Origin of the sequence: Mycobacterium sp. 012931 (assembly GCF_000419295.1) — a bacterium.
Classification (GTDB): Bacteria; Actinomycetota; Actinomycetes; order Mycobacteriales; family Mycobacteriaceae; genus Mycobacterium; species Mycobacterium marinum.
In genome coordinates this window covers 4208641-4266311 of sequence record NZ_AOPX01000001.1, presented here as the reverse complement: position 1 = coordinate 4266311, position 57671 = coordinate 4208641, and the positions used below count along the sequence as shown (strand labels likewise).

The 57671-nt window shown below is 66.5% G+C and carries 47 protein-coding genes and 5 pseudogenes (2 of these 52 only partly in view); 36 read left to right on the top strand and 16 right to left on the bottom strand.

The features are described 5' to 3' along the window. On the top strand, positions 1–7 hold the end of the coding sequence (locus tag MMSP_RS18690) for an Rv2578c family radical SAM protein (protein ID WP_020787885.1). Its footprint begins 1022 nt before the window's first position; only the last 7 of its 1029 coding nucleotides appear in the window; the start codon falls outside the window, past its left edge; it ends in the stop codon at positions 5–7. Positions 8–14: 7 nt separating this feature from the next. Here the strand turns inward: MMSP_RS18690 and MMSP_RS18685 are convergent, their stop codons facing one another. Next, entirely contained in the window at positions 15–1598 is a 1584-nt protein-coding gene (locus MMSP_RS18685) for a metallophosphoesterase family protein (RefSeq protein ID WP_020787884.1), read from the bottom strand. Between the two features lie 38 nt (positions 1599–1636). Beyond that, complete coding sequence (locus MMSP_RS18680; RefSeq protein ID WP_036427405.1) at positions 1637–2482, bottom strand: patatin-like phospholipase family protein; 846 nt, start codon at positions 2480–2482, stop codon at positions 1637–1639. A 28-nt stretch (positions 2483–2510) separates the two neighbouring features. On the opposite strand from MMSP_RS18680, the gene MMSP_RS18675 reads away from it, so the two are divergent. After that, a complete protein-coding gene (locus MMSP_RS18675) occupies positions 2511–2993 on the top strand; it encodes a hypothetical protein (protein WP_174524046.1) in 483 nt (160 codons plus the stop codon). An 11-nt stretch (positions 2994–3004) separates the two neighbouring features. Here MMSP_RS18675 and MMSP_RS18670 read toward each other — a convergent pair. Beyond that, positions 3005–3547, bottom strand: a pseudogene (locus MMSP_RS18670) (helix-turn-helix domain-containing protein). Positions 3548–3639: 92 nt separating this feature from the next. On the opposite strand from MMSP_RS18670, the gene MMSP_RS18665 reads away from it, so the two are divergent. Next, a complete protein-coding gene (locus MMSP_RS18665; RefSeq protein ID WP_020787880.1) occupies positions 3640–4425 on the top strand; it encodes an aldolase in 786 nt (261 codons plus the stop codon). A gap of 37 nt (positions 4426–4462) precedes the next feature. Continuing rightward, positions 4463–5353: a dihydrodipicolinate synthase family protein gene (locus MMSP_RS18660; protein ID WP_020787879.1), complete on the top strand. Its 891-nt coding sequence runs from the start codon at positions 4463–4465 to the stop codon at positions 5351–5353. Positions 5354–5402: 49 nt separating this feature from the next. On the opposite strand, the gene MMSP_RS18655 is transcribed toward MMSP_RS18660, so the two are convergent. From MMSP_RS18655 to MMSP_RS18645, 3 genes are all read right to left on the bottom strand, one after another. Continuing rightward, a complete protein-coding gene (locus tag MMSP_RS18655; RefSeq protein ID WP_015355855.1) occupies positions 5403–6287 on the bottom strand; it encodes a neutral zinc metallopeptidase in 885 nt (294 codons plus the stop codon). Positions 6288–6348: 61 nt separating this feature from the next. After that, positions 6349–6864, bottom strand: coding sequence for an SRPBCC family protein (locus MMSP_RS18650; protein ID WP_020787878.1), 516 nt, complete (start codon positions 6862–6864; stop codon positions 6349–6351). Positions 6865–6882: 18 nt separating this feature from the next. After that, a complete protein-coding gene (locus MMSP_RS18645) occupies positions 6883–7770 on the bottom strand; it encodes an oxidoreductase (RefSeq protein WP_231395687.1) in 888 nt (295 codons plus the stop codon). A gap of 91 nt (positions 7771–7861) precedes the next feature. On the opposite strand from MMSP_RS18645, the gene aspS reads away from it, so the two are divergent. The 3 genes and pseudogenes from aspS to MMSP_RS18630 all read left to right on the top strand — a co-directional run bounded on the left by aspS (position 7862) and on the right by MMSP_RS18630 (position 11151). Next, positions 7862–9643 (top strand): aspartate--tRNA ligase, encoded by a 1782-nt coding sequence (gene aspS / locus MMSP_RS18640; protein WP_012393924.1) that lies wholly within the window; start codon positions 7862–7864, stop codon positions 9641–9643. Beyond that, positions 9640–10072, top strand: a pseudogene (locus MMSP_RS18635) (nitroreductase family deazaflavin-dependent oxidoreductase). The gene aspS and the pseudogene MMSP_RS18635 overlap by 4 nt, the downstream one beginning before the upstream one ends. Before the next feature lie 19 nt (positions 10073–10091). Then, positions 10092–11151: pseudogene (locus MMSP_RS18630) on the top strand (aromatic acid exporter family protein). 6 nt (positions 11152–11157) lie between these two features. Here the strand turns inward: MMSP_RS18630 and MMSP_RS18625 are convergent. Continuing rightward, the gene (locus MMSP_RS18625) at positions 11158–11556 is read right to left on the bottom strand and encodes an MmcQ/YjbR family DNA-binding protein (RefSeq protein WP_020787873.1); all 399 of its coding nucleotides are present in this window, start codon (positions 11554–11556) and stop codon (positions 11158–11160) included. Positions 11557–11689: 133 nt separating this feature from the next. Here MMSP_RS18625 and MMSP_RS18620 point away from each other — a divergent pair, with 133 nt between their 5' ends. Further along, the gene (locus tag MMSP_RS18620; protein ID WP_086084675.1) at positions 11690–12634 is read left to right on the top strand and encodes a transglutaminase family protein; all 945 of its coding nucleotides are present in this window, start codon (positions 11690–11692) and stop codon (positions 12632–12634) included. After that, a complete protein-coding gene (locus MMSP_RS18615; protein WP_015355849.1) occupies positions 12627–13682 on the top strand; it encodes a putative zinc-binding metallopeptidase in 1056 nt (351 codons plus the stop codon). Before MMSP_RS18620 ends, MMSP_RS18615 begins: the two co-directional genes overlap by 8 nt. Positions 13683–13705: 23 nt before the next feature. On the opposite strand, the gene MMSP_RS18610 is transcribed toward MMSP_RS18615, so the two are convergent. The 3 genes from MMSP_RS18610 to MMSP_RS18600 form a co-directional block, all read right to left on the bottom strand. Next, complete coding sequence (locus MMSP_RS18610; RefSeq protein ID WP_020724911.1) at positions 13706–16381, bottom strand: circularly permuted type 2 ATP-grasp protein; 2676 nt, start codon at positions 16379–16381, stop codon at positions 13706–13708. 45 nt (positions 16382–16426) lie between these two features. Further along, on the bottom strand, positions 16427–19762 hold the full coding sequence (locus tag MMSP_RS18605; RefSeq protein WP_020787871.1) for a DUF2126 domain-containing protein: 3336 nt from the start codon (positions 19760–19762) through the stop codon (positions 16427–16429). Between the two features lie 153 nt (positions 19763–19915). After that, positions 19916–21049, bottom strand: a complete 1134-nt coding sequence (locus tag MMSP_RS18600) for a proline and glycine rich protein (protein ID WP_020787870.1) — start codon at positions 21047–21049, stop codon at positions 19916–19918. Between the two features lie 190 nt (positions 21050–21239). Here MMSP_RS18600 and MMSP_RS18595 point away from each other — a divergent pair, with 190 nt between their 5' ends. Beyond that, positions 21240–22598 (top strand): replication-associated recombination protein A, encoded by a 1359-nt coding sequence (locus MMSP_RS18595; RefSeq protein ID WP_012393933.1) that lies wholly within the window; start codon positions 21240–21242, stop codon positions 22596–22598. A gap of 45 nt (positions 22599–22643) precedes the next feature. Here MMSP_RS18595 and MMSP_RS18590 read toward each other — a convergent pair whose 3' ends face one another. Continuing rightward, on the bottom strand, positions 22644–23267 hold the full coding sequence (locus tag MMSP_RS18590) for a hypothetical protein (protein ID WP_020787868.1): 624 nt from the start codon (positions 23265–23267) through the stop codon (positions 22644–22646). A 212-nt stretch (positions 23268–23479) separates the two neighbouring features. Here MMSP_RS18590 and MMSP_RS18585 point away from each other — a divergent pair, with 212 nt between their 5' ends. From MMSP_RS18585 to aroQ, 10 genes are all read left to right on the top strand, one after another. Next, positions 23480–23881: a secondary thiamine-phosphate synthase enzyme YjbQ gene (locus MMSP_RS18585; RefSeq protein WP_012393935.1), complete on the top strand. Its 402-nt coding sequence runs from the start codon at positions 23480–23482 to the stop codon at positions 23879–23881. Between the two features lie 118 nt (positions 23882–23999). Further along, positions 24000–26705 (top strand): alanine--tRNA ligase, encoded by a 2706-nt coding sequence (alaS, locus tag MMSP_RS18580; RefSeq protein ID WP_020787867.1) that lies wholly within the window; start codon positions 24000–24002, stop codon positions 26703–26705. Then, complete coding sequence (gene ruvX / locus MMSP_RS18575) at positions 26706–27218, top strand: Holliday junction resolvase RuvX (protein ID WP_011739856.1); 513 nt, start codon at positions 26706–26708, stop codon at positions 27216–27218. Beyond that, complete coding sequence (gene mltG, locus MMSP_RS18570; protein ID WP_020787866.1) at positions 27211–28467, top strand: endolytic transglycosylase MltG; 1257 nt, start codon at positions 27211–27213, stop codon at positions 28465–28467. The genes ruvX and mltG overlap by 8 nt, the downstream gene beginning before the upstream one ends. After that, a complete protein-coding gene (locus MMSP_RS18565; protein ID WP_020787865.1) occupies positions 28464–29297 on the top strand; it encodes a shikimate dehydrogenase in 834 nt (277 codons plus the stop codon). The genes mltG and MMSP_RS18565 overlap by 4 nt, the downstream gene beginning before the upstream one ends. An 11-nt stretch (positions 29298–29308) precedes the next feature. Next, a complete protein-coding gene (locus MMSP_RS18560; RefSeq protein ID WP_020787864.1) occupies positions 29309–29752 on the top strand; it encodes an A24 family peptidase in 444 nt (147 codons plus the stop codon). 76 nt (positions 29753–29828) lie between these two features. Then, the gene (gene aroC / locus MMSP_RS18555) at positions 29829–31052 is read left to right on the top strand and encodes a chorismate synthase (RefSeq protein WP_020787863.1); all 1224 of its coding nucleotides are present in this window, start codon (positions 29829–29831) and stop codon (positions 31050–31052) included. Positions 31053–31060: 8 nt separating this feature from the next. Continuing rightward, complete coding sequence (locus MMSP_RS18550) at positions 31061–31615, top strand: shikimate kinase (protein WP_015355839.1); 555 nt, start codon at positions 31061–31063, stop codon at positions 31613–31615. After that, positions 31612–32700: a 3-dehydroquinate synthase gene (gene aroB, locus MMSP_RS18545; RefSeq protein WP_012393942.1), complete on the top strand. Its 1089-nt coding sequence runs from the start codon at positions 31612–31614 to the stop codon at positions 32698–32700. Before MMSP_RS18550 ends, aroB begins: the two co-directional genes overlap by 4 nt. Then, positions 32697–33137 carry a type II 3-dehydroquinate dehydratase gene (gene aroQ / locus MMSP_RS18540; protein WP_012393943.1) on the top strand — a complete coding sequence of 147 codons (441 nt, stop codon included), beginning with the start codon at positions 32697–32699 and terminating at the stop codon, positions 33135–33137. The genes aroB and aroQ overlap by 4 nt, the downstream gene beginning before the upstream one ends. On the opposite strand, the gene MMSP_RS18535 is transcribed toward aroQ, so the two are convergent. Then, on the bottom strand, positions 33134–33892 hold the full coding sequence (locus MMSP_RS18535) for a B-4DMT family transporter (RefSeq protein ID WP_015355836.1): 759 nt from the start codon (positions 33890–33892) through the stop codon (positions 33134–33136). The genes aroQ and MMSP_RS18535 overlap by 4 nt on opposite strands. A gap of 33 nt (positions 33893–33925) precedes the next feature. On the opposite strand from MMSP_RS18535, the gene MMSP_RS18530 reads away from it, so the two are divergent. From MMSP_RS18530 to MMSP_RS18510, 5 genes are all read left to right on the top strand, one after another. Next, a complete protein-coding gene (locus MMSP_RS18530) occupies positions 33926–35044 on the top strand; it encodes a Xaa-Pro peptidase family protein (RefSeq protein WP_020724921.1) in 1119 nt (372 codons plus the stop codon). Between the two features lie 14 nt (positions 35045–35058). Beyond that, a complete protein-coding gene (gene efp, locus MMSP_RS18525) occupies positions 35059–35622 on the top strand; it encodes an elongation factor P (RefSeq protein ID WP_012393946.1) in 564 nt (187 codons plus the stop codon). 2 nt (positions 35623–35624) lie between these two features. Further along, positions 35625–36146 (top strand): transcription antitermination factor NusB, encoded by a 522-nt coding sequence (nusB, locus tag MMSP_RS18520; RefSeq protein ID WP_015355834.1) that lies wholly within the window; start codon positions 35625–35627, stop codon positions 36144–36146. Then, positions 36146–36553 (top strand): hypothetical protein, encoded by a 408-nt coding sequence (locus MMSP_RS18515; RefSeq protein ID WP_012393948.1) that lies wholly within the window; start codon positions 36146–36148, stop codon positions 36551–36553. Before nusB ends, MMSP_RS18515 begins: the two co-directional genes overlap by 1 nt. Positions 36554–36734: 181 nt before the next feature. After that, the gene (locus MMSP_RS18510; RefSeq protein WP_020787860.1) at positions 36735–39566 is read left to right on the top strand and encodes an aminotransferase class I/II-fold pyridoxal phosphate-dependent enzyme; all 2832 of its coding nucleotides are present in this window, start codon (positions 36735–36737) and stop codon (positions 39564–39566) included. Positions 39567–39571: 5 nt separating this feature from the next. On the opposite strand, the gene MMSP_RS18505 is transcribed toward MMSP_RS18510, so the two are convergent. From MMSP_RS18505 to MMSP_RS18495, 3 genes are read right to left on the bottom strand one after another with little or no spacing between them, the layout of a single operon-like run. Continuing rightward, positions 39572–40765, bottom strand: coding sequence for an FAD-dependent monooxygenase (locus MMSP_RS18505; RefSeq protein WP_036426709.1), 1194 nt, complete (start codon positions 40763–40765; stop codon positions 39572–39574). Positions 40766–40810: 45 nt separating this feature from the next. Further along, positions 40811–41383 (bottom strand): GNAT family N-acetyltransferase, encoded by a 573-nt coding sequence (locus tag MMSP_RS18500; protein WP_011739869.1) that lies wholly within the window; start codon positions 41381–41383, stop codon positions 40811–40813. 15 nt (positions 41384–41398) lie between these two features. Continuing rightward, a complete protein-coding gene (locus MMSP_RS18495) occupies positions 41399–42604 on the bottom strand; it encodes a serine hydrolase (protein WP_020787858.1) in 1206 nt (401 codons plus the stop codon). 408 nt (positions 42605–43012) lie between these two features. On the opposite strand from MMSP_RS18495, the gene MMSP_RS18490 reads away from it, so the two are divergent. The 5 genes and pseudogenes from MMSP_RS18490 (at position 43013) to MMSP_RS18470 (ending at position 48944) form a co-directional block, all read left to right on the top strand. Then, complete coding sequence (locus tag MMSP_RS18490) at positions 43013–43891, top strand: LppX_LprAFG lipoprotein (protein ID WP_036427401.1); 879 nt, start codon at positions 43013–43015, stop codon at positions 43889–43891. Between the two features lie 266 nt (positions 43892–44157). Beyond that, positions 44158–45621, top strand: coding sequence for a fatty acid desaturase (locus MMSP_RS18485; protein ID WP_086084662.1), 1464 nt, complete (start codon positions 44158–44160; stop codon positions 45619–45621). After that, a pseudogene (locus MMSP_RS18480) lies at positions 45618–46799 on the top strand (type III polyketide synthase). Before MMSP_RS18485 ends, MMSP_RS18480 begins: the two are co-directional and overlap by 4 nt. Before the next feature lie 80 nt (positions 46800–46879). Next, a complete protein-coding gene (locus MMSP_RS18475) occupies positions 46880–47893 on the top strand; it encodes a sulfotransferase domain-containing protein (RefSeq protein WP_200861974.1) in 1014 nt (337 codons plus the stop codon). After that, positions 47893–48944, top strand: a pseudogene (locus MMSP_RS18470) (sulfotransferase domain-containing protein). Before MMSP_RS18475 ends, MMSP_RS18470 begins: the two are co-directional and overlap by 1 nt. Before the next feature lie 6 nt (positions 48945–48950). On the opposite strand, the gene MMSP_RS18465 reads toward MMSP_RS18470, so the two are convergent. Further along, complete coding sequence (locus MMSP_RS18465) at positions 48951–49595, bottom strand: class I SAM-dependent methyltransferase (RefSeq protein WP_152522494.1); 645 nt, start codon at positions 49593–49595, stop codon at positions 48951–48953. Between the two features lie 174 nt (positions 49596–49769). On the opposite strand from MMSP_RS18465, the gene pyrR reads away from it, so the two are divergent. From pyrR to carB, 6 genes are all read left to right on the top strand, one after another. Continuing rightward, a complete protein-coding gene (pyrR, locus tag MMSP_RS18460; protein ID WP_020787850.1) occupies positions 49770–50333 on the top strand; it encodes a bifunctional pyr operon transcriptional regulator/uracil phosphoribosyltransferase PyrR in 564 nt (187 codons plus the stop codon). Continuing rightward, positions 50330–51292: an aspartate carbamoyltransferase catalytic subunit gene (locus MMSP_RS18455; RefSeq protein WP_020787849.1), complete on the top strand. Its 963-nt coding sequence runs from the start codon at positions 50330–50332 to the stop codon at positions 51290–51292. Before pyrR ends, MMSP_RS18455 begins: the two co-directional genes overlap by 4 nt. Then, a complete protein-coding gene (locus tag MMSP_RS18450; RefSeq protein WP_020787848.1) occupies positions 51289–52581 on the top strand; it encodes a dihydroorotase in 1293 nt (430 codons plus the stop codon). The genes MMSP_RS18455 and MMSP_RS18450 overlap by 4 nt, the downstream gene beginning before the upstream one ends. Further along, entirely contained in the window at positions 52578–53099 is a 522-nt protein-coding gene (locus tag MMSP_RS18445; protein ID WP_012393961.1) for a hypothetical protein, read from the top strand. The genes MMSP_RS18450 and MMSP_RS18445 overlap by 4 nt, the downstream gene beginning before the upstream one ends. After that, complete coding sequence (gene carA / locus MMSP_RS18440; RefSeq protein WP_020787847.1) at positions 53096–54223, top strand: glutamine-hydrolyzing carbamoyl-phosphate synthase small subunit; 1128 nt, start codon at positions 53096–53098, stop codon at positions 54221–54223. Before MMSP_RS18445 ends, carA begins: the two co-directional genes overlap by 4 nt. Before the next feature lie 91 nt (positions 54224–54314). Then, a protein-coding gene (gene carB, locus MMSP_RS18435) for a carbamoyl-phosphate synthase large subunit (RefSeq protein WP_015355819.1) crosses the window boundary here: on the top strand, positions 54315–57671 show its 5' portion. The gene runs 9 nt beyond the window's last position; the window shows 3357 of its 3366 coding nt (coding positions 1–3357); its start codon is at positions 54315–54317; the stop codon falls past the right edge of the window.

Sequence of the window (57671 nt, the reverse complement as noted above, 5' to 3'; positions counted from 1 at the left end):
ATTTTGACGCGGCGTTAATCACCACGCGGCTTGGTCAGCGTGAATTCGTCGACAACCGTGGTCGCCCCGAACAACCCGGTCACCGCGTAGTGCGTCGCCTTGATCGATGTGTGGCCGCCGGGTTGGCCGGGATCGACATCGAAGGCCGCAAAGCCGTAGGGGTTGTCGTGGTCACGGAACGCCGACCATGGTGCGTCCTCGAGCACGTAGATCGATGGCCGGGACCGCTCGCCGGGATCGTATGGGCCGACCGCGGTCACGACCCGGCAGCGGGGTTCGGGGAAGAACAACTGGTTGCTGGTCAGCGACCGCCCCCCGCAACCGATGACCAGGTGCACCGTTCCCCGGGTCGCGTCGATCACGTCACCGCGGGTGTCCACGGGGATCGGCGTTCGGGTCTGGGTGTCCATCGCGCCGCGCAGCGGATGTGACCGCTCGTAGTGGTGCTCATGGCCGCACAACACGAGATCGACCTCGTATTGGTCGAACAACGGCAGCCACTCCTGTCGGATGCCCAGGTCGGCGCCGTTGAAATGATCGGCGGTCGAGATGGCCGTCTGGTGCATGCACACGATCACCCAGTCGACCGCCGGGTCGCGGCGCGCCGCGGCGAGTTCGGTTTGCAGCCAACGTCTTTGCTCACCACCCGAATAGCCGTGTACGTAGGAGCTGCCGGCGTCCTGAAAACACACATCATCGTTGCTCAGGCTGATCACCCGCACCGAGCCGGCGGTGAAGGAGTACCGCAGCCCGCGCAACTCCTGGCTGGCCCCAGAGTCGGGCACCGAGAAATAGGTTTGGTAGGCGCCGTAACCGATTGGCCCATTGCCCAATTCATTTTCGTGATTGCCGGCCGCGGGCATCCATGGCCGGTAACGCGCTGAACGGCCGTTGGTTTCCAGCCAGTCCGACCAGGTGCGAATGCGGTCGTGTGCCATGTTTGCGTAGCACAGGTCGCCGTTGACTAGGTTGAACAACGGGGCCATGCGCTCGATCGCGATGGTGATGTCGCCCGCGGCAGGCGTTCCGCCGTTGTCGCTCACGTATCGACCGTCGGAGAACCTGCCCAGTGTTGGCATGCCTTGATCCCCGAAGCTGTTGAAGCGCAGCGGTTTTCGCCCCAATGGCGCGGTTCGCACGGTGCCCAGTTGTGGATCCGCGCCGTCGTGGACCGCGGCGTATACGTAGTCGCTATCTGGTGTGAGGTTGGTTAGCCGGGCGTGGTTGACGCGAACCTCGGTATTGGACTTCGCATCCCGATAGGTTCGGGTCTCGGCGCTGACGACGCGGCCGAACCCGGACGCGGGGATTTCCCGCATGACTCGCGGATTCTGGACCGCGTCAACGCTGTGCCACGACACGACGACCTCGGTGGCGGCGTTCTTGCCATATTGCAGATGCAGACCGCCAACCGGTTGCGCGCTGGTGCGATCGGGCTGATACCAGACACTGGGACCGCGCCCGGGCCGCAGCAGTGCCGCCCCGCCCAGGCCGATGCCCGCTCCGACGGCGGCCGACGCAAGACCCGTCGTCAGCAACTTGCGGCGGCTGGGTCCCACGGGTTGCGGGTCATCGGGTTGATCCAGATCGTCGGGCATTACTGCCTTCATACCCCAGTCGGGTTAACACCGGTTGGCTAGTGCAGGTGCGGCTTGAGTAGTGCGGCCTGTCCGATGCGCGCCGGATTCGTCGCCAGCCACTCGCGGGTGGCCTGGTGCGAGCGCGGGATAAGGGTTGCCGATTGCGAGAAGTCGGCTCCGGATATGGATACCGGACAAAGCGGCCGAATGACGCGCAGATCGACGGTCTGCTCGAAGCGCTCGATATCGACGGCGAGGCGGTGGTTGACCGCCAGCGTCATCGCGTGCAGGACCATTGTGACCGCCGAGGCTGGCAAGGTCTGCAGATCGCACGAATAGCCGGTCGGCAATACCCAGATCTTGTCGGCCCCCAGCGCCACCGCGTGCGACACCGGGGTGTTGTTCACCACACCGCCGTCGATGAGCTCACGCCCGTTGATGCTGACCGGGGGGAATATCCCGGGAATGGCTGCGCTGGCTGCGATCGCATCGACGGCGTTGCCGGAGGACAGCAATACGTCGGTGCCGGAGATGACGTCGGTGGCCACCACGTGCAGCGGGATCGGTGCATCCTCGAGATTGGTGAATTCAAGTTCCCTGCTGAGGATGCGCCGCAGACCCGTGTTGGGGACCAAGTGCTGGCGCCGGCCGAGGAAGCCCATCACCCCGGTGACCGGTTGAGTGGGAAATATCTCTTTTCGGGTGAGGGACCGCCACAATCCGGCCAGAGCCCGAATCCCGGCAGCATCGGGCCGCGACGCGATCCACCCACCGTTGAGCGCGCCGACCGAGGTGCCGATGATCAGGTCTGGTGTGATGCCTTCGTCGGCCAAGGCTTGCAGCATCCCGACCTGTATCGCTCCGAGGCTTGCGCCGCCGGACAAGACGAATGCGGTGGTCACGCTTGCATCGTAGGGACGATTACCCGCCATGTCGGACGAATTGCGGACCGCGGCCATCGGTAACGAATCCGGTAGCGTTTTCGATATGACGAACGTGCGAAAGAGGGCGAGCGCGGTCTCAGTGACGGGGGCGGTGGTCGCGATTGCCGCGGTGGTAGCTACGCCCGCGATCGCTCATGCAGATCCAGCTGGGCATCAGGTGACTTACACGGTCACGACCACCAGCGATCTGACCGCCAACATTCAGTACATGAATGTCGATCCGCCCAGCCAGTCGGCGTTTGATGCCGATTCCTCGAAATACCTGACCTCCGTGCACACCCCGATCACCGGCGGCCAACCGTTGGTCTACACGGCCACACTGCAGAACCCGAGTCAGTGGGCCATCGTCACGGCCAGCGGTGGCCTTCGGATCAATCCCGAATTCCACTGCGAGATCGCCGTCGACGGACAGGTGGTGGTGTCGCAGAACGGTGGCAGCGGAGTCACCTGCTCGACCCGGCCGTGGTAACGCTCCGCTAGTCACCGGCCGCCGAGTTCGGCCCCCGCGACCACCACGACTTCGGCCCGTTCGGTGCCGACCGCCCTTAGCTTGTGGCCGACCGAGGCGTCGAAGTAGGCGCTGTCGCCGGTGCCGAGCGTGATGGTCTGGTCGCCGTAGTCGAGTTCGACGCTGCCCGTGTGCACAAAGACGAACTCCTGGCCGGTGTGCTCCGGATGCGGACCGTCGGAGGCGCAGTCCTGCCCGGCGGTCGGCCGAACAACAAACGGCGACATGGTTTTTCCAAGTTGCGTCGACGCCAGCACGTGGTAGCGCCCGGATTAGGGCCCTAGACGGTCGTGGGCGCGGTCGACGGTGATCGTCTCGTGGGCGGACTCGTCTGAGAAGAGCCGCCCGACGTCGACGTCGAGTCCCCGCGCGACCTTGAGCGCCACCGCGATCGAGGGCGTGCTCTGTCCCCGCTCGATCTTGGACAGGTAGCTCTTGGTGAGCCCGGCTCGCTGGGCGAGTTGTTCCAGGGCGAGCCCGCGCTGCCGGCGGACCGCGCGCAGCAGTGCTGTCACTGTCCAGCTCCTAACCCGCCAAAATTCGAGGACACAAAGTTTCCTATAGTGCTACTATCGTGTCATATCAACGATATGCAAGGGAGCCTCGGATGGCAACCACTTTCTCCGATTCCAAGTCCGAATTGATGCGACGGGCCCAGGAACGCCTCGATGCCCAGACGCCCGAATCTCAGCTGACCACCCGGCAAAAGGTCGCGTTGACCTGCCGGGCATTGTTCGACGCCGGCCACGATTCCGGTCTGGCCGGGCAGATCACCGCGCGTGCGCAGCGGCCCGGCACCTATTACACCCAACAACTCGGCTTGAGATTCGACGAGATCACCGAAGACAACTTGCTGTTGGTCGACGAGGACCTCAATGTTCTCGAGGGCTCCGCAATGGCCAACCCGGCAAATCGATTTCACAGCTGGATCTACCGCGAACGGCCGGACGTGCAGTGCATCGTTCATACCCATGGGTTCCACACCGCGGCGTTGTCGATGCTGAAGGTGCCGCTGGTCGTTTCGCACATGGACACCACGCCGCTCTATGACGACTGCGCTTTCCTCGCCGACTGGCCAGGCGTGCCGGTGGGTAACGAGGAAGGCGAGATCATCAGCGCCGCATTGGGAAACAAGAAGGCGATCCTTCTTGCGCACCACGGGCAGTTGATAGCCGGCGTCAGCATCGAGGAGGCCTGCACGCTGGCGGTCCTGATCGAACGCGCCGCCAAACTGCAACTGGCGGCCATGAGTGCGGGAACAATCGCCGAACTACCGGACCAACTGGCCCGCGAGGCTCACGATTGGACCCTGACACCTTCCCGCAGCCGGGCGAACTTTGCCTACTACGCGCGTCGCGCACTGGCCCGTCACCCCGATGCGCTGAGCAGCTGATTGGTCAATCCGTTCACCAAAGCCAAAGGAGCTAGCTATGGCAGAACCTGGTGAGCCCACGATTCACGGGATCATCGCCTACCCGGTCACGCCCTTTACCGCCGAGGGCGACGTCGATGCGCGCCGGCTGGCGGCACTTGTCGATCGGCTGGTGTGCTCGGGAGTCCATGCGATCGCCGCGCTGGGCAGCACCGGGGAACTGGCCTACCTCGACGAGGCCGAGTTCGATACCGCGGTTGACACCGCGGTCGCGGCGGTCAGCGGCCGGCTACCCGTTGTCGTGGGCGTCTCGGATGTCACTACTGCCAAGACCATTCGGCGCGCGCGCTACGCGCAACACGTCGGTGCTGACGCGGTGATGATCCTGCCGGTGTCCTACTGGAAGCTCAACGAACACGAGATCTTCCAGCACTACCGCAGCGTTGGCGACGCCATCACCATCCCGATCATGGCTTACAACAACCCGGCCACCAGCGGTGTGGACATGCGCCCCGAACTGTTGGTCAGGATGTTTGAAAGCATCGACAACCTCACCATGGTCAAGGAGTCCACCGGCGACCTGTCCCGGATGCGGCGCATCGCCGAACTCAGTGGCGGCCGGCTGCCGTTCTACAACGGCTCCAACCCGCTGGTGCTCGACGCGTTGAAAGTTGGTGCCGCCGGATGGTGCACGGCCGCACCCAACTTGTGGCCCCAGCCATGCATCGATCTGTACGAAGCGGTGTGCGCCGGGGATCTGGAGAAGGCCCAGATTCTCTACGACGACCTCAAGCCGCTGCTGGAGTTCATCGTCGCGGGCAGGCTGGCCACCACGGTGAAAGCCGGTCTGGGGCTGCTCGGATTCCCGGTCGGGGATCCGCGCTCGCCGTTGCTGCCGCTCGACGAGCACGGACGGGCCAAGCTGGGCCGCCTACTAGCCGGCTGCTGAGCCGCGAAGCGATTGGTCGGCGTCGGTTGCGTTATTGGGCAACCGATCTCTAGCCCAGGTTGGTGGCGCTGAAGGTGTCACATTTGTTGGGGTCGCCGGTCTGATACCCGACGGTGAACCACTTCTGCCGTTGCGCCGAGGAGCCGTGCGTCCACGTCTCGGGGTTGCTGCGTCCGGCCACCTGCTGCTGGATGCGATCGTCGCCCACCGATGCCGCGGCTGAGAGCGCGTCTTGGATATCCTTGTCGCTCAACGGCTCCAGGAAGGGGACGCCGGTACTTTCTTGCCGGACGGTAGACGCATAGTGTGCCCAGACCCCCGCGTAACAGTCGGCCTGCAACTCGGTGCGCACGCCATTGCCCCCGGCGCCTTTGGCTCCCTGTTGGGCGCGGCCCAGCACGCCCAGCAGGTTCTGCACGTGATGGCCGTATTCATGGGCCACCACGTATTCCTGCGCGAACGGCCCACCACTGGAACCGAATTCGGTGACAAGCAGCTGAAAGAAGTCGGTGTCGAAATATGCCGTCTGGTCCACCGGGCAGTAGAACGGGCCGACTTCGCTGCTGGCCGGCCCGCACCCGGTGCTGACCTGGCCGCTGAATAGGCGCAGATGCGGGCGCGTGTACCGATCGGGCATCAGCTGCGTCCACACCGCGTCCAGAGAGTTTCCGGTGGCCACCACCCGGCACTGCACGTACTTGTTGGCGTCGGCGCCCGTCTTGCACTGGCTCAGGTCGAATCCGGGAGCCACCACGTCGCGGTCGTCCATGGGTTGCTGGCTCAGCACGCCACCCGGATCGACACCGAGAAACATCGCGACCACGACGATCAACAGGCCGCCGATGCCGCCGCCGATGGCCATCCGGCCAAACCCGCCACCGCCCGAGGATGACGTGGCGCTGGTGTCGATCTGCATACCCTCGTTAAAGGTCATCGCACGCTCCAAATCTGGCCCGCCGTCGGGCTGGGCGCTGGGCTACCCGGGCGGCACCAGCCTAACGCTGCTGCGGCACCTCGAACCGGGCGTCGGTGTAACTGCGCAGTTTGCGTAAGAAGCGCCGTAATCCCAGGTTGAGCAGCGGACCGGACAACATCATGCCCAGCCGCGCCGGGCCGGCGGGCTTTTGCGCCATGGTCCAGGTCAGTCGGCAACCGCCCGGGATGACCTCGACCCGGTAATCCTCGGCGAATGCCGCGACGGCCTGCGTCGAGCATTCATTGAACCGAAACGCCATGTGGCTGAACGGCTCCCAGGCGATGAACTCCTCGTTGCCGACCAGGCCCCCGCGCATCTCGACGGTACGTGTGGTGCCGACGCGGAAGGGCGGGGGACTGGTCCAGGTCACCTTGGTGATCACCGGTGCCCAGCTCGGCCAGGACTCCGCGTCGGAAAGCACCTCAAACAGCTGCTCGGGGGTGATGGCGAGGTCGACGCTGTTGCGGTAGAGAAAGGGCGCTTGACCGGAATCCGGTTCGACAAAGCTCAGGTCGACGCGCTCGCACGGGAACATGAACTAGACCCTAACCAGCTATCCGGGTCCGTCGCTGGCTGCGGCCAATAATGGCACCAGCACCTGGCTGATCGGGGTCGCCAGGCCGTGGGCGCGGGCCTTGCGGATGATCACACCGTTGCGCAGGTCCCATTCCAACCGCCGGTGGGCTTCTCGATCGGCCAGGATCGAGGTGCCCATGTCCTCGGGTGCGGATGCGAACAGATCAACCATCTCATCGATCACGTCGTCATCGAGTCGCGCGCCCTCGGCGCGTGCCACCGCCAGACATTCGGCGACGTAGTGACGAGACAGTTCGGCGATGTCGTCGCGCCGGAACATTCCGGAGCGCCGCCCGGACAGCGCCATCAGTCCGGCCAGCGCATTGAGTACGAGTTTGCGCCAGATGACGGTGGTGAAGTCGGGATCGCAGTCCACCCGGCAACCGGCGGCACGCAGCAACCCGGCCAGCGTCTCCGCCGCAGCCCCGGTGGGCAACACCAACGCGGCATCTCCGCGCAACCGTACCCAGCCGCCCGGCTGAGTCTCGGCCGCAAACCACACACTGCCCGCGACGATGGATGAGGACGGACAGTGCGGCTGCACCTGCTCGACTTGTTCGACACCGTTTTGCAGGACGGCTACCACGGTGTGCTCACCACACAGGCGGGCCAGCCATTCGCGCGCGGCGCCGGTCTGAGTGGCTTTGACCGCGAATATCAGCACATCGACCGGTCCGGACAGCTGCTGCGGGTCGGTGTGTACCGGACCGGGCACCACGATCGGAGATGCCCCGTCGGGCCGCAGCTCGATGCTGTCGCGAGCCGTGTGGCCGCACAGCAGCACCGGGTTCCCCGCGGCATGCAGCAGCGCGGCGACCGTCGTGCCGACGGCGCCGGGGCCTACGAGTGCGATTCTGGGTGCGATGCAGCCAAAAGTACCGGGTTGGGTGGGCCAGTGGCCCGGCCCTCTAGACTGAGCAGTCGTTTTAGGTCGTTCCAAAGCCGGGTGAAGGGGAGTGTTTGTGCTGCGTAGCCACGCCGCTGGGGCATTACGGGATAGCGATGCCGGGCGACAGGTGACGCTGGCCGGTTGGGTGGCCCGCCGCCGCGACCATGGCGGCGTCATCTTCATCGACCTGCGCGACGCCTCCGGCATTGCCCAGGTCGTATTCCGCGAAGCCGACGTGTTGGCCCAGGCGCATCGGCTGCGTGCCGAGTTCTGCGTCGCGGTCACCGGTGTCGTCGAGATCCGTCCCGAAGGCAACGCCAACCCCGAGATCGCGACCGGCGACATCGAGGTCAACGCCTCTTCATTGACGGTGCTCGGCGAATGCGCGCCACTTCCGTTCCAGCTCGACGAGCCCGCTGGGGAGGAGTTGCGGCTGAAATACCGCTACCTCGACCTGCGCCGCGACGGTCCGGCATCGGCGATTCGGTTGCGTTCCAAGGTCAATGCCGCCGCCCGCGCGGTGCTGGCCGGACACGACTTCGTCGAGATCGAAACACCGACGATCACCCGCTCCACCCCGGAGGGCGCCCGCGACTTTCTGGTGCCCGCCCGGCTGCACCCGGGCATGTTCTACGCGCTGCCGCAAAGCCCGCAGCTGTTCAAACAGCTGCTCATGGTGGCCGGGATGGAGCGCTATTACCAGATCGCCCGGTGCTACCGCGACGAGGACTTCCGGGCCGATCGCCAGCCCGAGTTCACCCAGCTCGACATGGAATTGAGCTTTGTCGACGTCGAGGACATCATCGCGGTCTCCGAGGAGATCCTGACCGCGCTGTGGGCGCTGATCGGCTACCGGATTCCGACCCCCATCCCACGGATCAGCTACGCCGACGCGATGCGCCGGTTCGGGTCCGACAAACCCGACCTGCGGTTCGGCCTCGAACTCGTGGAGTGCGCAGAGTTCTTCAAAGACACCACATTCCGGGTGTTCCAAGCGCCCTACGTCGGCGCGGTGGTGATGCCCGGCGGAGCCTCGCAGCCGCGGCGCACGCTGGATGGCTGGCAAGAGTGGGCCAAACAGCGCGGTCACCGCGGGCTGGCCTACGTGCTGGTCGGCGAGGACGGGACGCTGGGCGGCCCGGTGGCCAAGAACCTGACCGATGCCGAGCGTGACGGACTGGCCGCTCACGTGGGCGCCAGTCCGGGGGACTGCATCTTCTTCTCGGCGGGACCGGTGAAGGCGTCGCGGGCGCTGCTGGGGGCGGCGCGCATCGAGATCGCCGAGCGGCTCAACCTGATCGACCCCAGCGCCTGGGAGTTCGTTTGGGTGGTTGATCCGCCCCTGTTCGAGCCCGCCGAGGACGCTACCGCCTCCGGCGACGTGGCCGTTGGATCCGGCGCGTGGACGGCGGTGCATCACGCGTTTACCGCGCCCAAGCCAGAGCTCGAAGACCGTATCGAATCGGACCCCGGCAGCGTGTTGGCCGATGCCTACGACATCGTTTGCAATGGCCACGAGATCGGGGGTGGATCGATCCGTATCCATCGTCGCGACATTCAGGAGCGGGTGTTCGCGGTCATGGGTCTGAGCAAGGCTGAGGCCGAAGAGAAGTTCGGCTTCCTGCTGGAGGCTTTCACCTTCGGCGCCCCGCCGCATGGCGGCATCGCGTTCGGGTGGGACCGGGTCAGCACGTTGCTGGCCGGAGCCGATTCGATCCGCGATGTGATCGCGTTCCCCAAAACCGGTGGCGGTGTCGACCCGCTTACCGAGGCCCCCGCGCCGATCACCGCCCAGCAGCGCAAGGAGGCTGGAATAGACGCCAAGCCCAAACAAGTTGAGGGGACATGACGCGAGGGATCCCCGACGCCGAGACGATCAAGGCGTTCAACAGCAACATCGTCGATGAGTTCCGGGCCAATGGGGGCAAGGTGGGCGGCCCGTTCGCCGGCTCGGATCTGTTGCTGCTCACAACCACCGGGGCCAAGTCCGGGCGGCCTCGGCTGGCGCCGCTGGTGTACCTGCGCATCGACGGCAAGATGTTCATCGTCGGTTCCTTCCGCCGGTGCCGATGTCGACCCGGCCTGGGTGCATAACCTCAGGTCCGACGCGCGTGCACACGTCGAGGTGGGTACCGACGCGTTCGACGTGACCGCCCGCGAACTGCCCCCGGCAGAGCGTGACGAGCTTTTTCCGAAGGTGGCCGCCGCCGCGGGGTTCGGCGACTATCAAGCGAAAACCAGCCGGGTAATCCCCCTGTTCGAGCTGCAGCGGGCCTGACCGGGGTATCCGACACGACGTGGAGATTTCGCTACTGACCAGGGCGGCCGACGGAAGTCTCGCGGCCGTCCGGCAGCTGCGCACCGCCTTGTGGTCGATCACGCAGGCGTCGGTGACCGCCGGCCTGGCCTGGTTTCTCACCCACGATGTGCTCGACCACCCGCAGCCGTTCTTCGCACCGATCTCGGCCGCGGTGTGCATGTCGGCGACCAACGGTGCTGCGCGCGCGACGCGCCGTCCAGATGGTTGGCGGGGTGGCGCTGGGCATCGTTGTGGGTGCCGGCGTGCAAGCCGTCCTGGGCACCGGCCCAACCGCGATGGGCGTGGCGGTGTTCGCCGCATTGTCGGTCGCGGTCCTGGCCGTGCGCGGCTTCGTCGTCCAGGGCCTGATGTTCGTGAACCAGACCGCAGTTTCCGCGGTGCTGGTCCTGGTGTTCGCCCCCACCGGCGATGTGGTGGCCGAGCGCCTCTTCGACGCGCTGATCGGCGGGGGATTGGCGCTGGTGGTCGCGATGTTGCTGTTCCCGGCCGATCCGGTGCGGATACTGCGCGACGCGCGTACCGGCGCGCTGGCCGCCCTGCACGACACCCTGGTCGAGGTGATCAAGTTCATCGACAATCCCGGCGGCGCCGCTCCGGACTGGCTGCTGGCCACCTTCGACCGGTTGCACAACCAGCTTGGTGGGCTGATCGAGGCCCGCGCCACGGCGGTCTTGGTGTCGCGGCGGGCGCCCCGGCGGTGGGCCGCCCGCGACGCCATTGCCGACATCGAGCGGCAATCGGCGCGACTGGGGATGCTGGTCAGCGGCGTCTTGAATCTGGTCCGCGCCATCACCCGACTTCCTGAGCAACAGGTACCGCGCCCGGTGCGCATCGCGCTGGCCGAACTGGCCGCCGCGCTGGCCGTCGCCGACGACGAACCAGCGGCCGCGATCGCCCATGCCGCCGCTGCCCGCGATCGGGCCCAAGAATTGCTATCGCAGGCTCGCGACCGCACCGAGGTGGTGCTCGCCGACATCGTGGACGCATGCGGAGTCGATTTACAGCGGGTCATCGACGTACCCGGCGGCGACCATTGAGTAACGTCAACAGGACTTGGCTGACCCCGTCAGAAACTCCTTTGCCAGCCTTTTCGGCGCCTGCGTCAGCCAGGCCTCGGTGAGCAGCTCCTCGAGGCCTATCGCCTCTATCTCGGATAACACCACCAGCACCGCCGGATACCCGTCGAAATGTGGGGTGGTGAAGTACACCGTCGGCTCGTCGGCGACCAGGGCGAACTTCACGCCTTCGTCGGCCACCCGGACGCCGAGAATATCGCCGTCTGGTGGTTGCCTGCCGGAGGCCGCCAAGGCCGCCAAGTCGGACTTGCGCAGCGGTCGCTCCCACGCCAACGGTTTCTTGCCGACCCGCCAGTTGTGCGCAGATCGCTCTTCTGTGAGCGGCGGCTCACTGACGATGCGCGCGACATCGCTCCAGGTCGCCATATGCTGATTGTGCTCCGGATGAGGTGCGCTCGGTGGCGCATTCGCCTGCACCGGACCCAGATGTGTTGTGATCAGCCTTGCTATTACCGGTGTGGTGGCCGTGGTTGACGGTCGAGAAGTCAGGAGTCAGCTCTTGTCGTTGCTTTCCGACGCGTTGTTCGGCTCCCCGGACACCAAGCGCTATCGCGTCACGCACCGCACCGAATACCGCTACTCGGACATCGTGACCAGCTCCTACGGACGCGGGTTTCTGACCCCACGCGACTCGCTGCGGCAGCGTTGCGTCACACACCAAATCACCATTGATCCGACGCCGGCGGACAGCTCCACCAGCCGCGACACCTACGGCAACATCAGCTCCTATTTCCATGTCACCGAACCGCACCGGGTGCTGGGCATCACCAGCGACTCCATCGTCGACGTGGCACCGCCGGATTCCGGCCTCTACACCAGCGGGCCGGCATTGCTGCCCTGGGAAGCGGCCCGGCCCAGCGGCATGCAAGGGGCGCTGGCCGTCGACTTCGCGCTGGACCTGGATCCCGCCGAGATCACCGACGAGGTACGTGAGTACGCGGCCGTCAGTTTCCTGCCGGAACGTCCGTTGGTGGAGGCGCTGCGCGATCTCACCACGCGGATCTACAACGACTTCACCTACCGATCCGGGTCGACCACGGTTTCCACCCGAGTCAATGAGGTTCTGCAGGCGCGCGAAGGGGTATGCCAAGACTTTGCGCGGCTGGCGATCGCCTGCCTGCGAGCCAACGGGTTGGCGGCCTGCTACGTGTCCGGGTATCTGGCCACCGACCCACCGCCGGGAAAGGATCGGATGATCGGTATTGACGCCACCCACGCCTGGGCAGCGGTGTGGACACCCCAACAACCAGGCCAGTTCGAGTGGATGGGGCTGGACCCCACCAATGACCAGCTGGTCGATGAGCGCTACATCGTGGTAGGCCGGGGCCGGGACTATGCGGATGTGCCGCCGGTGCGCGGCATCATCTACACCAATTCGGAACACAGCGTGATCGACGTCGGTGTGGACGTGGTGCCGTTCGAAGGTGATGTGCTCGATGCGTGATTTCCACTGTCCCAACTGTGGCCAGCGCCTGACCTTCGAGAACTCCGCGTGCCTGTCGTGCGGCAGCGCGCTGGGCTTCTCCCTGGACCAGATGGCGCTGATGGTCATCACCGGGCGCGACCAAAGCGAACACGCCGGCGCGGTGGCCGCCGACGATTACCAGCTGTGCAAGAACCTGCACCTGGCCGAATGCAACTGGCTGGTTCCAGTCGGTCAGCGCGACGGTCTGTGCGAGTCCTGCGTACTGACCGTGCTGCGGCCCCACGACGGCGACACCGTGGGACTCACGGAGTTCGCCCGCGCCGAGGCGGCCAAGCGGCGGCTGATCGCCGAACTGCACGAGCTGAAGTTGCCCATCATCGGACGTGACGAGGATCCCGCCTACGGACTGGCATTCCGGCTGCTGTCCAGTGCCCACGAGAATGTGATCACCGGGCACGAAGACGGAGTCATCACCCTGGATCTGGCCGAGGGCGACGACGTGCACCGCGAACAACTCCGCGTCGAGATGGAGGAGCCCTACCGCACCCTGCTGGGCCACTTCCGCCACGAGATCGGGCACTACTACTTCTATCGGCTGATTGCCCCCTCCGATGACCATCTGGCGCGATTCAGGGAGTTGTTCGGGGACCCGGACGCCGACTACCAGGCTGCGCTAGACCGGCACTACAGCGACGGCGCCCCGGAGAATTGGCAGGAACGGTATGTGTCGTCGTATGCCACCATGCATCCCGCCGAGGACTGGGCGGAGACGTTCGCGCATTACCTGCACATCCGCGACACCCTGGACACGGCGGCCTGGTGCGGTTTCGCGCCGGCATCGGCAACCTTTGATCGGCCGGCGTTGGGCCCCAGCGCCTTTCCCACCATCATCGACATGTGGCTGCCGCTGTCGTGGTCGTTGAACATGGTCAACCGGTCCATGGGGCACGATGACCTGTATCCATTTGTGCTACCGGTCGCGGTCCTGGAGAAGATGCGATTCGTCCATACGGTCGTCGACCAGGTGACGCAAGCTCCGTGCGGTCCCGCCGCACTCAGCGGTTAGGGGAGGGCCTCGTGCCCGCCTGCTTAGGCGGGCATCGTCCGTCGTTCCTCGGGCCCCCACAGCGGCTGCATGCCGCCGGGCAGGGCCAGCTGGGTGTCGGTGATGACTTCGGCCAGCTCGCGCAGCGAAACGTGGATGCCGTTCAACAGTTCGGCCAACTCGGTGCGCCGCCCGTCGGTGATTTCTTCCAGCTCGGCCGGATGCGACCGGCGTAGCCGGGCGCTGATCTCATCCACCATTCGCTCGGGGCGCGAGGAGCCCGAGGTGCCGGGCAGATCCTTGAGATTGGCCCGCAGCCGCTCCAACTGGTAGATGAGCGAACGCGGATTGTGCGCGTCGAAAAGCATCAATTCATTGACGGCGGTAACGCTGAACTTTCCGACGGTGCGGCGCCGGTAGATCACCGACGACTCACAGACTTCCAGCGTCGACTCGATGATGGTCTGCTCGGCGACGACGCCGCGCACCGTGGTCAGGGTGTCCGCCAGCAGCGCGGTCAGCCACAGGCCCCGTTCGATGCGCTTGCCGATGTCCATCATGGTCCAGCCCACGTCGCGCACCATCGATTCGCTGGCCACCCCGGAGAGGGTGAGCATCCCGGCCAGCGTTTGCGCCTGGGCCTCGGCCAGTAGCCCATCGGCTTCGGCCAGCGACTGTGGCGGATCCGACCTGAGTGTGACGGCGCGTTCCACGTCGGCCAGCACTATCCAGGTGTCGTTGGACAACTGGTCGCGCACCGCCCGTGCGGCCAGCGCCAGTCCCTCCACCGACTGAACCAGCGAGCCCGGCCACTCCAGGTCCACCGTCATCGACCACAGCATCGAGGGAGCGACGGCGATCATTTCGGCGTGGTCGTTGGCGGCCCCGGTATCGGTCCCGGTGATGTTGCCGAGCGCGGCCATCAGCACCGGCACGCATTCGGATTCCTCGGTGTCCTGATGGTGTCGGAACAGGTGATAGCGCTCGCGGGCGACCATCAGCAGGCGGGCCATGTTCTCGGCGCGCTCGCCATAGCGGCCCATCCAGAACAGGTCGGAGAGCACGCGAGGGGAACTGACCCCCAGGGTGCCCGCACCGGTCTTGATCGGCACCAGCGCCGACGGCTCCAATATCGGCTGCACAATCGGGCCGGTGACCGGCGCCGCAACGGTCTCGACGATGGCGCGTTCGGTCGGGCGGACCCAAATATCTTTTGCTGCAACCGATCTCAGCGTGTACGCGGCCGGTCCGGGCGCCAGGACATAGCCCAGGCCACCGATCATCGGCGAGTAACCGCTGCGCTGTGCGACGGTGAACAACCGCATGCCAACCCCGGCTGAAGACAGAACACCCGCGTGATCGGTGGGCGCCGAGGAGAAGGCCGGGAGCTCCTGTCCCACCCACTGCCAGGGCATCGCTTCGATTCGCGCGGCCAACTCGGCCAGCTGCGCGGATGAGAGCGTCGGCCCGACCCGGGTCTTCCCCCCGACGGTGGACTTGATCAGCAGCGACGACAGATTCGCCAAAAGGTGGGAACGCTCGGTGGCGATGCCACCCCAGTACATGGGCGCGCTCTGCAGCATCGGTTCCTCACCCAGCAGGCGCTCGGCCAGCCCCGGCAGGAAACGCATCAGGCCGGGGCTCTCCAGGATGCCGCTGCCCAGCGTGTTGACCACGGTCACGGCACCGCGGTGTTGCGCCTCGACCAGACCCACCACGCCGAGCCGGGAATCGGCACGAAGATCCAACGGGTCCGCGTAGGCGGCGTCGACCCGGCGCAGCACCACGTCGACGCGTTTGAGCGTCCCCAGCGAGCGCATCCAAAGCTTGCCGTCGCGGACCACCAGATCCGCGCTCTCTACCAGCGGGAAACCCAGCAGTGTAGCCAGGTAGGCCTGGTCGAACGCGGTCTCCGAATAGATGCCCGGGCTGAGCACCACGACCACCGGGTCCTGGGCGACGTCGGGCGCCGCATCGATCAGCGCCAGACGCAACGCCTGCGCGAACGGCGTGGTCGGCCGGGGCGCGATGTTCTCGTACAGATCGGGGATGGCGTGGGCGACCACGCGCCGGTCGGCCAGCGCATAGCCGGCTCCCGAAGGCGCCTGGGTCCAGTCGGCGTTGACCTGGTAGCTGCCGTCGGGTATCCGGCTGATGTCGCAGCCGTGCAGGAAAAGTTGATGATGCCCAGGCACCTCGATGCCATTGGCGCCGCGCACATAGGCGGGATGGCCGAAGACCAGTTCGGATGGCAGCAGACCCTCGGTGAGTAACCTGCGCGGGCCATACAGGTCCGCGAGCACCGCATCGAGCAGGCGCGACCGTTGCACGAGTCCGGCTTCGAGAACTTCCCAGTCCTGAGCGGACACCACCAGCGGCAGCGTGTCCAGACGCCACGGTCCGGGCTCCAGCCCGTGCACGCCGTGATCCTCGCGCCCGGAATCGACTCCGGTGTAGGTGATGCCGTCGTGGTCGATCAGGCTGTGCACCACCGAACGCAGCCGGTCCAGGCCGGTTCGCCCGCGTTCGGCGACCGCGTCGGCCAGCTCGGTCCAGGCCGGCCGCACATTGCCGTCGGCGTCGACGAACTCGTCGTAACCGATGCCCGGGCTGTCGCGCACATCGAACAGTGCTTCCTGAGCACGCGCGGTGCGGTAGCCGGCCAGCAGCCGGTCGACGTCGTAGGGTTCGGCGGCGGCAACAGCCGCCGGCCTACTCATGCCAAGTACCATCACGCGTCAATTCGATGCCGGATTGCAGGACCATTACTGTTGCACGGTACGCACGCGTCGCAGGTCGAGAATGCCAGGCGCGCCGATATCGGTGAACATCCGAGCCTGCTTCTCTCGGATGTCGGACAAGTCGAGTTTGCCCGGAGTGAAGCCGGTTGCCTCGAAACGCCGGGCGCGGCGCGACTCCGCTGTGACAGCGTTGACGGGTGGCTCATCGTAGGCGAGCCCGCCGGGATGGGTGACGTGATAGGTGCACCCGCCGCGAGAGGTTCCGGCGGTCAGGTCGATGAGCTCGAACTGCAACGGCCCGTCGGCGGAGATGGTCGGGTGCAGCGCGCTGGGCGGTTGCCAGGCCTTGAATCGCACGCCACCGACGTGGATATCAGGGTTGTCGGTGGCCAGCAGGGGCACCGGGTAGCCGTTGCAGGTGACCACGTAGCGGTGGCGGTCGGCCCCGATCACGCGGATCTGGAGGCGCTCGACCGATGAGTCGACGTAACGGGCAGTGCCGCTGGCGGTCGACTCCTCGCCAAGGGTGTTCCAGGGCTCGATCGCCCCGCGCAGCTCGATCTCGACACCGTCGAACACGGCGGTGCCGATGCGCGGGAAGCGGTATTCGGTGAATGGGTCCAGCCAGCTGGTCTCGAAGTCGATGCCGTTGGCTCGCAAGTCTGCGGCCACATCGGCGATGTCGTGGATCAAAAAATGCGGCAGCAGATATCGCCCATGCAGGTTGGCGCCGTGGCGGATCAGTGGAGCGCGCAGCGGTTGCTCCCAGAACCACGCCACCAGCGAACGCACCAGCAGCGACTGCACCATTGCCATGCGCAGATGTGGCGGCATCTCGAAACCGCGCAGCTCTAGCAGCCCGAGCCTGCCGCGGGTGCCTTCGGGACTGTAGAGCTTGTCAATGCAGAACTCGGCGCGATGGGTGTTGCCGGTGATGTCGGTCAGCAGATGGCGCAGCGCACGATCGGTCACCCAGGGCTTGGCCGCACCGCCAGCCGACAGCCGAGCGATTTCGGCGAATGCGATCTCTAGCTCGTACAGTGCCTCGGCGCGGCCCTCGTCGACTCGCGGCGCCTGGGAGGTGGTGCCGACAAAGCGCCCGGCGAACACGTAGGACAGAGAGGGGTGCCGCTGCCAGTAGGTCAGCAAGGACACCAGTAAATCCGGGCGGCGCAACAGTGGCGAGTCCGCGGGCGTGACGCCGCCCAGCGTGATGTGATTGCCGCCACCGGTGCCGCCGTGGGATCCGTCCACGTTGAACGACTCGGTGGAGAGCCGGGCGAGCCGGGCTTCTTCGTACAGCGTTTCCAGTTGCTGGCGCTGTTCTTCGAAGCTGGCGGTCGGTGCGACGTTGACCTCGATGACGCCCGGGTCGGGGGTGATCGTCGTCGATTCCAGCCGCGGGTCCGGTGGCGGGCCGTAACCCTCGAGCACCAGCGGGCAGTTGGCCTTCGCCGCCGCGGCCTCGATGCGGGTGACGAGGTCCACGAAGTCTTCAAGCGCTTCGGTGGGCGGGATGAAGATGTACAGCAGCCCCTCGCGAACCTCGGCGACGATCGCGGTCGGCGGCGCATTTTCGGAGTCGTCAAGCACCGCATCCACGGCCTCGGCGGTGGCGGGTTCCGGCAGTGCGTACCCCACCGTCACCGGGTCGACGTCAAAGGATGTCCGCGGCGGTTGCCAGCTGATGGAGTTCAGGGGCAGCCGCAGCCCGGCCGGTGAATCCCCTTCGATCAAGACCAGCCGGCCGCGGCGCAGCCGCCAGTCCGCGCTGGCCCAGCCCGAGCCGTCCTCGCGGCGGTGTAGCGGGAGCACGTGGGCGGCCGCGGACGTGACCGAGGCGTCGAGGCGGGCCAATAGCTCGGCGCGGCCGACAGGGGTGTCGGAGTCGGTTTCGGGGTCGAGGTCGTCGATCGGGTCGACGGGGTCGCCGGACGGCAGTCGCACCGTGGCCGCCAGCCGCGCCAGCGGGTCCTCGTAGGCCGGGCGTACCTGCGACAGGGGCAGTCCCATTCCCTCGGCAAATGCGCTGAGCACCTGGTGGGCGGCGTCGGAATCGACCGGAGTCGGCGGGTCCAGCCAGGGATCGGCCAGCAGCGTGGGGTCGGTCCACAGCGGACGTCCATCGGTGCGCCGATACAGCGCAATCTGCCAGCGCGGCAATGGCTCCCCGGGATACCACCTGCCCTGGCTGCGTTGGACCAACCCCTCAGGAGCCCACCGGGCCTTGAGGCGCGCGGCCAGATCGGATGCCCGTGATCGCTTATGCGGACCGTCGGCGGCGGTGCGCCACTCCTTATCGGTCTGGTTGTCCACCGACACGAAGGTGGGCTCGCCGCCCATGGTCAGCCGGACATCACCGGCCGCCAGGCGTTCGTCCACACGGCGGCCTACATCGCAGATCGTCTGCCACGCCTCATCGGTGTAGGGCAGGGTGACCCGCGGGTCTTCATGCACCCGGGTGACGGTGTTCGAGAATTCCAGCACCGTGTTGCACACGCCGGTGCCCCCGCTGATGGGAGCCGCGCTGGCGGGGTGGGGCGTGGCCGCGAGCGGAATGTGGCCCTCACCGGCGAACAGCCCCGAGGTCGGGTCCAGCCCGATCCAGCCCGCACCGGGAATGTAGACCTCGGTCCAGGCATGCAGGTCGGTGAAGTCTGCCGTGGGGCCCGAGGGTCCGTCGAGGGCCTCGATGTCGGAGGCCAGCTGGACCAGGTAGCCCGACACAAACCGGGCGGCCAACCCGAATTGGCGCAGGATCGACACCAACAACCACGCCGAGTCGCGGCACGATCCGATGCCGGTGCGCAGCGTGAAATCCGGTGTCTGGACACCGGGTTCCATCCGCACGCTGTACCCGACGTCGGCGTTGACCGCGTGGTTGATCGCGACCAGGAAGTCGATGGTGCGGGTGCCCTCGGGCACGCTGAAGTTGGCGACCCAAGCCCGAACCAGGTCCCCGGGGCCGGACTCCTCGCCGGTCTCGTCGACCGGCCGCAAGTACGGCTTGAGGTCATCGGCCAGTGCCTTGGGGTAGGTCAGGCCTTCGGCCGGCCAGGTTTCGGCCCATTCTTCGATGAAGAAGTCGAACGGGTTGATCACCTTCAGGTCGGCGATCAGCCCGACGGTGATGGTCAGGTGCTGCATTGGTTTGGGAAAGACCAACCGGGCCATGAAGTTTCCCAGCGCGTCCTGCTGCCAGTTGACGAAGTGCTCGGTTGGCTCAACCCGCAACGAATAAGCCTCGATGGGGGTGCGAGAGTGCGGTGCTGGGCGCAGCCGCACAACGTGCGGATAAACCTGCACCAGCTTGTCAAAGGTGTAACTGGTGCGGTGCTCCAGCGCAACTTTGATGCTCATAGAAGCTGATCCCATCATAAGACTCTGCTGCCCGCAGCGCTTCGAAATTCGGTGTCGCCGTGGGCTTGACGGCCATGGGCAGCGTCACGCCGTCGCGTGTAACAACGGCGTTTCGGTGGCTTTACGGTTGGTGTTGCGGGGTGGACCGGGGTCCTACCCGAACTGCGGTCCCCGCGGCGCCCCTGGGGGCGGACCGGGCGGCAGACCCGCCGGAGGCCCGGGCTGGCTCAGCTCGACAACCTGGCCACCGGACAGCTTGCGCCAGGTGTAGGTCTGGATGAGCGAGGCAACCGGAACGCCGACGAGCATGCCGACAAAACATAGCAGCTCACCGGCGAGCACCACCGCGTACTGCACCAGCCAGGACAACGCGGTGTTACCGAGTTCGGCACGGACCGTCGCGAAACTGGACTTGATGGAATCGATCGGCGACAGCGATCGGTCCACGGCAGCGATGATCGCGAACTGCGCCAGGAAGCCGAAAATCAGGCCAGGAACGATGCACAGCACCGAGCCGATCGCGGTCAAGACGATCACCAGCAGGCCGGTGAGGATCACCATGCCGAGGTTGCGCGGTTTGAAGAACGATCCGATGGTCACCGGCTTTCCGTCGGCGATGTCCAGGCAGCCCGTGGTGATGCCGGCGTGCATGAACAGCACCACCGCGAACACGGCCAGGTAGCCGATGAACATCACGATGCTCGCCAGCGGGCTCATGGTCATGTTCACGGTTTCCGACGTGTTGCCGTAAGCGTCGGTATAGGTCGTGCTGGTGCGGTCGGAGAAAGCGAAGAAGAGCCCGACCATCACGCCGCCGACAGCGCTCAGGATCAAGCCGTAGATGACGATCGGAACCACCAGGGCCATTGCGTTCTGGGTGAACCGGTTCCACGCCCAGCTGATGGCTTCGCCCACGCTGAAGGGCGGCTTGGCCGGGCCGCCGAATCCCGGCTGGGCCGGGTAGCCGGCCGGCGGTGGGCCGTAGCCGGGGGGCGGGGGTGGCGGCGGGTTGTACCCCGGGGGCGCATACCCGCCGGGCGCCTGGCCGTAACCGGGAGGCGGAGGCGGTGGTGGGGTGCCGTAACCAGGAGGCGGTGGTGGGGTGCCGTAACCAGGAGGCGGGGGCGGGGCGCCGTAGCCGGGAGGCCCGGCCGGTGGTGCGCCGTAACCCGGTGGGGGAGGCGGTGGAGGCGTGCCGTAGTTCGGTGGTGGCGGGTAGCCCGGAGTGCTCTGATCGCCGCCCTGGGGGTCGGCCTGATTGCCCGGATTTTCTGGCGGCTGGCTCATCGCTTTCCTAAGTGCTTCCGTAGTTCGCCCGCGCGGTGCGCACGGGCGAATCAAGCAAACCGGAACTTAGCAAATATGTGTGGCAGGCGCGCGCATTGGTCGCGCGGCGCCTGTAATCGGCGCCGGCGCATCCCCTCGGATGTGCTGCTCAACCGGTGATGCGGCGCAACTGGCGATATTGCGAAGTGGTATGTCTGAACCCGTGTCCGACGGTCTGTTCGACCTGCCCGGCGCACCGCAACACAGCGATCATGGTCTGGAAGTGTCGGCCGGCGCGCCGCTGGCGGTGCGGATGCGCCCGGAGTCGCTGGACGAAGTGGTGGGGCAGGGCCACTTGCTTGCTCCGGGGGCGCCGCTGCGCCGGCTGGTGGAGGGCTCCGGCGTCGCCTCGGTGATCCTCTATGGCCCGCCAGGTAGCGGGAAGACGACGCTGGCGGCGTTGATCTCGCACGCCACCGGACGAAGGTTCGAGGCGCTGTCGGCGTTGTCGGCCGGAGTCAAGGATGTGCGGGCGGTGATAGAGACTGCCCGGCAGGTGCTCCGTCGCGGCGAGCAGACGGTGCTGTTCATCGACGAGGTGCACCGGTTCTCCAAGACCCAGCAGGACGCCCTGCTGTCGGCCGTCGAGAACCGGGTGGTGTTGCTGGTGGCCGCGACCACCGAGAACCCGTCCTTCTCGGTGGTGGCCCCGTTGCTGTCGCGATCGCTGATTCTGCAGTTGCACCCGCTGGGCGCCGACGACATTCGCGCGGTCGTGCAGCGCGCGGCACAGGATCCACGCGGGCTTGGTGGGCGAGTCGCGATCGCCCCCGATGCCACCGACCTGCTGGTGCAATTGTCCGCCGGTGACGCGCGCCGCGCGCTGACCGCGCTGGAGGTGGCGGCCGAGGCGGCCCAGGCGGCCGGGTCGCAGGTAAGCGTCGAGATCATCGAGCAGTCGCTGGACAAAGCCGCGGTCCGCTATGACCGTGACGGTGACCAGCACTACGACGTGGTCAGCGCCTTCATCAAGTCGGTGCGGGGCTCCGATGTCGACGCCGCGCTGCATTACCTTGCTCGGATGCTGGTGGCCGGTGAAGACCCCAGGTTCGTTGCCCGCCGCCTGATGATCCTGGCCAGCGAGGACATCGGCCTGGCGGATCCGACGGCGCTTCCGACCGCGGTGGCCGCCGCGCAGACGGTCGCCCTGATCGGCCTGCCCGAGGCGCAGCTCACGCTGGCGCACGCCACCATCCATCTGGCGACCGCGCCGAAGTCGAATGCGGTCACCACCGCGCTGGCCGCGGCGATGGCCGATATCAAGGCGGGCAAGGCCGGCCTGGTGCCGCCACACCTACGCGATGGGCACTACTCCGGGGCGGCCGCGCTGGGCCACGCACAGGGCTACAAGTACTCCCATGACGACCCGGACGGGGTGGTGGCCCAACAGTATCCGCCCGACGAATTGGTGGGCACCAACTATTACCGGCCGACCGGCCGCGGCGGCGAACGCGAGATCGGCGGCCGCCTGGAGCGGCTGCGGGCCATCATCCGCCGAAAGCGTGCCTGACCGGTTGGCGGGCGTTGCCCTGCCGCAATAGCGGCCTCAGCCCACTCAGACCAGCTCGGGCACCCGCAGGTGAGCGATCGCCAGCTCGAACTTGGCCACGTCGAGCACCTCGGCGCCCAATTCACGGACCCGCCTGCTGCGCAGTTCGGAAGCCTGATCGCGGTTTCGCGCCATCGCCTCCATGGTGTCGAAGGTGGCGCACGAGACCGCACGCCGGCAGGCCGGGTGATCGACCATCAGGCTGGCGCTGCAGAACCCGTCCAGGCCCTCCAGCTCGGGCAACACGTACATCCCGTAGAAGTCCAGGGATCGCTCGATCTGATCCGGCACCACCTTGAGCCAGGTGGCCCGCACGCATGCACCCTGCCGGGAACGGTGGTCACGGTGCAGCATGGCGATGTCCCATTCCTCGACCCGCGCATTGTCGGAGAACATCATCGCGGCCCGGTCCCGGATGGGAGCCACCGCCGGTGCGCGCGAGCGCATGGCCTGCAAGGTCTCCCACGCGCTGGTCGCGATGCAGGTGCCGGACTGGCGGTCGACCAGCAGTGACAACCCGACGTAACCGTCGATCGCCTGCAGAGCGGGCATGACGACATCGCGAGCATGGGCAATTCCGATGTCGACCGACAAGGGTTGCGCCTGGATGGTGGTGGAGCGTGCGTACACGATCGGCCCCTCCTCTGTCGGGGCGGCGCCCCGGTGGCGCCACCGGTCCCACCAATTACCTTCCTCCTGCCGATTCGGCCTGGCAATGACCTGAGGGGATCTCGGGAGATCTCGGGGGGATCCGCCCACCAGCTCACGGGCGATCGTGGCGATGGTGCGGCGGGAGGGAACGGATTGGCAGGTCGCCGAGCGCCCACCGTAGGCTGGTCTGGATGGATACCGATGTCCTCGACGTTGACACATCGCGTCGCCGCACCGTCGATCTCACCGACGCGGTGCGGGCCTTCTGCGCCAACCATGGTGATGGGCTGTGCAACGTTTTCGTCCCGCACGCGACGGCGGGTGTCGCCATCATCGAGACGGGCGCCGGTTCCGACCACGACCTGGTCGACACCCTGCAGACATTGCTGCCGCGCGACGACCGCTACCGCCACGCGCATGGGTCGCGCGGGCACGGTGCCGATCACGTGTTGCCGGCCCTGGTGTCGCCGTCGGTGACGGTGCCGGTGTCGTCGGGCGAGCCGCTGTTGGGTATCTGGCAAAGCGTCGTTCTGGTCGACCTGAATCAGGACAACCCGCGGCGGTCGGTCCGCCTGAGCTTCCTGGAAGGCTAGGTGGAAGGCTGAGCGGACCCGGAATGCGTCTTTGGACAGCCTTCTAATAGTCCGGCGAATAGGCTGGCAATCGATCTCTGCTAGAGAAAAACCAAGGAAACTTAAGGAAACAACGACGGTGCAAACACACGAGATCAGGAAGCGGTTCCTTGATCATTTCGTGAAGGCGGGTCACACCGAGGTGCCCAGCGCTTCGGTGATACTCGATGACCCCAACCTGTTGTTCGTCAACGCGGGCATGGTGCAGTTCGTGCCGTTCTTCCTCGGACAGCGCACCCCGCCGTATGCGACGGCCACCAGCATCCAGAAGTGCATACGTACCCCCGATATCGACGAGGTGGGCATCACCACCCGGCACAACACGTTCTTTCAGATGGCCGGCAATTTCTCGTTCGGTGACTACTTCAAACGCGGGGCGATCGAACTTGCCTGGGCGCTGCTGACCAACAGCGTCGCCGACGGAGGTTACGGGCTGGACCCGGAGAAGCTCTGGGCCACCGTCTACCTCGACGACGACGAGGCCGCCGGCTTGTGGCGTGAAGTGGCCGGTCTACCGGCCGATCGGATCCAGCGCCGCGGCATGGCCGACAACTACTGGTCGATGGGCATTCCCGGTCCCTGCGGGCCGTCGTCGGAGATCTACTACGACCGGGGCCCGGACTACGGGCCCGAGGGCGGCCCCGTCGTCAACGAGGACCGCTACCTCGAGATCTGGAACCTCGTGTTCATGCAGAACGAGCGGGGCGAGGGAACCACCAAAGAGGACTACGAGATCCTCGGCCCGTTGCCTCGCAAGAACATCGACACCGGGATGGGTGTGGAGCGCGTCGCGCTGATCCTGCAGGGGGTTCCCAACGTCTACGAGACCGATCTGCTGCGCCCGATCATCGACTTGGTTGCCGCCCGCGCGCCCCGCGGTTATGACCAGGGCAATCACGCTGACGATGTGCGCTACCGGATCATCGCCGACCACAGCCGCACCGCCGCGATCCTGATCGCCGACGGGGTGAGCCCCGGCAACGACCGCCGCGGCTACGTGTTGCGCAGACTGCTGCGCCGCGTCATCCGGTCGGCCAAGCTGCTCAACATCGACACCGCGATCGTCGGAGATCTGATGGCCACCGTGCGCGATGCGATGGGGCCCTCCTATCCCGAATTGGCCAGCGACTCCGACCGGATCAACCGCATCGCCGTTGCCGAAGAGACCGCGTTCAACCGCACGCTGGCGTCGGGCTCGCGGCTGTTCGACGAGGTGGCCGGCGCCACCAGGTCCTCCGGTGTCAGCGTGGTGTCCGGTTCGGACGCGTTCACCCTGCATGACACCTACGGATTCCCGATCGAGCTGACCCTGGAGATGGCCTCCGAAGCCGGCCTGACGGTGGACGAGGGCGGCTTCCGCGAACTGATGGCGCAGCAGCGCCGGCGGGCCAAGGCCGACGCGGCCGCGCGCAAACATGCCCACGCCGACCTGACGGCCTACCGGGAACTGGTCGATGCCGGACCTACCGAGTTCACCGGGTTCGATGAGCTCACCTCCGAAGCGCGGATCCTGGGCATCTTCGTCGACGGCAAGCGGGTTCCGGTGGTGGCCCACGGCCAGGCCGTCGACGCCGATCGGGTGGAGCTGGTGCTGGACCGCACCCCGCTGTACGCCGAGTCGGGCGGCCAGATCGCCGACGTCGGAACCATCAGCGGAACGGGGTCGGGCAGCAGCGCCCGCGCGGCGGTGACCGATGTCCAGAAGATCGCCAAGACCCTCTGGCTACACCGGGTCAACGTCGAATCCGGGGAATTCGTCGAGGGCGACGGTGTCGTCGCGGCCGCGGACGCGGGCTGGCGCAAGGGCGCTACCCAGGGCCATTCGGGCACCCACATGGTGCATGCCGCCCTGCGGCAGGTGCTGGGGCCCAACGCGGTACAGGCCGGGTCCCTGAACCGTCCCGGTTACCTGCGATTCGACTTCAACTGGCAGGGTCCGCTCACCGAAGAGCAGCGGGGCCAAATCGAAGAAGTCACCAATCGAGCGGTGCAAGCCGATTTCGCCGTGCACACCTTCACCGAGCAGCTGGAGAAGGCCAAGGCCATGGGCGCGATGGCGCTGTTCGGCGAAAGCTATCCGGACGAAGTCCGGGTGGTCGAGATCGGCGGGCCGTTCTCGATCGAGCTCTGCGGCGGTACCCACGTAGCCACCTCGGCGCAGATCGGTCCGGTGACGATCCTGGGCGAGTCCTCGATTGGCTCGGGGGTGCGGCGGGTGGAGGCCTACGTCGGCCTGGACTCCTTCCGCCACCTGGCCAAGGAGCGCGCCCTGATGGCCGGGCTCGCCTCGTCACTGAAGGTGCCCTCCGAAGAGGTCCCGGCCCGGGTGGCCAGCCTGGTCGAGCGGCTCAAGGCCGCCGAGAAGGAACTCGAGCGTGCCCGGCTCGCCAGTGTGCGGGCGGCCGCGGTCAACGCCGCCGCCGGCGCCGAGCGCATCGGCAACGTCCGGCTGGTGGCGCAGCGCATGTCCAGCGAGATGACGCCGGCGGACCTGCGCACCCTGGTCGGCGACATCCGCGGCAAGCTGGGCAGCGACCCCGCGGTGGTGGCGCTGATCGCCGCCCCGGCCGGGGGAGAGTCCTCCACCGTGCCCTATGTGGTCGCGGCCAACCAGGCCGCCCAGGGACTCGGCCTCGGTGCCAATGAACTGATCAAACACCTAGCCGCGGCAGTCGACGGCCGCGGTGGCGGCAAAGCGGACCTGGCCCAGGGGTCGGGAAAGAAACCGGCTGGCATCGACGCCGCGCTCGAAGCATTACGTGCAGAGATAGCGCGGGTCGGTTGAGTGGTCGCCGCATCGCACCGCTCGCCCGACCGGCCCGGTGATCCAGAGGGCCTCGAACCCGGGACGGGCCGAGGCCGACGCTTGGGTATCGATGTGGGAACGGTGCGCATCGGGGTGGCGTCCAGCGATCCGGATGGCATCCTGGCGACTCCGCTGGAAACGGTGCGGCGCGAGCGCTCCGGCAAGCACCTGCGTCGGCTGGCCACGCTGGTCGGTGAAACGGAGGCGGTCGAAGTCATCGTCGGCCTGCCGCGGACCCTGGCCGACCGCATCGGCTCCTCGGCGCAGGACGCGATCGACCTGGCTGATGAGCTGGCGGCGCGGGTGGCTCCGATACCGGTGCGGCTTGCCGACGAACGGCTGACCACCGTCAGTGCGCAGCGATCGCTGCGCGAGGCGGGTGTCCGGGCCAAGAATCAGCGTGCGGTGATCGACCAGGCCGCGGCGGTCGCGATCCTGCAGGCCTGGCTGGACCAGCGGCGCACCCTGGCCGGGGGCCGCGCCGATGGCTGAGGATGTGTATCGGTCTCGGGCTGAGCCGGTCGCGGTGGGGCCCAACCGGCACCGGATGAGCCGGGTTGACCGGCTCAAGCGCAATCGCGAACAACACAACCGACGCCGGCGGCGGCGCGTCCTCGGGGGATTCGTCTTCGGACTGCTGGTCGTGTTCGTGGTGGTGGTCGTCGTCTTCGGCACCAAGCTATGGAATGTCATGTTCGGCACCGGCGGTGACTACGCCGGTCCGGGCAAGCGCGACGTCGTCATCCACATCAGCCCGGGCGACTCCACCACCGCGGTCGGCGAAACGTTGTACAACAACCACGTGGTCGCCACGGTGCGGGCATTCGTGGACGCGGCCCACGGCAACGCCGTGATCGCGGCGATCCAGCCGGGCTTCTACCTGGTGCGTACCGAGATCCCGGCGGCCGATGCGGTCGCCCGGCTCGCGGACCCCAAGAACCGCGTCGGCAAGCTGGTCATCCCGGAGGGCCGTCAGCTCGACGACACCACCGACATGAAGACCAATGTGGTGACGCCCGGCATTCTGACCTTGATTTCGCGTGCCACGTGCGTGGACCTGGACGGCAAGAAGCACTGCATCTCGATGGCCGACTTGCGTACGGCGGCGACCAAGAGCACGCCCGCCACGTTGGCGGTGCCGTCGTGGGCCGTCGAACCGGTGCTCGAACTCGGCGCTGATCATCGCCGGATCGAGGGCCTGATCGCCCCGGGGACCTTCAACATCGATCCCGCGGGATCGGCGGACAAGATCCTGGCCTCGCTGATCAGCGCCGGTGCCGTGGAGTACTTGAAATCCGGTTTGGTGGACAACGCCAAGTCGCTGGGCCTGTCGCCCTACGACATCCTGGTGGTGGCGTCATTGGTGCAGCAGGAGTCCAACGCCCAAGATTTCCCGAAAGTCGCGCGGGTCATCTACAACCGCCTCAACGAGCACCGCGCCCTCGAGTTCGACTCCACGGTGAACTACTCGCTGGATCGTCGCGAGGTGGCCACCAGCGACGCCGACCGCGCGATGCGGACTCCGTGGAACACCTACATGTCCGAAGGGTTGCCGGCCACCGCGATCTGCTCGCCCGGGGTCGAAGCGCTGCACGCGGCCGAGCATCCGCAACCCGGGGACTGGTTGTACTTCGTCACCATCGATAGCCAAGGCACGACGCTGTTCACCAGGGATTACCAGCAACACCTGGCGAATATCGAGCTGGCCAAACGTAACGGTGTCCTCGATAGCGCGCGATGAGCAGCGGCCAGGAGCACAATCAACCACCGCGCGGTAGGAAAGCGGCCGTCCTCGGTTCGCCGATCGCTCATTCGCGGTCCCCGCAGCTGCATCTGGCTGCCTACCGGGCGCTGGGCCTGACCGACTGGACATACCAGCGGATCGAGTGCGACGCCGCGCAATTGCCCGCGGTGGTGGGTGGTTTCGGGCCGGAGTGGGTCGGCGTATCGGTGACCATGCCGGGCAAGTTCGCCGCGTTGCAGTTTGCCGACGAGCGCACCGCCCGCGCCGAGCTGGTTGGATCGGCCAACACCCTGGTCCGCACCCCACGCGGGTGGCGGGCAGACAACACCGACATCGACGGTGTCGCGGGGGCGCTGGGGCAGGCATCCGGACCGGCCATTGTCTGCGGTTCGGGCGGCACCGCACCGGCAGCCGTGGTGGGGCTGGCCGAACTCGGCGTCACAGAGATCACGATCGCGGCGCGCAACGCGGACAAAGCCGCCCGATTGGTCGACCTGGGCGCCCGGCTCGGGGTGGCCAGCCGGTTCTGCGGACTGGATGAGCCCGAGCTGGGCGAGCGGGCCGCATCCGCGGCGGCGCTGGTCAGCACCATTCCGGCCGAGGTGGCGTCACGTTACGCGGCCATCTTCGCCACGGTCCCGGTGGTGCTGGATGCGATCTACAACCCGTGGCCGACACCGCTGGCGGCCGCCGTGGCCGCCGCGGGTGGCCGGGTGATCAGTGGCCTGCACATGCTTTTGCATCAGGCATTTGCCCAGGTGGAGCAATTCACCGGGTTACCCGCCCCCCGTGCGGCGATGACTTGCGCATTGGAGGCGCTGGACTAGCCTGCCTGGGAATGTGGCTGGTGATCCGAACCCCGGTAGTGGCCGTCGTGGTGGCCTGGCTGCTGGTGTTGAGCTACACCGACATTCGACATCGGCGGCTGCCCAACCGTTTCACGCTGCCCGGCGCGGGCGCGATGCTGCTCGGTGCCCTGGTGGCCGGGCGGGGGACGGCGGCACTGGCCGGGGCGGCCGCGCTGACAAGTGTCTACCCGCTGGTGCATCTGCTGGCTCCAGCCGCGCTGGGTGCCGGCGACGTGAAACTGGCGATCGGTCTGGGTGCTCTGGCCGGCTCGCTCGGGGTCGAGGTGTGGTTCCTGGCGGCGTTGGCGGCCCCGCTGATGACTGCGCTGTGGGCGGTCGGCGCACGGCTGCGCACCGGCGCCCTGGCCGTCCCGCACGGTCCGTCGATGTGCCTGGCGACCGCCGTGGCCGCCGGGCTGGCGCTGCTCGGGTAGTTGGGCCCGGCCGGTTCGGGCGGCCGGCAGCCGAGCCATGGCCGGGCGTGCACGGCCATCGTGGGAAGATGTTCGGGTGTTGCGCTGGATAACTGCGGGGGAATCCCATGGCCGTGCGTTGGTGGCCCTGGTCGACGGAATGGTTGCCGGGGTAGAGGTCACCTCGACGGAGATCGCCGATCAGTTGGCCCGCCGCCGGCTCGGCTACGGACGTGGCGCCCGGATGGCGTTCGAGCGTGACGCGGTGACCGTGCTCTCCGGAATACGCCACGGCAGCACGCTGGGCGGCCCGATCGCGATCGAGATCGGTAACACCGAATGGCCGAAGTGGGAAGCGGTGATGGCGGCCGACCCGCTGGACCCGGCCGCCGCGGCCGAGCTGGAGAATTCCGCCCGCAACGCGCCGCTGACCCGGCCGCGGCCGGGGCATGCCGACTATGCGGGCATGCTCAAGTACGGCTTCGACGACGCCCGGCCGGTGCTGGAACGGGCTAGTGCCCGCGAGACCGCCGCCCGAGTCGCCGCGGGCACCGTAGCGCGGGCCTTCCTGCGTCAGGCCCTGGGCGTGGAAGTGCTGTCGCACGTCGTCTCGATCGGCGCGTCGGCGCCCTACGACGGCCCGCCGCCGCAGCCCGAGGACCTGCCCGCCATCGACGCCAGCCCGGTGCGCGCGTTCGACGGGCAAGCCGAAAAATCCATGATCGCCGAGATCGAGACGGCCAAGAAGGACGGCGACACCCTCGGCGGCGTCGTCGAGGTGGTAGCGCTGGGGCTGCCGGTGGGGCTGGGGTCGTTCACCAGCGGTGAGAACCGGCTGGACAGCCAGCTCGCCGCGGCGGTGATGGGCATCCAGGCCATCAAGGGCGTGGAGATCGGTGACGGGTTCGAGACCGCGCGTCGCCGCGGTAGTCGCGCCCACGACGAGATGTACCCCGGCACCGACGGTGTGGTGCGCTCCACCAACCGGGCCGGGGGTCTGGAAGGCGGGATGACCAATGGCCAGCCGCTGCGGGTGCGTGCGGCGATGAAGCCCATCTCCACCGTCCCCAAGGCGCTGGCCACCGTTGACCTGGCCACCGGCGATGAAGCCGTCGCCATCCATCAGCGTTCCGACGTGTGCGCCGTGCCGGCCGCGGCAGTGGTGGTCGAGACCATGGTGGCGCTGGTGCTGGCCAGAGTGACGCTGGAGAAATTCGGTGGCGATTCGCTGGCCGAGACCCGCCGCAACATCGAGGCGTATCAGCGCAGCGTTGCCGACCGGGAAGCACCGGCCGCCCGGGCCCGGGCCATCCGGGGTTAGGCGCCACGATGGCACCCAAAGCGGTATTGGTGGGATTGCCGGGTTCCGGCAAGTCGACCATCGGGCGTCGGCTGGCCAAGGCGCTCGGAGTGAGTCTGCTCGACACCGATGCGGCGATTGAGCAGCAGGCCGGGCGCAGCATTGCCGAGATCTTCGCCACCGACGGGGAAGAGGAGTTCCGACGTATCGAGGAGGAAGTGGTGCGCGCGGCTTTAGCCGATCATGACGGAGTGCTGTCGCTGGGCGGCGGCGCGGTCACCAGCCCCGGGGTTCGCTCGGCGCTGGACGGCCACACCGTCGTCTACCTGGAGATCAGTGCCGCCGAAGGGGTGCGCCGCACCGGCGGCAGCAACGTACGGCCGCTGTTGGCCGGGCCCGATCGGGCGGAGAAGTTCCGCGCGCTGATGTCCCAGCGGATTCCGTTGTATCGGCGGGTGTCGACCATTCGTGTCGACACCAATCGCCGCAATCCCGGTGCGGTGGTGCGCTACATCATGTCGCGCCTGGACGACCCCACACCGAACACGAGTCCCTCCTCCACCGCCAGCGGGGCCGCCACATGAGCGACAACAAAGAACCGGTCACCGTGCAGGTGGCCGTCGACCCGCCGTACCCGGTGGTGATCGGTACCGGGTTGCTGACCGAGCTGGAGGAACTGCTCGCCGGCCGGCACAAGGTCGCCATCCTGCATCAGCCGGTGCTGACCGAGACTGCCGAGGCCATCCGTAACCACCTTGCCGACAAGGGGATCGACGCGCACCGCATCGAGATCCCCGACGCCGAGGCTGGTAAGGAGCTGCCGGTCGTGGGATTCATCTGGGAAGTGCTGGGGCGCATCGGGATCGGGCGAAAGGACGCTCTGGTGAGCCTGGGCGGCGGCGCGGCCACCGACGTCGCCGGGTTCGCGGCCGCCACCTGGCTGCGTGGTGTCTCGATCGTGCACGTGCCAACCACGTTGCTGGGCATGGTTGATGCGGCCGTCGGAGGCAAGACCGGTATCAACACCGACGCCGGCAAGAACCTGGTCGGAGCCTTCCACCAGCCGCTCGCGGTGCTCGCCGACCTGGCCACGCTGCAGACCTTGCCGCAAAACGAAATCGTCTGTGGGATGGCCGAAGTGGTCAAGGCGGGCTTCATCGCCGATCCGGTTATCCTGGACCTCATCGAAGCCGATCCGCAGGCCGCATTGGATCCGTCCGGTGATGTGATGCCGGAATTGATCCGGCGTTCGATTGCGGTCAAGGCGGAGGTTGTCGCGGCCGACGAGAAAGAATCCGAGCTGCGCGAAATCCTCAACTACGGACACACTTTGGCTCATGCGATCGAGCGCCGGGAGCGTTATCAGTGGCGACACGGTGCCGCGGTGTCGGTGGGTCTGGTCTTCGCGGCCGAACTCGCCCGGCTTTCCGGGCGCCTCGACGACGCCACGGCGCTGCGTCATCGCACCATCCTGTCGGCGCTGGGCCTGCCGGTCAGCTACGACGCCGATGCGCTGCCGCAGTTGCTGGAATTCATGACCGGCGACAAGAAGACCCGGGCCGGAGTGCTGCGGTTCGTGGTGCTCGACGGGCTGGCCAAGCCGGGACGGATGGTGGGTCCGGATCCGGGGTTGCTGGTGACCGCCTACGCGGGAATCTGTGCCCCATGAGCGAGCCGATGACCGTCGTCAACGTTCTCAATGGTCCCAACCTGGGCCGGCTGGGCCGGCGTGAGCCCGACGTCTACGGCAGCACCACGCACGCCGAACTCGCGGCCCTGATCGAGCGGGAGGCCGCCGGGCTGGGACTGCAGGCGGTTGTTCGGCAAAGTGATAGCGAGGCAGAACTGCTGGACTGGATTCATCGGGCCGCCGACGCCGGCCAGCCCGTGATCCTCAATGCCGGCGGGTTGACGCACACCTCGGTGGCGCTGCGCGACGCCTGTGCGGAATTGAGCGCGCCGCTGATCGAGGTGCACATCTCAAATGTCCACGCCCGCGAGGAGTTCCGGCGCCACTCTTACCTGAGCCCGGTCGCAACCGGGGTGATCGTCGGGCTGGGCATCCAGGGTTACCTGCTGGCCCTGCGGTACCTGGCCAGCTACTAGTCCTTCTTCTTTTTCGGCACTTCGTCCGTCTTGGTCTCGTCCTCGTCGAGCTGGATCACCTCGGTGCTCGCCTCACTTTCGGTGGTGGCGATCGTCTCGGTTTTTGCCTCCGGCTCGGCCGTGCGGATCACCTCGGTCGGTGACTCTTGCTCGGTGGTGGCGATCACCTCGGTCGGGGCATCGCGTTCGACGGTGGCAACCGCGGTGGGAGCCGTTGCCTGCGCCTGGTTGGAGGCCACCGGCATCTCCCCGGTAGGACTGTCGTCGGCGCGCACCGCGGCGAACACATCAGTGTCGGCGCGGCCGCCGGTTCCGTCGTGGGTGGGCACCGGGGGAGCATTGCGGTCCACCCGCCACCTGCCCACGGCCACACCGGAAATTCCCGGCAGGAAGATGATCAACGCGGTGAAGGCGGCAAACGTCGTAACCTCGTTGATCAGCCCGCCGACATAGATGCCCTTGTAGAACAACGCGATGATCCAGGCGACCGCGCCGCTGAGGATACCGGCCACCAGGCCGGCCACCAGCCAGGTCATGGCCAGATCTGCGCGGCGATCCGGGTCCGGATTCGCCTTGGCGTCGGCACGGCCGTCGAGTGTGCCCCACACAATGACGGCGATGACGTACAGCAGCAGCAACACCAGGCTTATCAGTCCGGCTTGCGTCTGCCATGCGTTGATCAAGGCCCCCTGGAAGAGGCGGAGAACGACCATCGCGGCGGCGAACGCTAGTCCACGCAGCATCCAGTTAGTCATGAATGGTCAGCGTAGCGAGTACCGTCAAGGGTCGTGACACATTCCCAGCGTCGACACAACCTCAAATCCAAAATCAGTGCCGCCGGACTGGACGCGATGCTGGTCACCGATTTGATCAATGTGCGATATCTCTCCGGGTTCAGCGGATCCAACGGTGCGTTGCTGGTATTCGCCGACGAGCGTGAAGCCGTGCTGGCCACCGACGGTCGATACCGCACGCAGGCCGCCCATCAGGCGCCGGACCTCGAGGTGGCCATCGAACGCGCCATCGGGCGACACCTGAGCTGCCGGGCTGCCGATGACGGTGTTGGCCGGCTGGGCTTCGAAAGCCATGTGGTCACGGTGGACGGCTTTGATGCGCTCACGGGTGCGCTGGCGGACACCAACACCGAGTTGGTCCGCGCCTCCGGCACCGTGGAGGCACTGCGCGAGATCAAAGATGCCGGTGAGCTTGCGTTATTGCGGCTGGCGTGCGAGGCGGCCGACGCCGCGCTGTCGGACTTGATCAAGCGCGGCGGGCTGCGGCCGGGCCGCACCGAGCGCGAGGTGGCCCGCGATCTTGAGGGCCTGATGCTCGACCATGGTGCCGACGCGGTGTCGTTCGAGACGATTGTGGCTGCCGGGCCGAACTCGGCCATCCCACACCACCGGCCCACCGACGCGGTGCTGGCCAAGGGTGATTTCGTCAAGATCGACTTCGGTGCGCTGGTTGCCGGCTATCACTCGGACATGACCCGCACCTTCGTGCTGGACAAGGCGGCCGACTGGCAGTTGGAGATCTATGAGCTGGTCGCCGCGGCGCAAAAGGCCGGTCGAGAGGCGTTGTCTGCGGGCGCCGAGTTGCGCGACGTGGATGGCGCCGCGCGACAGATGATCGTCGACGCGGGGCATGGAGATAACTTCGGTCACGGTCTGGGACACGGTGTTGGCCTGCAGATACACGAAGCACCGGGCATCGGGGCCACATCCGTCGGTACACTACTGGCGGGCTCCGTGGTTACCGTGGAGCCCGGCGTTTATTTGCCCGGCCGCGGCGGTGTCCGCATCGAGGACACGTTGGTAGTGCCCAATGGGGGCCCGAAGACACCGAGAAGCGCCGCGCAGACCCCGGAATTGTTGACCCGGTTCCCGAAGGAACTGACCATCTTGTAGGAGATTTACCGATCGTGGCGAGCACTGCTGACTTCAAGAACGGACTTGTTCTGCAGATCGATGGACAGCTGTGGTCCATCGTGGAATTCCAGCACGTTAAGCCCGGTAAGGGTCCGGCCTTCGTGCGTACCAAGCTCAAGAACGTGCTCTCGGGCAAGGTTGTCGACAAGACCTACAACGCCGGCGTGAAGGTGGAGACCGCCACCGTCGACCGGCGCGACACCACCTACCTCTACCGCGATGGCTCCGACTTCGTGTTCATGGACAGCCAGGACTACGAGCAGCACCCATTGCCGGAGTCGCTGGTGGGAGATGCCGCCCGATTCCTGCTGGAGGGCATGCCGGTGCAGGTGGCGTTTCACGACGGAGCGCCGCTGTACATCGAGCTGCCGGTGACCGTCGAGATCGTGGTCACCCATACCGAGCCGGGTTTGCAGGGCGACCGCTCCAGCGCCGGCACCAAGCCGGCCACCCTGGAGACGGGCGCCCAGATCAACGTGCCGCTGTTCATCAACACCGGGGACAAGCTGAAGGTGGATTCGCGTGACGGCGGCTACCTGGGCAGGGTCAACGCCTGAGTATGCCTGAGGGAAGGCCGGGCAAACCGGTTAAAGGACGTCACCAGGCCCGCAAGCGTGCGGTGGACCTGATGTTCGAGGCTGAGGCGCGGGGCCTGGGCCCGGGCGAGATCGCGGACCTGCGCACCGAGCTGGCCGAGACGAAGCCGGACGTGGCGCCGCTGCACCCGTACACGGCGGCGGTGGCGCGCGGGATTGGCGAGCACGCCGCTCACATCGACGACCTGATCACGTCGCAACTGCAGGGCTGGACGCTGGACCGGTTGCCGGCCGTGGATCGTGCCATCCTGCGAGTCGCGGTGTGGGAACTGTTGTATGCCGACGACGTGCCCGAACCGGTCGCCGTCGATGAAGCCGTCGAGCTGGCCAAGGAATTGTCCACCGACGACTCGCCGAGCTTCGTCAACGGTGTGCTGGGACAGGTCATGCTGGTGAGGCCGCAGATTCGGGCGGCTGCCGCGGCGGTCCGGCAGGCGGTCCCGGATGAATCGTCGCGCCTGCCGGAAAACCAGGGATCGTGCTGATGAGCAGGCTCGAGTTGCGTGTCGTGGTCGCGGCCTGGATGGCAGCGGCGGTGATCCTCGGCGCGGTCATATGCGCCGCCTACGGGTGGGCCATCGTCGCCTCCGCACTGTCGATCTACGCCCTGGGCGTGGGTGCCTGGCTGTACCACTCGGTCGAGCGGCTGATTCTGGCCCGCCGGATCAGTACGGTTCGTACCGCGGCCAGGCCGTTACAGCCGTTGCTTCCCGTGATGGCCGCCATCATGGGTCTGACCCAGGCGGTGGTGCGCTCGTTGGGCGATGTCACGGACTTGCCCGCGCGCCGCTGGGAGCTTCCCCAGTTCCCGCAGCTTCCGGTGCTGCGCTGGGTGGACAGCGGCCGGGGAAACCGGCGGGTCGTCGACAGCGACGACGAGTTCGAAGCCTGACCGAACGGATCGCACCCTCAAGCGCCGCGGTCAGGGCGAACATTCGGTGCCGGATTGGGGCTAGATCCGGCCCCATGACTCGATAACCTGCAAGGGTGAGTTTTCGGGTATGAAAGGTACGCCGCGGGCGATACCTAAGCCGCCCGCCGGCGCGTCCCGCACCACTAGAACAGGTGACGATATGAAGCGATACAGCACCCGCCCGCGACGACTTCGTGTCTCCGCTCTGGCTGCGGTAGCCAACCCGTCATACGCACGTGTTGATACGTGGAACCTGCTCGACGACGCGTGCTGTCACCTCGCCGAGGTCGACCTGGCCGGGATGGACATCACCCACGACATGGCGAAAGTGCGGCGGCTGATGGACCGCATCGGCGCCTACGAACGGTATTGGCTTTATCCGGGCGCACAGAACCTGGCAAATTTTCGCGCACACCTGGAAAGCAAGTCCACGGTGCGGCTCAAAGAAGAGGTCTCCCTGGCGGTCCGTCTGCTGGGTGAATATGGTGACCGCACAGCACTTTTCGATACTTCGGCGCCGCTGGCCGAGCAGGAACTGGTGGCCCAGGCCAAGCAGCAGCAGTTCTACACCGTGCTGGTCGCCGATGATGCGCCCACATCGGCGCCCGACTCGTTGGCCGAGCACCTTCGGGCATTGCACAATCCGTCTGACGACGTCCAGTTCGAAGTCCTGCTCGCCCCGAGTGTCGAGGACGCGATTACCGCGGTCGCACTCAACGGCGAGATACAGGCCGCAATCATCCGGCACGACCTGCCACTTCGGTCCCGGGACCGGCTGCCGCTGATGAACGCACTGCTGGGGGCCAACGATGACGTGGTTGCCCCCGATAGCCCGCACGACTGGATCGAATGTGGGGAATGGATCAGGGAGCTGCGCCCGCACATCGACCTCTACCTGCTCACCGACGAGTCGATCGCAGCCGGGGCCGAGGACGATCCGGACGTATACGACCGGACTTTCTACCGGCTCAACGATGTCACCGATCTGCACAGTACGGTGCTGGCCGGACTACGGAACCGGTTCGCCACACCGTTTTTCGATGCTCTGCGGGCCTACGCCGCGGCTCCGGTAGGCCAGTTCCACGCGCTTCCGGTCGCGCGCGGCGCCAGCATCTTCAACTCCAAGTCGCTGCAGGACATGGGGGAGTTCTACGGCCGCAACATCTTCATGGCCGAGACGTCGACCACGTCGGGCGGTCTGGATTCGCTGCTGGACCCGCACGGCAACATCAAGAAGGCCATGGACAAGGCCGCCAGTACCTGGAACGCCGACCACACCTATTTCGTCACCAACGGCACCTCGACCGCGAACAAGATTGTCGTGCAGTCCCTCACCCGACCGGGCGACATCGTGCTGATCGACCGCAACTGTCACAAGTCGCACCACTACGGCCTGGTGCTCGCCGGTGCCTACCCGCTGTATCTGGACGCCTATCCGCTGCCCCCGTTCGCCATCTATGGGGCGGTATCGCTGCACACGATCAAGCAGGTGCTGCTCGACCTGGAGGCGGCCGGACAGCTGCACAAGGTGCGCATGCTGCTGTTGACCAACTGCACCTTCGACGGCGTCGTCTGCAACCCGCGGCTGGTCATGGAGGAGGTGCTGGCGATCAAGCCGGATATCTGTTTCCTCTGGGACGAGGCCTGGTACGCGTTTGCCACCGCGGTCCCATGGGCCCGGCAGCGCACCGCGATGGTGTCCGCGGAGTACCTCGAATCAATGTTGGCCTCTGACGAATACGGCGCCGTATACGAGAAGTGGCGCGCCTCCATGCAAGGGATTCCGCGGTCGCAGTGGGCCGAGCACCGATTGCTGCCGGATCCGAAACGGGCACGGGTGCGCGTCTACGCCACGCACTCCACCCACAAGTCGCTCTCGGCGCTGCGGCAGGCATCGATGATCCACGTCCGTGACCAGGACTTCAACGCCCTGACCCGCGACGCGTTCGGCGAGGCGTTTTTGACTCACACCTCGACCTCGCCCAACCAGCAACTGCTGGCCTCGCTGGACCTGGCGCGCCGCCAGGTCGATATCGAGGGATTCCAATTGGTCCGGCAGGTCTACGACATGGCGCTGGTGTTTCGGCACCGTGTTCGTAAAGACCGCCTGATCAGTAAGTGGTTCCGCATTCTCGACGAAGCCGATCTGGTTCCCGAGGAGTTCCGGGCCTCATCGGTCAGCTCCTACCGCCAAGTCAGACAGGGAGCTCTGGCCGAGTGGAACGAGGCATGGCGATCGGATCAGTTCGTGCTGGACGCCACCCGGGTCACCCTGTTCATCGGGAGCACCGGGATGAACGGATACGACTTCCGCGAGAAGATCTTGATGGAGCGATTCGGGATCCAGATCAACAAGACGTCGATCAACAGCGTGCTGCTGATCTTCACCATCGGAGTGACCTGGTCGAGCGTTCACTACCTGCTCGACGTGTTGCGCCGGATCGCCACGGACTTCGATCGGAGCCAGCGGGCGGCCAGCGCGGCCGACTGGGCGCTGCATGAGCGTCGCGTTGAGGAGATCACCCAGGACTTGCCGCATCTGCCCGACTTCAGCGAGTTCGACATTGCGTTCCGCCCCGATGATGCGAGCAGTTTCGGCGACATGCGGTCGGCCTTCTACGCCGGCTATGACGAATCCGACCGCGAGTACGTCCAGATCGGCATGGCCGGGCGCCGCCTGGCCGAGGGCAGAACATTGGTCTCCACCACATTCGTCGTGCCTTACCCTCCGGGCTTCCCGGTGCTGGTCCCGGGCCAGGTGGTGTCCAAAGAGATCGTCTACTTCCTGGCTCAGCTCGACGTCAAAGAAATCCATGGCTACAACCACGAACTCGGGTTGTCGGTGTTCACCGACGTCGCGCTGAAACGGATGGAGGCGGCTCGCAATGTGATCGCCTCGGCGGGCGCGGAGCTGCCGGCCTTCGAGCTTGCGCCGGCTTCTTCGGTTGTCAACGGTGACGGTGTGCTTCAGGCCGTCGCCGACGACGCCTGACGCAGCTAGGGCAGCCGCGGATACCGGGGCAGCTCGATGGACTCGGCGATGGTGAACCACTTTCTTTCGGCGAAGAAGCGAAACGGCCAGCGCTGCATGTACTTCATCGCCGCAGCGTTTGACCGGATCTCGGACTCCGACATCGGCAGAAAGCGATCGATGCTGTTCGGCAGGTCCTGACAGTTGGCTACATACGGCCGCAGCACGGTCTCGTAGCGGGCCAACGCGGCCGCCAGCGCGGCCTCGTCGATGCCGTCGCCGTGGGCCGGGCCCAACTCGCCGGCCAGCACGTATGCACCCACCAGCGCCAGGCTGGTGCCCATGCCGCTCAGCGGCGATGCGCAGTAGCCGGCGTCGCCGACCAGCGTGACCCGTCCGCGTGACCACGCGTCCAGATGAATCTGGACGATTGCGTCCAGGTAGAAGTCATCGGCCTCGCGCGCCGCGGCGATCAGCGCGTCGGATTGCCAGCCGGCACCGGCGAAGCGGGCGGCGAGCAGATCGCGTTGGGCGTCCAGGTCGGCACGGTCGTAGCGGATCGGAGCGGAGCGAAATGCCAGTCCGGCCTTGGCTGTCGCGGGATCGTGCGACGGGCGCATCGACGCGTTGAGCCCTCCGGGGGCCTGGTACATCAGGTACCAGCCGTTGAGGCCGACCGTGTCGGGTGCGCTGAACCAGGCGTTGTAGCCGCCCAGCGGCCGGGCGAACTGCTCTTCGGGGCCAAAGGCCAGCCGTCGGACACCCGAGTGTGGACCGTCGGCGCCGACCACCAGATCCGCCCGCACCGTCGTCCCGTCGGACAGCCTCGCCTGGACCGCGTCGCCCGACGGTGCCAGATCGGTGATGCGGGTACCGAATCGGTAGTCGGTGCCGGCGGCGGTACCGCGCAGAATCTCGAGCTCGCTGACCGGTCCGTTGCCGTGGAAGGCCTCAACCGGCATCTCGGCGCGGCGCCGGCCGTCCGCCCGTATCCAGGCGATGCCGCGCTGGCGCAGGCTGCGCTGGCGCATCTGCTCCAGCAGTCCCATCCGTTCGATGACCAGCCGTCCGGCCCCCCGCAAGTCGACGGTCTGACCGCCCGGGCGGATGTCGTCGGCGAGTTCGGTCACCACCACCTGGTATCCGCTGTGGGTGAGCCAGAATGCCAGCGCCGGGCCGGCGATCCCCGCGCCGCTGATCAGGACGATCGGCTTCGCCATGGGGCTCAGCCTAGGGCAGCGGTTCCAGTGGGTGCGAAGCTGTGCTCAGGGGGCAAACCGTGGCATCGGGGCGCGGTTGAGCCGCAGGATCCTGGTGTACAGCAGACTGTCGTTGGGTTCGGGACCCATGGTCGGATAGACGGCGTGACGGCAGAGTCTGGCCTCCAGGACGAACCCGGCGCGCTGCAGCAGCCGCGCCGACCGGGCGTTGTCGACGTGGCATGTTGCCCAGACGCGGCATCCGGCGGCGTCGGCCGGCAGCCCGGCCAGCAACAGGCTCAGCGCCTCGGACATGAAACCCATGTCCCACCATTGCCGGCCCAGACAGTAGCCAACCTCGATCGAGCGGGGCGCGTCGCTTCGGCAGCTGATCAGGCCGACGATCTCGCCGCTGCCGTGTAGCGAGATCACCCAATTGCGTTCGTAGCGGCTCCGGCTGAGCTGGTTGATCAGCACTCGGCGGGTTTCCGCCACGTTGCGGTGTGCTCTCCACAGCAGGAAGCGGGTGACTTCGGGATCTTTGGCGATCTTCTTGTATATCGGGCCGGCGTCGTCGAGTTTGGGTGGCCGCAGCAGCAGACGCCGGCTGTCCAGGTATCGAGGGGGGAAGTGGGCCATCTCGACCTCGCGCCGCTACAGTCCGAGCGCGCGGTAGGTGCGCCGGACGAACCGGGGTTGTGCCGTGCGCAGTTTGGCCAGCCCCGGGTTGCCCGCGACCGCAGCCGCCGCGTTCACGGACAAGTCGGGACAATGCTGAATCAGATACAGCAGGATCAGGTCGGCGCCAGGATCGGCCTGCCACCAGGTCCCGTAGGCACCGGGCCAGCTGAAGGTGCCAAGCCCGCCCGGGCCGAACAGTGGAGTGGACTGAACCGGGTCGGTCACCACCGACAGGTTCAGCCCGAACCCGCGGCCCACCCAGAAGGGCGCCCCGAGAAAGTTGTGTCGCTTGTGCTCGTCGCTGAGCCGGTCGGTGCGCATCAGCCGCACCGACTCCGGTGAGAGAACCCGAACGCCGTCGATCGTCCCGTCGCCGAGCAGTAGCCGGACAAATCTCAGGTAGTCGTCGGCGGTTGACCACAATCCGCCGCCGGCGTTGCAGAACGACGGAGGCCGCACGTGCGGCGGGCCCATGACGTCGTGCCGTAGCTGGTCCAGCTCGTCGAGGCGGTACATGGTTGCGGCGCGGCGCTGGGCCTGTGTCGACACGAAGAAGCCGGTGTCGGTCATGCCGGCCGGGCCCAGTATTCGCTCGTCGAGCACCTGGTAGAAAGGCTTGTCGTCGATGCGGGACATGATGACGCCGAGCAGATCGATGGCGTGGCTGTAGGTGACCCGCTCGCCGGGCTGGTGCACCAGTGGCAGCGCGGCGAGTTCGGCCAGCCAGGCGTCGGAACCATGACCAAATGGCAATCGCATGTACGCCCGCGAAATGTCCCCGGACACCGAAAAACTGTAGGCCAGCCCGCTGGTGTGGGTCAGCAGGTCCTCGATGAGGATCGGCCGTCGGGTGGGGTGCGTGCGGTCCAACGGGCCGTGCGGGTCGTCAAGCACCCGGATGTCGCGCAACTCGGGCGCCCAGCGTGTGATCGGGTCACGCAGGGCTATTTTGCCCTCGTCGACCATGCTCATGGCCGCGGCAACGGTGACGGGTTTGGTCATGGACGCGATGCGAAACAGCGTGTCGCGCTGCATCGGCAGGCCCGCCTCGACGTCTCGGTAGCCGATTTCGTTGACCTGCAGTACTTCTCCGTGCTGCCAAACCACGGTCACTGCGCCGGAGAGCAATCCGGCATCGCAGACCTCGCGGATACCAGCCTGGTTGGCGTCGAGATTCACCGGATTGAGGTTAGCCGCTGGCGGTCGGCGGGTCAGGCGGCGGCCGTCCGATGGTTTGCGGGCGCCGGCGAACCACGCCGCGCGTGGACCGCGCCAACGAGGTCGGGCAACGCCCACGGCTTCGCGGTGGTGCCGGATTGATTGCTAGTTCTGCGAAAGGCCTTCTCGGTCAGTGGTCGCGTGTTACTGTCGCGCTCTCCGGCAAATGCGATCTGGGGAACATCCTGTGAGGGCAATGGCGCGCGAATGACTGCAGTGTTGTTGCTGGTGAACCAGGGTGCGGGGTGCAGTCACCAAGACCCGCCACCATGGACGGGGCCGAACTGGCTGGCGCTGTCCATGTGCTACGACGAGGGTAGCGACCCGCTGCTCATTACCACCGGTCGGATAACTCAGCAAAGGTTGGCCATGAATGGCTTGATCTCCCAAGCGCGCACCTCCCACCGACTTCTCTCCCGTCCCTGCCGTCGATTCTCGACCCCGACGTCTGTCGCAATCCTGTTTGCGACGGCACTTGTCGCAACGGTCATGACCGGGTGCGGGCACAAATCCACAACGGCAACCTCGCAAACCCCAGGGGCGTCGGGAACCTCTGCCACCACGGCGACATCCGGGGCCACGGGCGCCCCATCACCACAAGCCCAGCAGATCTTGCAAGACAGTTCCAAGGCGACCAAGGGCCTGCATTCGGTTCACGTCGCGGTGAACGTCACCGATCTACCGAAGCTGCCGTTCGAAAGCGTGAATGCCGACGTGACCAATCAGCCGCAGGGCAACGGCCAGGCGGTAGGCAATGCCAAGGTCCGGATGCAGCCGGATGCTCCGGCCGTCGCGACCGACTTCCTGGTCACGAACAAGATCATGTACACCAAGAACGGCGAGACCTACACGTCGGTCGGTCCGGCCCAGAGGATCTACGACCCGGGCATCATCCTGGACAAGGACCGTGGCCTGGGTGCGGTGATCGCACAGGTGCAGAACCCGAAGATCGAAGGAAACGAAACGGTCGACGGCATGGCAACCGTCAAGGTGTCGGGCACCATCGACGGCGCGGTGATCGATCCGATCGTGCCTCAGTTGGGTAAGGACGGGAGGACGATGCCGATCACCCTGTTGATCGTTGACACCAGTGCCCAGGCTCCGGCGAGTTCGACCGCCGAGTCGCCGGCACCGGAGCCGCCGGCGGCAAACCTGGTCCGGATGGTGGTCGACAAAGGCCAGGGCAACGTCGAGATAACCCTGTCCAACTGGGGTGTCCCGGTGACCATCCCCAACCCGACGGGGTAACACGGTAGCGGTGGACTTCGGATTGAGAACCGGCCCGGAAACGCAGCATGGGGGAAAGGGCTGCCGGTAGTTTCCGGGCCGGCTCTCGTCGGTGGTTCGCCGTGCGGGCGCAACAGATCTGGTGCCGCGTCGTTGCAGACACCCCAGTTCCGCGATCCGGAATTCCGTTGAGAATCCTCCAAGGTCGTCGCTCCAGTATTGGGGTCACTTCGCCGGAAATGGCGATTAGCAACCGATCTCACCCGACCACACCTGGAGGAATACGAATGCCGAACGACCTCTCAGAAGTTCAGGAGCGCCCTGGGCTACGTCCTGCTCCTCCGCCCGGAGGGCCGCCGATGGCCGACGTATGGGTCTACAACGGAAGGGCCTACGACCTCAGCGATTGGATTTCCAAACACCCCGGCGGCGCCTTCTTCATCGGGCGGACCAAGAACCGCGACATCACCGCCATCATCGCCGCCTACCATCGCGACCCGGCCAAGATCGAGCGGATGCTGCAACGATATGCGTTGGGGCGCGACGCGACTCCCAGAGATATCCATCCCAAGCACAACGCGCCGGCGTTCTTGTTCAAAGACGATTTCAACAGTTGGCGCGATACCCCCAAGTACCGCTTTGACGACCGGAACGACCTGATGCACCGCGTCAAAGCCCGGCTGAACGAGCCCGCGCTGGCCGCCCGGATCAAGCGCATGGATCGACTTTTCAACATCGTTGTGGCGCTGCTGGCGGTTGCCTATTTCGCCGTGCAGGGTCTGCGATTGCTCGACACCCGATGGATGCCGTTGCCGGCCTTCGTGATCGCGATGGTGTTGTTGCGCAGCTCGCTTGCCGGCTTCGGTCACTACGCCTTGCACCGCGCCCAACGGGGCGTCAACAGGGTGCTCGGGAATAGCTTCGATATGAACTATGTGGCACTGGCTTTGGTGACCGCTGACGGACATACCCTGCTGCACCACCCGTACACGCAAAGCGATGTGGACATCAAGAAGAACGTGTTCACCATGATGATGGGACTGCCCCGGTTGTATCGGATCCCGGTGCATACCATTCACAAGTTCGGCCACATGTTCACCGGCATGGCCATTCGGATTGCCGACGTATGGAAAATCACCCGCAAGGTAGGTGTACAAGAGTCCTACGGAAGCTGGCGTGCGGCGCTGCCGCACTTCCTCGGCTCGTCGGGAGTGCGGCTGCTGTTGGTCACCGAGCTGGTGGTGTTCACCCTGGCGGGCGATTTTTGGGCCTGGGCCCTGCAATTCATCGTGACGCTGTGGGTCAGCACCTTCTTGGTGGTCGCCAGCCACGAGTTCGAGGACGACTCGGCGGAAGGTGTCGAGCAGGGTGAGGACTGGGGTGTGGACCAAGTCGTGCACGCCAACGACCTCACGGTGATCGGGAATCGCTACGTTGACTGCTTTTTGTCCGCGGGGTTGAGTTCGCACCGCGTTCATCACGTGCTGCCGTTCCAGCGCAGCGGATTTGCCAACATTGTCACCGAGGACGTGTTGCGGGAAGAGGCTGCAAGGTTCGGTGTCGAGTGGCTTGCGCCGAAGAGCTTCGTCGCGGACCGACTGCCCAAGCTCTGCCGCTCATATCTGTTGGCACCGTTCCGGCAGGCCAGGGAGCAAGGTTGGGGCCTGATCCGTGAGCATTGCTCACCCGCAGCCTGGAAAGCCAGCGCCAGCTACGTGGTCGCCGGCTTCGTCGGAATCGGGTCGGTATGAGCACCGCAGCCGAGGGCGGCGCAATCCGCCGGGCCGGCCACGAGCCGCGTTACGACCTCGCGCAATTGCCGCCGGCACCGCCCACCACGGTGGCCGTTATCGAAGGCATGGCCACCGGCGCCCCGCAACGGGTGGTTGCTCAGGCCGACGCCGCCGCTCGTGTTTCTGAGTTGTTTGTTGATCCGCAACAGCGGGAACGAATTTCGCGGATATATGACAAGACCCGGATTGATACCCGCAGGATGGCAGTGGATCCGCTCGACGACGAGTTCGACGAGTTCCGGCGCGAGCCGGCAACGATCCGGGACCGGATGAACCTGTTCTATCAGCACGCCGTACCGCTGGCGGTCGACGTGGCCGCCCGTGCCCTCGACGGCCTCCCATACGCCCCCGACGAGATCGGCCAGCTGGTGTTCGTCACCAGCACCGGTTTCATTGCACCGGGCGTGGATGTAGAGATCGTCAAGTAGCTCGGTCTGCCCCGGTCGATATCGCGGGTGGTGGTCAACTTCATGGGTTGTGCTGCCGCAATGAACGCCATTCGCACCGCGACGAACTACGTCCGAGCCCACCCGAGCATGAAGGCATTGGTGGTGTGCATCGAATTGTCCTCGGTGAATGCGGTTTTCGCCGATGACATCAACGACGTCGTAATCCACAGTTTGTTCGGAGATGGCTGCGGCGCATTGGTCATTGGAGCCAGCCAGGTCCAGCAGCCGCTGCCCGCTGGCAACGTGGTGATCCGCAGCAGCTTCAGCCAGCTGCTCGACGACTCCGAGGACGGGATCGTGCTTGGGGTCAATCACGACGGCATCACGTGTGAGCTGTCGGAGAATCTGCCCAGCTACATCTACCGTTCGGCCGACCCGGTGGTCGCAGAGATGTTGCGGGACAACGGGTTGAGCAAGGCCGATATCGATCTGTGGGCGATACATCCGGGTGGGCCGAAGATCATCGAGCAGTCGGCACGCTCGTTGGGGATTCCCGTCGGGCGAGCCGTGCAGAGCTGGGATGTACTAGCCCAGTTCGGCAACATGTTGAGCGTATCGCTGATCTTCGTGCTGGAAATGATGGTTGCGCAGGCCGAGTCGGACAAACCCATCTCAACGGGTGTGGCGTTCGCCTTCGCCCCGGGTGTCACGGTCGAAGGCATGCTGTTCGACATCATCCGCCGCTGATGGCCGCTGCCCAGCCGAGAACCCAACCAGCCGAGACCATGCTGAGCAGGAGAAGTGTCGTGCCAATCGCATCCGATGAAATGGGCAACAATCACCCGCCTCCGGCGCCGTCATCCGGTCAGTTCCGGACCGATGACCGGGTTGCCTACCGCTCCTGGATGAGCGACAACCTGCGCTGGGATAGCTTGACGTTGCGGGACGGCGACATCGTGATCTCGGCACCGCCGAAGTGCGGCACCACCTGGACGCAACGCCTGATTTCCCTGCTCATCTTCGATGGGCCGCAGCTGCCGGCGCCGATGCACTTGGTGTCGCCGTGGCTGGACTTGACCGCCCGGCCGGTGCAGGAGGTCGCCGCCGCACTCGACGCCCAGCCCCATCGCCGGTTCATCAAGACCCACACGCCGCTGGACGGCTTGGTGCTCGAGGATCGGGTCACCTATATCGGGGTGGGGCGCGATCCCCGCGATGCCGCGGTCTCGATGCTGATGGACCAGCACCGGATGCGGGCGCTGCACGAGGTGCTGGGGCCGCCAGGTGAGCGATTCGCGCCCCCGGGTTTGGACTTCGACGGCGAGTTCAGCCCGCTCGATGTGATGCGGCGCTGGCTGGAAGGGCCCAACGTACCCACCGAGGGGGTCGCTTCGTTGGCCACCATCCTGCATCACTTCGCCACGTTCTGGGACCGGCGCAGGCAGCCCAACGTCGCGATGTTCCACTACGCGGACTACCGGGCGGACCTCGTCGGTGAACTGTTGCGCCTCGGCTCGGTCCTGGGTATCGAGCTGGGTCCCGATCGCGCCGCGGAGTTGGCCGAACACGCCACCCTCGACGCCATGCGCGCGCACGCCGATGCGCTTGCTCCCGCGGCCACCCGCGGCGTCTTACCCGGGCACCAGCCGCGTACCGAAGCCCCCTTCTTCCGGGCCGGTGGACGTGGCCAGTGGCACGACATTTTCACCGCCGCCGAGCATCGGCGTTACGGCGAACGCGCGGCCGAATTGGCCGGGAATCTGGGCGGCCCGGAGTTCCTCGACTGGGCTCACCGGGGTCGCGGGGACCGCCGTGGCCCCGTCGGGCGGGGGGAGTCCTGATGGCCACCCGAGTTGGGTATCGCTCGTGGATCAGCGACAACCGGCGTTGGGACGCGCTGGAGCTGCGCGAGGGCGACATCGTGATTTGGACGCGCTGGAGCTGCGCGAGGGCGACATCGTGATTTCGGCACCGTCGAAGTGCGGCGTCACGTTGACCCAGCGCCTGGTGTCGCTGCTGGTCTTCGATGGACCGCAGTTGCCGGGGCCGCTGGCCGAGGTTTCGCCATGGCTGGATAGGACGGTCCGGCCGGTGAACGAGGTTGTTGCCGCCCTCAACGCGCAGGGCCACCGCCGATTCATCAAGACCCACACGCCGCTGGACGGCCTGGTGCTCGATGACCGGGTCACCTACATCGGTGTGGGCCGCGACCCGCGCGACGCCGCGATGTCGGAGCTTTTCCAGTGGGACAACATGAACCACGCCAACCTCAACCGGAGGGGGTCCGCCGCCGGCGATCGACAGGATGATCCCACGCCCATCCAGGCCATCCGGGCCTGGATGGAAGGGCCGATCATGCCCCCGGAAGGCCCGGTTGCACCCCCACCTTCGGCGATCGCGCCGCCCCCCGGCCCCGGATTCCCGCCTCCGCACGGGGGACCGGGCCCCATGCCGCCCATGGCCAAACACATCGGCTCGCTGTCCAACATCCTGCATCACTTCAACACGGTCTGGTCGCGACGTCAGCTGCTCAACGTGTCGATGTTCCATTACACCGACTACCGCGCCGACCTCGTGGGTGAGCTGATCCGCCTGGCGGGGGTCCTGGGCTGCTCCCTTGGCCGCGATCGTGCCGAGGAGCTCGCGCAGCATGCCAAGCTGAACTCGATGCGTGCGCGCGCCGCCGAACTCGCCCCCGAGTCCACCGAAGGCATTTGGCGCAGCAACGAGCGCTTTTTCCGGGCCGGTGGTAGCGGCGAATGGCAGGAGTTCTTCGACGAGCGCGTCTATCGCCGCTACTACGATCGCATCAACCAGCTGGCCGCGCCGGATCTGCTGGCCTGGGCGCATGAGGGTCGCCGGGGCTGTGATCCCGCCGGGCCGGTGGGCTGAGCTGCGCTAGTTTTGCCGCCGCGCGCGGACGTACCAGAAGGCCAGCTCGATGGGCTGCCCGTCGGATCCACCGAGTTGGCGGTTCACCGTGACCGGATCCGGCGCCGCGATCTCCCAGCCCGCACCGCCTAGCACGTCGCGCAGCGTCTGCTCGGGCACCGCCGGGCGCGGCTGTTGTTCGTTGGGCGGGTTGGCATCGCAGAAGCAACTCATCAGCAGGGTGGCGCCAGGTCTGGTGGCGCGGTGCACCGCGGCCGCATAGCTGCGCTTGCCCTCGTCGTCGAGGCAGTGGAACATGCCGCTGTCGATCACGGTGTCGAAGGCGTCGGTGTAACCGTCGAGCTTGGTGGCGTCGGCCACCGCAAACGTGACGTGCACGCCCGCGTCATCGGCTCGGCGCGCCGCGGTGATCAGCGCGGTCGGGGAAATGTCCAGGCCGGTCACCGGGTGTCCGTGCGCAGCCAGGTAGATCGCGTTGTCGCCCAGCCCACAACCGATGTCCAGCACGTCGCCGTGCACCCAGCCGCCGGCTTGCCAGGCGATGACATTTTCTTTGGGAGCCTTGGTATCCCACGGGGGCGTCGTCATCGGCGCAACGCCCGGGCGCGGGCTCTCGCCGCGGTACAGCGCATCAAAATCCATCTGTTGCAGCCCGGCGGGAAAACCGGTGGAATCCCCAGAAGCGGTGGAGTCCCTCACCTATGCCAGGGTATCCCCACGGCGGGCCCCGCATCGTGGCCGCGGGCGCGCAATGCTACGGTGTCGGGCAGTCGACATCCTTTAACGACCCGTCCGGAGAGGCGGAGAAGGAGGTCAGGTTCTCGCATGGGTGCCGCCAATGATGCCGTGGATGGCAGGGAGTTGATGTCCGCGGCCGACGTCGGTCGAACTATTTCCCGCATTGCGCACCAGATCATCGAAAACACCGCGCTGGATAGCCCGGACTCGCCACGCGTCGTGTTGCTCGGGATCCCGACTCGCGGTGTGATCCTGGCGTCGCGGTTGGCGGCCAACATCGGTGAATACAGTGGCATCGAGGTCGACCATGGTGCGCTGGACATCACGCTGTATCGCGATGATCTGATGAGCAAACCGCCGCGGCCGCTGGAGGAGACCGAGATCCCGGCCGGCGGCGTCGACGACGCCTTGGTGATTCTGGTCGATGACGTGCTTTACTCCGGGCGCTCGGTGCGCTCGGCGCTGGACGCGTTGCGCGATGTCGGGCGGCCGCGATCGGTCCAGCTGGCCGTGTTGGTCGACCGCGGGCACCGGGAACTGCCGGTGCGCGCGGACTACGTGGGCAAGAACGTGCCCACCGCCCGCAGCGAAAGCGTGCATGTCCAATTCAGCGAACACGACGGCCACGATGGGGTGGTGATCTCTCGATGACACCCAGGCATCTGCTGGCGGCGGGCGACTTGAGCCGCGACTACGCCATTTCGATCCTTGACGACGCCGACCGCTTCGCGCAGGCCCTGGTTGGCCGTGAGGTCAAGAAGTTGCCGACGCTGCGCGGTCGCACCGTGGTGACGATGTTTTACGAGAACTCGACACGAACCCGGGTGTCCTTCGAGGTGGCCGGTAAGTGGATGAGCGCGGACGTGATCAATGTCAGCGCGAGCGGGTCCTCGGTCAGTAAGGGCGAGTCGCTGCGCGACACCGCGCTGACCCTGCGTGCGGCTGGCGCCGACGCCCTGATCATCCGGCACCCCGCGTCCGGGGCGGCGCGGCTGCTCGCCGATTGGACCGCCGGCCAATCCGACGGTGGCCCTTCGGTGATCAACGCCGGCGACGGCACTCACGAGCACCCGACGCAGGCGCTGCTGGACGCCCTGACCATCCGGCAGCGGCTCGGTGGCATCGAGGGCCGGCGCGTCGTCATCGTCGGCGACATCCTGCACAGCCGGGTGGCCCGCTCCAACGTCATGCTGCTGCACACGCTGGGTGCCGAGGTGGTGCTGGTGGCGCCGCCCACCTTGCTGCCGGTGGGTGTCGCGGATTGGCCGGTCACCGTATCCCATGACCTTGACGCCGAGCTTCCCGCCGCCGACGCGGTGCTGATGCTGCGGGTGCAGGCCGAGCGGATGAACGGCGGATTCTTCCCCTCGGTGCGGGAGTACTCGACCTTGTACGGTCTGTCCGACCGTCGGCAGGCGATGCTGGGCGGTCACGCGGTGGTGCTGCATCCCGGGCCGATGCTGCGCGGCATGGAGATCGCCTCATCGGTTGCCGACTCGTCACAGTCGGCTGTGTTGCAACAGGTTTCCAACGGAGTCCACATACGCATGGCGGTGCTGTTCCATGTCCTGGTTGGACTCGAGTCGGCTGGGGAAGAGGGTGCGGCGTGAGCGTTCTGCTGCGCGGAGTGCGGTTGTACGGCGAGGGCGAACGGGTCGACGTGCTCGTCGACGACAACCAGATCGCTGACATCGGGACCGGACTGGCCATCCCCGATACGGCGGATGTCATCGATGCCACCGATCACGTGCTGCTGCCGGGGCTGGTCGACCTGCACACCCACCTGCGCGAGCCGGGCCGCGAATATGCCGAGGACATCGAGACCGGTTCGGCGGCAGCAGCGCTGGGTGGCTACACGGCGGTGTTCGCGATGGCCAACACCCATCCGGTGGCCGACAGTCCGGTGGTCACCGACCACGTCTGGCACCGGGGACAGCAGGTCGGTTTGGTCGACGTACATCCCGTCGGCGCCGTCACGATCGGGCTCGCCGGAACTGAACTCACCGAGATGGGCATGATGAATGCCGGTGTCGCCGCGGTGCGGATGTTCTCCGACGACGGGATCTGCGTGCACGACCCGCTGATCATGCGCCGCGCTCTCGAATACGCCACCGGCCTGGGTGTGCTGATCGCCCAGCACGCCGAGGAGCCCAGGCTGACCGTCGGTGCGGTCGCCCACGAAGGCCCGAATGCCGCGCAGTTGGGCCTGGCGGGTTGGCCCAGGGCGGCTGAGGAATCGATTGTGGCCCGCGACGCGCTGCTGGCCCGAGACGCGGGCGCGCGGGTTCACATCTGCCACGCCTCCACCGTGGGAACCGTTGAAATATTGAAATGGGCTAAATCACAAGGTATTTCGATCACAGCGGAGGTTACTTCGCATCACCTGCTGCTCGATGACCGCAGACTGTCCGGCTACGACGGGGTGAATCGGGTCAATCCACCGCTGCGCGAGGCGTCTGATGCGATGGCGCTGCGACAGGCGCTGGCCGACGGGATCATCGATTGTGTGGCCACCGATCACGCGCCGCACGCCGAGCACGAGAAATGCGTCGAGTTCTCCGCGGCGCGCCCGGGCATGCTCGGGCTGCAGACCGCGCTGTCGGTGGTGGTGCAGACGATGGTGCAGCCGGGTCTGCTGAGCTGGCGCGATGTCGCGCGGGTGATGAGCGAGAACCCGGCGGGAATCGTGGGGCTGCCCGATCATGGCCGGCCGCTCGAGGTAGGGGAGCCGGCCAACCTGACCGTGATTGATCCCGACGCCACCTGGACTGTCACCGGGGCCGACCTGGCCAGCCGCTCGGCCAACACCCCGTACGAGTCGATGACCTTGCCCGCCCGGGTCACGGCGACGCTGTTGCGTGGAAAGATCACCGCCAGGGACGGAAAGAGCCCGGCATGAACTCAGGCACGCTGATCGGCTCCCTGATCTTTGCGGCCGTGCTGGCGGTGTTGATCGCGATGGTGATCGCGCTGATGATCAGGGGCTGGCGGCGTCGCGCGCGACTGCAAAGCGAGCTGATCGGTGCGTTGCCCGACCTGCCCGCCGCGGTGGGTCCCGCGTCGGTCATCACTTGCGGCATGTACGTCGGTTGCACCCTGGCGCCGGCGTCCAACCATCGGGTTGTGGTCGGCGACCTCGGGTACCGCAGCCGGGCGGAACTGACCCGTCATCCGGACGGAATTCTGGTGAAACGTGCGCGGGCGCAGCCGATTTGGATCCCACAGGATTCGATCACCGCGGTACGCACCGAGCGCGGAATCGCCGGCAAGATCGCGGCGCGCGACGGGATACTGGCAATCCGGTGGCGACTGCCATCAGGTACTGAGATCGACACCGGGTTCCGGGCAGACAATCGTGACGAGTACGACGGCTGGCTAGCAGGCTGGCTTCAGCCCCGAACGGAGGGAATCGTGTGAGCAAAGCCTTGCTCGTACTTGAAGATGGCCGAGTCTTCACCGGAATGTCATTCGGTGCGGTTGGCCAAACACTGGGGGAAGCCGTTTTCAGCACCGGCATGTCCGGCTATCAGGAGACGCTGACCGATCCCAGTTACCACCGCCAGATCGTGGTGGCCACCGCCCCGCAGATCGGCAACACCGGCTGGAACGACGAGGACGGCGAGAGCCGCGGCGACAAGATCTGGGTCGCGGGCTACGCGGTACGTGACCCGTCGCCGCGCGCCTCCAACTGGCGCTCATCGACGACACTGGAAGACGAGCTCATCCGCCAGCGCATCGTGGGGATCGCCGGCATCGACACCCGCGCAGTGGTGCGTCATCTACGCAGCCGCGGCTCGATGAAGGCCGGTGTGTTCTCCGGTGCGGCCCTGGCCGCCGGCACGCAAGTAGCCGAGCTGGTCGAGCGGGTGGCTGCCCAACCCCCGATGCTGGGTGCCGATCTCGCCGGAGAGGTCAGCACCCCCGAGGCGTACATCGTCGAACCAGAAGGACCGCAGCGTTTTACCGTGGTTGCCCTGGACCTCGGTATCAAGACCAACACGCCGCGCAACTTCGCCCGGCGCGGCGTTCGCAGCCATGTGCTGCCCTCGTCGGTGACCTTCGATCAGATCGCCGATATCAAGCCAGACGGCGTGTTCTTGTCCAACGGACCCGGCGATCCGGCGACCGCAGACCATGTCGTGTCGCTGACCCGTGAGGTGCTCGGTGCCGGAATCCCGCTGTTCGGTATCTGCTTCGGCAACCAGATCCTCGGCCGAGCGCTGGGATTATCGACCTACAAGATGGTGTTCGGGCACCGGGGCATCAACATTCCGGTCATCGACCACGCCACCGGGAGAGTCGCGGTAACCGCGCAGAACCACGGTTTCGCGCTGGAAGGGGAGGCCGGGCAGTCTTTCGAGACGCCGTTCGGCCGGGCCGCTGTCAGCCACACCTGCGCCAATGACGGTGTGGTCGAGGGGGTCAGACTGGTTGACGGCCGCGCATTCTCGGTGCAGTACCACCCCGAGGCCGCGGCGGGCCCACACGATGCCGAGTACCTGTTCGATCAGTTTGTTGACCTGATGGCGGGGGACCGCTGATGCTCATCGCCGCGAGCGGGTGCCCCCAGCTGACACGCTGGGTTCGGCGCAAGACCGCGCACCTTCGCGTCCAAACCTTAGGGGGCTGCTAGTGCCGCGCCGCACCGATTTACACCACATTCTGGTCATCGGCTCGGGGCCGATCGTCATCGGCCAGGCTTGCGAGTTCGACTACTCCGGAACCCAGGCGTGCCGGGTACTGCGCGCCGAGGGCCTACAGGTCAGTCTGGTCAACTCCAATCCGGCGACGATCATGACCGACCCCGAGTATGCCGACTTCACCTACGTCGAGCCAATTACCCCAGAGTTCGTCGAGCGGGTCATCGCTCAGCAAGCCGAGCGCGGCAACAAGATTGACGCCGTGCTGGCCACCCTGGGTGGGCAGACCGCCCTGAACACCGCCGTCGCTCTACACGAGAACGGGGCGCTGGAACGCTACGGCGTCGAGCTGATCGGTGCCGATTTCGAAGCCATTCAGCGCGGCGAGGACCGGCAGCGGTTCAAGGACATCGTTGCCAAGGTCGGGGGTGAATCCGCCCGCAGCCGAGTGTGTTTCACCATGGACGAGGTTCGCGAGACCGTTGCCGAGCTGGGCCTTCCAGTGGTGGTGCGGCCCAGCTTCACCATGGGCGGGTTGGGCTCGGGTATGGCTTACTCCGCCGACGAGGTGGATCGGATGGCCGGCGCCGGGCTGGCCGCCTCGCCCAGCGCCAATGTGCTCATCGAGGAATCGATCTACGGCTGGAAAGAATTCGAACTCGAGCTGATGCGCGATGGCCACGACAACGTGGTGGTGGTGTGCTCGATCGAGAACCTCGACCCGATGGGCGTGCACACCGGCGACTCGGTCACCGTTGCGCCGGCCATGACGCTGACCGATCGGGAATACCAGCGGCTGCGTGACTTGGGGATTGCGATCCTGCGCGAGGTCGGGGTGGACACCGGCGGCTGCAACATTCAGTTTGCGGTCAACCCCCGAGACGGCCGGCTGATCGTCATCGAGATGAACCCGCGAGTATCGCGGTCAAGTGCGTTGGCGTCCAAGGCGACCGGGTTTCCGATCGCCAAGATCGCCGCGAAACTGGCCATCGGATACACGCTCGACGAGATCGTCAACGACATCACCAAAGAAACGCCGGCCTGCTTCGAACCCACCCTGGACTACGTCGTGGTCAAGGCGCCGCGGTTCGCCTTCGAGAAGTTCCCGGGTGCCGATGCCACGCTGACCACCACCATGAAATCGGTGGGCGAGGCGATGTTGTTGGGCCGCAACTTCGTCGAGGCGCTCGGCAAGGTGATGCGTTCGCTGGAAACCAGCCGGGCCGGGTTCTGGACCGCCACCGATCCCGAAGGCGGCCTCGACGACGTCCTGACCAGGCTGCAAACCCCGACCGAAGGTCGGCTCTACGACCTGGAACTGGCGCTGCGGCTGGGGGCCTCGGTCGATCGGGTGGCCGAGGCCAGCGGCGTGGACCCGTGGTTCGTCGCGCAGATCGACGAGCTGGTCGGTTTGCGTGCCGAATTGGTCGACGCGCCGGTGCTCGACGCGGATCTGCTGCGCCACGCCAAACACAGTGGGCTATCCGATCGGCAGATCGCCTCGCTGCGACCCGAACTGGCCGGGGAAGACGGTGTGCGCTCACTGCGCGAGCGGCTGGGCATCCACCCGGTGTACAAGACGGTGGACACCTGTGCCGCCGAGTTCGAGGCCAAGACTCCGTACCACTACAGCAGCTACGAGCTGGATCCGGCGGCCGAGACCGAAGTGGCTCCGCAGATCGACAAACCGAAGGTTCTGATCCTCGGGTCCGGGCCTAACCGCATCGGCCAGGGGATCGAGTTCGACTACAGCTGCGTGCATGCGGCAACCACGTTGAGCCAGGCCGGTTTCGAGACGGTGATGATCAACTGCAATCCGGAGACGGTATCCACCGACTATGACACCGCGGATCGGCTGTACTTCGAGCCGCTGACGTTCGAGGACGTGCTCGAGGTATTTCATGCCGAGGAGCAGTCGGCCGCCGGTGGGGCCGGCGTGGTGGGAGTCATCGTGCAACTCGGCGGCCAGACGCCGCTCGGGCTGGCAGAACGGCTGGCCAACGCGGGGGTGCCGATCGTCGGCACCCCGCCCGCCGCCATCGACCTGGCCGAAGACCGCGGGGCGTTCGGCGATGTGCTGACCGCGGCGGGACTGCCCGCGCCACGCTATGGCACCGCAACCACCTTCGCGCAAGCCCGCCGTATCGCCGAAGACATCGGCTATCCGGTGCTGGTGCGGCCGTCGTACGTGCTGGGTGGCCGGGGGATGGAGATCGTCTACGACGAGGAGACGCTGCGCGGCTACATCACCCGCGCGACCGAACTCTCGCCGGCACATCCGGTGCTGGTCGACCGCTTCCTCGAAGACGCTGTCGAGATCGACGTGGACGCGTTGTGCGACGGGACCGAGGTCTACATCGGCGGGGTCATGGAGCACATCGAGGAGGCCGGGATCCACTCCGGTGACTCGGCGTGTGCCCTGCCGCCGGTGACCTTGGGCCGCAGCGACATTGAAAAGGTTCGCAAAGCCACGGAAGCCATCGCGCATGGCATCGGTGTGGTGGGTCTGCTCAATGTGCAGTATGCGCTCAAAGACGACATCTTGTATGTCTTGGAGGCCAATCCGCGCGCCAGCCGCACCGTGCCCTTCGTGTCCAAGGCCACCGCCGTCCCGCTGGCCAAGGCATGTGCCCGGGTCATGTTGGGCGCCAGTATTTCCCAGTTGCGCGCCGAAGGGATGCTGGCGCGTACCGGGGACGGCGCCAACGCCGACCCGCGTGCCCCGATAGCCGTCAAAGAGGCTGTGCTGCCTTTCCACCGCTTCCGGCGCGCGGACGGCGCGGCCATCGATTCGCTGCTTGGACCGGAGATGAAGTCGACGGGCGAGGTGATGGGGATCGACCGGGACTTCGGCAGCGCCTTTGCCAAGAGCCAGACCGCCGCGTACGGTTCGTTGCCCGCGGCGGGGACCGTGTTCGTTTCGGCCGCCAACCGGGACAAACGCTCACTCGTGTTCCCCGTCAAGCGGCTCGCCGACCTGGGCTTTCGGGTGCTCGCTACCGAGGGCACGGCAGAGATGCTGCGACGCAATGGGATTCCCTGCGACGAGGTTCGCAAGCATTTCGAGGCGCCACAACCCGGACGCCCGGCGATATCCGCCGTCGACGCGATCCGGGCCGGCGAGGTCGACATGGTGATCAATACCCCATACGGGAACTCCGGCCCGCGTGTCGACGGCTACGAAATCCGCTCGGTTGCCGTGTCCGTCAACATCCCGTGCGTCACCACCGTGCAGGGCGCGTCGGCCGCGGTGCAGGGCATCGAAGCCGGGATCCGCGGCGATATCGGGGTCAGGTCGCTGCAAGAGCTGCACCGCGCCATCGAACAACAGAGCGCGGCCGACGGCGGG

What these genes read in the sequence shown, in the direction of transcription:
- MMSP_RS18685 (WP_020787884.1), bottom strand. Translation starts at nt 1,598, where the DNA reads ATGCCCGACGATCTGGATCAACCCGATGACCCGCAACCCGTGGGACCC.
- MMSP_RS18675 (WP_174524046.1), top strand. Translation starts at nt 2,511, where the DNA reads ATGTCGGACGAATTGCGGACCGCGGCCATCGGTAACGAATCCGGTAGC.
- MMSP_RS18665 (WP_020787880.1), top strand. Translation starts at nt 3,640, where the DNA reads ATGGCAACCACTTTCTCCGATTCCAAGTCCGAATTGATGCGACGGGCC.
- MMSP_RS18660 (WP_020787879.1), top strand. Translation starts at nt 4,463, where the DNA reads ATGGCAGAACCTGGTGAGCCCACGATTCACGGGATCATCGCCTACCCG.
- MMSP_RS18655 (WP_015355855.1), bottom strand. Translation starts at nt 6,287, where the DNA reads ATGACCTTTAACGAGGGTATGCAGATCGACACCAGCGCCACGTCATCC.
- MMSP_RS18650 (WP_020787878.1), bottom strand. Translation starts at nt 6,864, where the DNA reads ATGTTCCCGTGCGAGCGCGTCGACCTGAGCTTTGTCGAACCGGATTCC.
- MMSP_RS18625 (WP_020787873.1), bottom strand. Translation starts at nt 11,556, where the DNA reads ATGGCGACCTGGAGCGATGTCGCGCGCATCGTCAGTGAGCCGCCGCTC.
- MMSP_RS18615 (WP_015355849.1), top strand. Translation starts at nt 12,627, where the DNA reads ATGCGTGATTTCCACTGTCCCAACTGTGGCCAGCGCCTGACCTTCGAG.
- MMSP_RS18610 (WP_020724911.1), bottom strand. Translation starts at nt 16,381, where the DNA reads ATGAGTAGGCCGGCGGCTGTTGCCGCCGCCGAACCCTACGACGTCGAC.
- MMSP_RS18605 (WP_020787871.1), bottom strand. Translation starts at nt 19,762, where the DNA reads ATGAGCATCAAAGTTGCGCTGGAGCACCGCACCAGTTACACCTTTGAC.
- MMSP_RS18600 (WP_020787870.1), bottom strand. Translation starts at nt 21,049, where the DNA reads ATGAGCCAGCCGCCAGAAAATCCGGGCAATCAGGCCGACCCCCAGGGC.
- MMSP_RS18595 (WP_012393933.1), top strand. Translation starts at nt 21,240, where the DNA reads ATGTCTGAACCCGTGTCCGACGGTCTGTTCGACCTGCCCGGCGCACCG.
- MMSP_RS18585 (WP_012393935.1), top strand. Translation starts at nt 23,480, where the DNA reads ATGGATACCGATGTCCTCGACGTTGACACATCGCGTCGCCGCACCGTC.
- mltG (WP_020787866.1), top strand. Translation starts at nt 27,211, where the DNA reads ATGGCTGAGGATGTGTATCGGTCTCGGGCTGAGCCGGTCGCGGTGGGG.
- MMSP_RS18565 (WP_020787865.1), top strand. Translation starts at nt 28,464, where the DNA reads ATGAGCAGCGGCCAGGAGCACAATCAACCACCGCGCGGTAGGAAAGCG.
- MMSP_RS18560 (WP_020787864.1), top strand. Translation starts at nt 29,309, where the DNA reads ATGTGGCTGGTGATCCGAACCCCGGTAGTGGCCGTCGTGGTGGCCTGG.
- MMSP_RS18550 (WP_015355839.1), top strand. Translation starts at nt 31,061, where the DNA reads ATGGCACCCAAAGCGGTATTGGTGGGATTGCCGGGTTCCGGCAAGTCG.
- aroB (WP_012393942.1), top strand. Translation starts at nt 31,612, where the DNA reads ATGAGCGACAACAAAGAACCGGTCACCGTGCAGGTGGCCGTCGACCCG.
- aroQ (WP_012393943.1), top strand. Translation starts at nt 32,697, where the DNA reads ATGAGCGAGCCGATGACCGTCGTCAACGTTCTCAATGGTCCCAACCTG.
- MMSP_RS18535 (WP_015355836.1), bottom strand. Translation starts at nt 33,892, where the DNA reads ATGACTAACTGGATGCTGCGTGGACTAGCGTTCGCCGCCGCGATGGTC.
- nusB (WP_015355834.1), top strand. Translation starts at nt 35,625, where the DNA reads ATGCCTGAGGGAAGGCCGGGCAAACCGGTTAAAGGACGTCACCAGGCC.
- MMSP_RS18515 (WP_012393948.1), top strand. Translation starts at nt 36,146, where the DNA reads ATGAGCAGGCTCGAGTTGCGTGTCGTGGTCGCGGCCTGGATGGCAGCG.
- MMSP_RS18510 (WP_020787860.1), top strand. Translation starts at nt 36,735, where the DNA reads ATGAAGCGATACAGCACCCGCCCGCGACGACTTCGTGTCTCCGCTCTG.
- MMSP_RS18505 (WP_036426709.1), bottom strand. Translation starts at nt 40,765, where the DNA reads ATGGCGAAGCCGATCGTCCTGATCAGCGGCGCGGGGATCGCCGGCCCG.
- MMSP_RS18500 (WP_011739869.1), bottom strand. Translation starts at nt 41,383, where the DNA reads ATGGCCCACTTCCCCCCTCGATACCTGGACAGCCGGCGTCTGCTGCTG.
- MMSP_RS18490 (WP_036427401.1), top strand. Translation starts at nt 43,013, where the DNA reads ATGAATGGCTTGATCTCCCAAGCGCGCACCTCCCACCGACTTCTCTCC.
- MMSP_RS18485 (WP_086084662.1), top strand. Translation starts at nt 44,158, where the DNA reads ATGCCGAACGACCTCTCAGAAGTTCAGGAGCGCCCTGGGCTACGTCCT.
- MMSP_RS18475 (WP_200861974.1), top strand. Translation starts at nt 46,880, where the DNA reads ATGGGCAACAATCACCCGCCTCCGGCGCCGTCATCCGGTCAGTTCCGG.
- pyrR (WP_020787850.1), top strand. Translation starts at nt 49,770, where the DNA reads ATGGGTGCCGCCAATGATGCCGTGGATGGCAGGGAGTTGATGTCCGCG.
- MMSP_RS18455 (WP_020787849.1), top strand. Translation starts at nt 50,330, where the DNA reads ATGACACCCAGGCATCTGCTGGCGGCGGGCGACTTGAGCCGCGACTAC.
- MMSP_RS18445 (WP_012393961.1), top strand. Translation starts at nt 52,578, where the DNA reads ATGAACTCAGGCACGCTGATCGGCTCCCTGATCTTTGCGGCCGTGCTG.